General features: G+C 67.7%; 52 protein-coding genes and 3 pseudogenes (1 of these 55 cut by a window edge). 32 read left to right on the top strand and 23 right to left on the bottom strand.

The annotated features are described in order from the left end of the window. Positions 1-5: 5 nt before the first annotated feature. Together GQ56_RS0104150 and GQ56_RS0104155 are read right to left on the bottom strand one after the other, a co-directional pair. Positions 6-1340 carry a type II toxin-antitoxin system HipA family toxin gene (locus GQ56_RS0104150; protein ID WP_031397449.1) on the bottom strand — a complete coding sequence of 445 codons (1335 nt, stop codon included), beginning with the start codon at positions 1338-1340 and terminating at the stop codon, positions 6-8. A 2-nt stretch (positions 1341-1342) separates the two neighbouring features. Further along, on the bottom strand, positions 1343-1771 hold the full coding sequence (locus GQ56_RS0104155; protein WP_031397450.1) for a helix-turn-helix domain-containing protein: 429 nt from the start codon (positions 1769-1771) through the stop codon (positions 1343-1345). 57 nt (positions 1772-1828) lie between these two features. Here GQ56_RS0104155 and GQ56_RS47010 point away from each other — a divergent pair. After that, a pseudogene (locus tag GQ56_RS47010) lies at positions 1829-3008 on the top strand (helix-turn-helix transcriptional regulator). Positions 3009-3071: 63 nt separating this feature from the next. On the opposite strand, the gene GQ56_RS0104165 reads toward GQ56_RS47010, so the two are convergent. Next, a complete protein-coding gene (locus GQ56_RS0104165) occupies positions 3072-3737 on the bottom strand; it encodes a cation diffusion facilitator family transporter (RefSeq protein WP_031397451.1) in 666 nt (221 codons plus the stop codon). A 92-nt stretch (positions 3738-3829) separates the two neighbouring features. Then, positions 3830-4726, bottom strand: coding sequence for a LysR family transcriptional regulator (locus GQ56_RS0104170; protein WP_031397452.1), 897 nt, complete (start codon positions 4724-4726; stop codon positions 3830-3832). A 123-nt stretch (positions 4727-4849) separates the two neighbouring features. Here GQ56_RS0104170 and GQ56_RS0104175 point away from each other — a divergent pair, with 123 nt between their 5' ends. The 4 genes from GQ56_RS0104175 (at position 4850) to GQ56_RS0104190 (ending at position 9389) form a co-directional block, all read left to right on the top strand. Beyond that, entirely contained in the window at positions 4850-6130 is a 1281-nt protein-coding gene (locus tag GQ56_RS0104175; RefSeq protein ID WP_031397453.1) for an MFS transporter, read from the top strand. Positions 6131-6194: 64 nt separating this feature from the next. Then, positions 6195-7085, top strand: a complete 891-nt coding sequence (locus tag GQ56_RS0104180; protein ID WP_034199407.1) for an amidohydrolase family protein — start codon at positions 6195-6197, stop codon at positions 7083-7085. 8 nt (positions 7086-7093) lie between these two features. Beyond that, positions 7094-7981, top strand: a complete 888-nt coding sequence (locus tag GQ56_RS0104185) for an isocitrate lyase/PEP mutase family protein (RefSeq protein WP_031397455.1) — start codon at positions 7094-7096, stop codon at positions 7979-7981. Positions 7982-8060: 79 nt separating this feature from the next. Next, the gene (locus GQ56_RS0104190; RefSeq protein WP_052007150.1) at positions 8061-9389 is read left to right on the top strand and encodes an MFS transporter; all 1329 of its coding nucleotides are present in this window, start codon (positions 8061-8063) and stop codon (positions 9387-9389) included. A 16-nt stretch (positions 9390-9405) separates the two neighbouring features. On the opposite strand, the gene GQ56_RS45835 is transcribed toward GQ56_RS0104190, so the two are convergent. The 4 genes from GQ56_RS45835 to GQ56_RS0104210 form a co-directional block, all read right to left on the bottom strand. Continuing rightward, the gene (locus GQ56_RS45835) at positions 9406-9636 is read right to left on the bottom strand and encodes a hypothetical protein (protein WP_031397457.1); all 231 of its coding nucleotides are present in this window, start codon (positions 9634-9636) and stop codon (positions 9406-9408) included. 2 nt (positions 9637-9638) lie between these two features. Continuing rightward, positions 9639-10010: a DUF4156 domain-containing protein gene (locus tag GQ56_RS0104200; protein ID WP_031397458.1), complete on the bottom strand. Its 372-nt coding sequence runs from the start codon at positions 10008-10010 to the stop codon at positions 9639-9641. A gap of 222 nt (positions 10011-10232) precedes the next feature. Then, on the bottom strand, positions 10233-10880 hold the full coding sequence (locus tag GQ56_RS0104205) for a response regulator (protein WP_031397459.1): 648 nt from the start codon (positions 10878-10880) through the stop codon (positions 10233-10235). Beyond that, positions 10877-12334, bottom strand: coding sequence for a sensor histidine kinase (locus tag GQ56_RS0104210; RefSeq protein ID WP_031397460.1), 1458 nt, complete (start codon positions 12332-12334; stop codon positions 10877-10879). The genes GQ56_RS0104205 and GQ56_RS0104210 overlap by 4 nt, the downstream gene beginning before the upstream one ends. 484 nt (positions 12335-12818) lie before the next feature. Between GQ56_RS0104210 and GQ56_RS46340 the strand changes: the two genes are divergently transcribed. The 6 genes from GQ56_RS46340 (at position 12819) to GQ56_RS0104240 (ending at position 17201) form a co-directional block, all read left to right on the top strand. Then, entirely contained in the window at positions 12819-13487 is a 669-nt protein-coding gene (locus GQ56_RS46340) for a hypothetical protein (RefSeq protein WP_235212622.1), read from the top strand. 447 nt (positions 13488-13934) lie between these two features. Next, positions 13935-14246, top strand: coding sequence for a BufA1 family periplasmic bufferin-type metallophore (locus tag GQ56_RS0104220; protein ID WP_031397462.1), 312 nt, complete (start codon positions 13935-13937; stop codon positions 14244-14246). 51 nt (positions 14247-14297) lie between these two features. Beyond that, positions 14298-15191, top strand: a complete 894-nt coding sequence (gene bufB / locus GQ56_RS0104225) for an MNIO family bufferin maturase (RefSeq protein ID WP_152601638.1) — start codon at positions 14298-14300, stop codon at positions 15189-15191. Then, positions 15181-15960: an HvfC/BufC N-terminal domain-containing protein gene (locus GQ56_RS0104230; RefSeq protein WP_031397464.1), complete on the top strand. Its 780-nt coding sequence runs from the start codon at positions 15181-15183 to the stop codon at positions 15958-15960. Before bufB ends, GQ56_RS0104230 begins: the two co-directional genes overlap by 11 nt. Before the next feature lie 5 nt (positions 15961-15965). Beyond that, positions 15966-16469: a DoxX family protein gene (locus GQ56_RS0104235; RefSeq protein WP_031397465.1), complete on the top strand. Its 504-nt coding sequence runs from the start codon at positions 15966-15968 to the stop codon at positions 16467-16469. Between the two features lie 90 nt (positions 16470-16559). Next, complete coding sequence (locus GQ56_RS0104240; protein ID WP_031397466.1) at positions 16560-17201, top strand: DUF1109 domain-containing protein; 642 nt, start codon at positions 16560-16562, stop codon at positions 17199-17201. Between the two features lie 16 nt (positions 17202-17217). Here the strand turns inward: GQ56_RS0104240 and GQ56_RS0104245 are convergent, their stop codons facing one another. Together GQ56_RS0104245 and GQ56_RS0104250 are read right to left on the bottom strand one after the other, a co-directional pair. Next, the gene (locus GQ56_RS0104245; protein WP_031397467.1) at positions 17218-17859 is read right to left on the bottom strand and encodes a DUF1109 domain-containing protein; all 642 of its coding nucleotides are present in this window, start codon (positions 17857-17859) and stop codon (positions 17218-17220) included. Further along, positions 17856-18401 carry a sigma-70 family RNA polymerase sigma factor gene (locus tag GQ56_RS0104250; RefSeq protein ID WP_034199428.1) on the bottom strand — a complete coding sequence of 182 codons (546 nt, stop codon included), beginning with the start codon at positions 18399-18401 and terminating at the stop codon, positions 17856-17858. The genes GQ56_RS0104245 and GQ56_RS0104250 overlap by 4 nt, the downstream gene beginning before the upstream one ends. A 444-nt stretch (positions 18402-18845) precedes the next feature. On the opposite strand from GQ56_RS0104250, the gene GQ56_RS0104255 reads away from it, so the two are divergent. Next, positions 18846-19439 carry a TetR/AcrR family transcriptional regulator gene (locus GQ56_RS0104255; protein WP_031397469.1) on the top strand — a complete coding sequence of 198 codons (594 nt, stop codon included), beginning with the start codon at positions 18846-18848 and terminating at the stop codon, positions 19437-19439. Between the two features lie 44 nt (positions 19440-19483). Here GQ56_RS0104255 and GQ56_RS40610 read toward each other — a convergent pair whose 3' ends face one another. Further along, entirely contained in the window at positions 19484-19966 is a 483-nt protein-coding gene (locus tag GQ56_RS40610) for a 3'-5' exonuclease family protein (RefSeq protein WP_235212623.1), read from the bottom strand. Positions 19967-20375: 409 nt separating this feature from the next. Between GQ56_RS40610 and GQ56_RS0104265 the strand changes: the two genes are divergently transcribed. Continuing rightward, positions 20376-21395 carry a DNA-binding protein gene (locus tag GQ56_RS0104265; RefSeq protein WP_031397471.1) on the top strand — a complete coding sequence of 340 codons (1020 nt, stop codon included), beginning with the start codon at positions 20376-20378 and terminating at the stop codon, positions 21393-21395. A gap of 85 nt (positions 21396-21480) precedes the next feature. On the opposite strand, the gene GQ56_RS0104270 is transcribed toward GQ56_RS0104265, so the two are convergent. Further along, positions 21481-23052 carry a hypothetical protein gene (locus GQ56_RS0104270; RefSeq protein ID WP_031397472.1) on the bottom strand — a complete coding sequence of 524 codons (1572 nt, stop codon included), beginning with the start codon at positions 23050-23052 and terminating at the stop codon, positions 21481-21483. A 308-nt stretch (positions 23053-23360) separates the two neighbouring features. On the opposite strand from GQ56_RS0104270, the gene GQ56_RS0104275 reads away from it, so the two are divergent. From GQ56_RS0104275 to GQ56_RS0104315, 8 genes and pseudogenes are all read left to right on the top strand, one after another. After that, positions 23361-23981: a TetR/AcrR family transcriptional regulator gene (locus GQ56_RS0104275; protein ID WP_031397473.1), complete on the top strand. Its 621-nt coding sequence runs from the start codon at positions 23361-23363 to the stop codon at positions 23979-23981. A 231-nt stretch (positions 23982-24212) separates the two neighbouring features. After that, entirely contained in the window at positions 24213-25256 is a 1044-nt protein-coding gene (locus GQ56_RS0104280) for an NADP-dependent oxidoreductase (RefSeq protein ID WP_031397474.1), read from the top strand. A gap of 98 nt (positions 25257-25354) precedes the next feature. Then, positions 25355-25654 carry a putative quinol monooxygenase gene (locus GQ56_RS0104285; protein WP_031397475.1) on the top strand — a complete coding sequence of 100 codons (300 nt, stop codon included), beginning with the start codon at positions 25355-25357 and terminating at the stop codon, positions 25652-25654. A gap of 141 nt (positions 25655-25795) precedes the next feature. Then, the gene (locus GQ56_RS0104290) at positions 25796-26251 is read left to right on the top strand and encodes a (2Fe-2S)-binding protein (RefSeq protein ID WP_031397476.1); all 456 of its coding nucleotides are present in this window, start codon (positions 25796-25798) and stop codon (positions 26249-26251) included. 84 nt (positions 26252-26335) lie between these two features. Further along, entirely contained in the window at positions 26336-28555 is a 2220-nt protein-coding gene (locus tag GQ56_RS0104295) for a xanthine dehydrogenase family protein molybdopterin-binding subunit (RefSeq protein ID WP_031397477.1), read from the top strand. 14 nt (positions 28556-28569) lie between these two features. Then, entirely contained in the window at positions 28570-29868 is a 1299-nt protein-coding gene (locus GQ56_RS0104300) for a c-type cytochrome (RefSeq protein WP_031397478.1), read from the top strand. A 150-nt stretch (positions 29869-30018) separates the two neighbouring features. Then, a complete protein-coding gene (locus GQ56_RS0104305; RefSeq protein ID WP_031397479.1) occupies positions 30019-31464 on the top strand; it encodes an NAD-dependent succinate-semialdehyde dehydrogenase in 1446 nt (481 codons plus the stop codon). 673 nt (positions 31465-32137) lie between these two features. Next, a pseudogene (locus GQ56_RS0104315) lies at positions 32138-32998 on the top strand (ISNCY family transposase); the annotation flags it as partial. Positions 32999-33636: 638 nt separating this feature from the next. Here GQ56_RS0104315 and GQ56_RS0104320 read toward each other — a convergent pair. The 6 genes and pseudogenes from GQ56_RS0104320 to GQ56_RS0104345 all read right to left on the bottom strand — a co-directional run bounded on the left by GQ56_RS0104320 (position 33637) and on the right by GQ56_RS0104345 (position 37923). Next, entirely contained in the window at positions 33637-33981 is a 345-nt protein-coding gene (locus GQ56_RS0104320) for a hypothetical protein (RefSeq protein WP_031397482.1), read from the bottom strand. A 271-nt stretch (positions 33982-34252) separates the two neighbouring features. Next, the gene (locus GQ56_RS0104325) at positions 34253-34612 is read right to left on the bottom strand and encodes a hypothetical protein (RefSeq protein ID WP_031397483.1); all 360 of its coding nucleotides are present in this window, start codon (positions 34610-34612) and stop codon (positions 34253-34255) included. 194 nt (positions 34613-34806) lie between these two features. Then, the gene (locus GQ56_RS0104330) at positions 34807-35238 is read right to left on the bottom strand and encodes a TA system VapC family ribonuclease toxin (RefSeq protein ID WP_031397484.1); all 432 of its coding nucleotides are present in this window, start codon (positions 35236-35238) and stop codon (positions 34807-34809) included. Next, a complete protein-coding gene (locus GQ56_RS0104335) occupies positions 35238-35465 on the bottom strand; it encodes a hypothetical protein (RefSeq protein ID WP_031397485.1) in 228 nt (75 codons plus the stop codon). The genes GQ56_RS0104330 and GQ56_RS0104335 overlap by 1 nt, the downstream gene beginning before the upstream one ends. Before the next feature lie 126 nt (positions 35466-35591). Further along, a pseudogene (locus GQ56_RS40615) lies at positions 35592-35900 on the bottom strand (YbfB/YjiJ family MFS transporter); the annotation flags it as partial. Positions 35901-36225: 325 nt separating this feature from the next. Beyond that, positions 36226-37923 (bottom strand): M4 family metallopeptidase, encoded by a 1698-nt coding sequence (locus tag GQ56_RS0104345; RefSeq protein WP_031397487.1) that lies wholly within the window; start codon positions 37921-37923, stop codon positions 36226-36228. Positions 37924-38755: 832 nt separating this feature from the next. Here GQ56_RS0104345 and GQ56_RS0104350 point away from each other — a divergent pair. Continuing rightward, a complete protein-coding gene (locus GQ56_RS0104350) occupies positions 38756-39415 on the top strand; it encodes a response regulator transcription factor (protein WP_031397488.1) in 660 nt (219 codons plus the stop codon). Here the strand turns inward: GQ56_RS0104350 and GQ56_RS0104355 are convergent. Further along, positions 39382-41424 (bottom strand): sensor histidine kinase, encoded by a 2043-nt coding sequence (locus GQ56_RS0104355; RefSeq protein ID WP_031397489.1) that lies wholly within the window; start codon positions 41422-41424, stop codon positions 39382-39384. The two genes, GQ56_RS0104350 and GQ56_RS0104355, sit on opposite strands and share 34 nt — an antisense overlap. Before the next feature lie 188 nt (positions 41425-41612). On the opposite strand from GQ56_RS0104355, the gene GQ56_RS46885 reads away from it, so the two are divergent. Next, positions 41613-41741: a hypothetical protein gene (locus GQ56_RS46885; RefSeq protein WP_265183105.1), complete on the top strand. Its 129-nt coding sequence runs from the start codon at positions 41613-41615 to the stop codon at positions 41739-41741. Between the two features lie 208 nt (positions 41742-41949). On the opposite strand, the gene GQ56_RS0104360 is transcribed toward GQ56_RS46885, so the two are convergent. The 4 genes from GQ56_RS0104360 to GQ56_RS0104375 all read right to left on the bottom strand — a co-directional run bounded on the left by GQ56_RS0104360 (position 41950) and on the right by GQ56_RS0104375 (position 46711). Continuing rightward, positions 41950-43002, bottom strand: a complete 1053-nt coding sequence (locus tag GQ56_RS0104360) for a hypothetical protein (RefSeq protein ID WP_031397490.1) — start codon at positions 43000-43002, stop codon at positions 41950-41952. Between the two features lie 246 nt (positions 43003-43248). Continuing rightward, entirely contained in the window at positions 43249-44418 is a 1170-nt protein-coding gene (locus tag GQ56_RS0104365) for a GGDEF domain-containing protein (protein WP_235212624.1), read from the bottom strand. 223 nt (positions 44419-44641) lie between these two features. After that, a complete protein-coding gene (locus GQ56_RS46345) occupies positions 44642-44893 on the bottom strand; it encodes a hypothetical protein (protein WP_152601628.1) in 252 nt (83 codons plus the stop codon). A gap of 129 nt (positions 44894-45022) precedes the next feature. Further along, a complete protein-coding gene (locus GQ56_RS0104375; RefSeq protein ID WP_052007152.1) occupies positions 45023-46711 on the bottom strand; it encodes an SgrR family transcriptional regulator in 1689 nt (562 codons plus the stop codon). Positions 46712-46976: 265 nt separating this feature from the next. Between GQ56_RS0104375 and GQ56_RS0104380 the strand changes: the two genes are divergently transcribed. The 9 genes from GQ56_RS0104380 to GQ56_RS0104420 all read left to right on the top strand — a co-directional run. Next, positions 46977-48014: an MDR family NADP-dependent oxidoreductase gene (locus tag GQ56_RS0104380; RefSeq protein ID WP_031397494.1), complete on the top strand. Its 1038-nt coding sequence runs from the start codon at positions 46977-46979 to the stop codon at positions 48012-48014. A 166-nt stretch (positions 48015-48180) separates the two neighbouring features. Beyond that, complete coding sequence (gene hemA / locus GQ56_RS0104385; RefSeq protein WP_031397495.1) at positions 48181-49371, top strand: 5-aminolevulinate synthase; 1191 nt, start codon at positions 48181-48183, stop codon at positions 49369-49371. A 20-nt stretch (positions 49372-49391) separates the two neighbouring features. After that, entirely contained in the window at positions 49392-50225 is an 834-nt protein-coding gene (locus GQ56_RS0104390) for a TauD/TfdA dioxygenase family protein (protein WP_031397496.1), read from the top strand. After that, a complete protein-coding gene (locus GQ56_RS0104395) occupies positions 50222-51190 on the top strand; it encodes a 3-oxoacyl-ACP synthase III family protein (protein ID WP_031397497.1) in 969 nt (322 codons plus the stop codon). The genes GQ56_RS0104390 and GQ56_RS0104395 overlap by 4 nt, the downstream gene beginning before the upstream one ends. Continuing rightward, complete coding sequence (locus tag GQ56_RS0104400; protein WP_043301084.1) at positions 51187-52359, top strand: ATP-grasp domain-containing protein; 1173 nt, start codon at positions 51187-51189, stop codon at positions 52357-52359. Before GQ56_RS0104395 ends, GQ56_RS0104400 begins: the two co-directional genes overlap by 4 nt. Before the next feature lie 34 nt (positions 52360-52393). Continuing rightward, complete coding sequence (locus GQ56_RS0104405) at positions 52394-54271, top strand: phenylacetate--CoA ligase family protein (protein WP_052007154.1); 1878 nt, start codon at positions 52394-52396, stop codon at positions 54269-54271. After that, complete coding sequence (locus tag GQ56_RS0104410) at positions 54268-55473, top strand: pyridoxal-phosphate-dependent aminotransferase family protein (protein ID WP_063962842.1); 1206 nt, start codon at positions 54268-54270, stop codon at positions 55471-55473. Before GQ56_RS0104405 ends, GQ56_RS0104410 begins: the two co-directional genes overlap by 4 nt. Next, the gene (locus GQ56_RS0104415) at positions 55466-56683 is read left to right on the top strand and encodes an MFS transporter (RefSeq protein WP_052001082.1); all 1218 of its coding nucleotides are present in this window, start codon (positions 55466-55468) and stop codon (positions 56681-56683) included. The genes GQ56_RS0104410 and GQ56_RS0104415 overlap by 8 nt, the downstream gene beginning before the upstream one ends. A gap of 203 nt (positions 56684-56886) precedes the next feature. Continuing rightward, positions 56887-57227, top strand: the 5' portion of a protein-coding gene (locus tag GQ56_RS0104420; protein ID WP_031397502.1) for a hypothetical protein. The gene runs 238 nt beyond the window's last position; only the first 341 of its 579 coding nucleotides appear in the window; its start codon is at positions 56887-56889; the stop codon falls past the right edge of the window.

Consider the following 57227-nt stretch of genomic DNA (forward strand, 5'->3'; position numbering starts at 1 on the left):
CGGCGCTACCCGGCGGCGCCCAGCTTGCGGCTCTGGCGGCGCATGCCGTCGAAGATCGCGTCCGCGACGTCCGCCGGAAAATCAGCCGGGATCTGCGCGGCGGCTGCCGCGATCGCGGCCTCCGTGCGCGCGGCGACGGCCGCCATCGCGGCGCGTACGTCGTCTTCGGTCAGGCCGACGCGCTGGCCCTGCGCGATCCAGTGGCGCGGCTGGATCTCGCCGATCACGTAGTGGCGGTTCTTCCCGCACACGGCCATCGCGAGCCGCGCGCGGCGCGGCGGCAACTGGTTGCGGCGCGTGCCGATGATCGGATGCGCGGACAGCACGTCGTACAGCGGCGTGCTGCGATACGTGTTGCCGGGCAGGTGCGCGATGCTGAAGTTCTTCGCGTGGCCGTCGATCGCCGCCAGCACCCAGAACACGAGCTGCGCGACGAAGAAATTCGTCCGGTCGTGCGCGGCGCCGGCCGAATTCGCGAGGATGCCCATGATCGCTTCGATGCCCGGGCCGCCGTCGGACTCGTATTTCGCGCCCGACGGCGTGCCGGTCGCCTGGCACATGTCCTCCTGCGGCAACCTCAGGATCCACGAGCCGTCGCGCGACGGACGGCGGTCGAAGCGCTCGACGATCAGCGCCTTCTGGTCGTCGAACATGCCGATCTCGTACGGCGCGACCGGCAGGCCGTATTCGGCGACGAGCTTCGAGCACAGCCATTCGTTCTCGACGGACGTCCGCATGTCGGCCTGCATGTTCCCGACACGCCCGAGCGGCAGCTTGAAGATGTGCGTCGTCGGCGTGCTGCCCGACGGCCGCAGCCAGCGCTTTCCGTGGCGCAGCAACGCGGTCTTTTCCTGCGCGCCGGCGATCGACAGGCGCAGGTCGCCGTCCGGCCCGGCGTCGCCGGGCAGCGGCGCGGCGGTCGCGTGGCGCAGCACGTCGGCAACGGCTGCGTCGTCGAGCGTCACGCCGTCGATCGCCTCGAGATCGACGGGCGTTTCGCCGGGCGGCAGCATCTGGATCGCGCCGACGCAATCGCGGCCGATCGACGCGAGCAGTTCGAACGGCGCCGTCGAGCCGAGCCGGTAGCGCTGCGCGATACGGCGGCGGATCGGCTCGCTGTCGGGCAGCAGGTTGTCGAAGTAATCGGCGACGATCGCGCCCTGGTGCGGCTGGTTGCCGGGCGTGAAGGGCAGCGACAGCGACAGCGGCCGCCCCTGCGGATCGTCGAGCCAGCCCGGCAGGTAGACGAGACGCTCGACGCCGCGCCGGACTTCCCAGCAGCCGACCGGAATGCCGTTCATCCACAGGTCGAGCCGGTCGTGGCGGGCACGCGCGGCCATCGTCACCAGTCCTCCCGTTTCGACACCCGCGGCTTGCCCGGGGTGGCTGCTGCCGGCTGCTTGCGCGCGGCGCCGGCCGGGTTTCCGGCCGGGATTTTCGCGGCCGTCGCGGCGCGCGCCGGATCGGGTGCGCGTTTGCGCGCGGCCGGCTTGCGAACCGCCGGCGCGGCATCGGGTGTCGGTTCGGGTTCGGCCGATGGCGCGGACGCGTCCTGCGTGCCGAGGGCGAGCGTCATGCGGACCCCCAGCGTGTTCAGCACCTTGAAAAGCCGTTCGATGCTGACCGCCGACGGGTTGGCCTCGAGCTGCGCGTAGGATTGCTGCGTGACGCCCAGGCGGGCGGCCAGTTGCGCCTGGGTGAGCCCCGCCGATTTCCGGAAGCCGATGAGGATCGGGCGCAACTGGGTCAAGGTCTGGACAGGAAAGGCCATCGGGCGCTCCGCTGGATGACAGGCGATCGCTTGTATTCGAAAAATACAGTCTATGGCATGTATCGTCAAAATACAAACCTGGGACTGTATTCAACAAAAACAAACGATAGCCTGTTGTTCGGCGAGCTGATGGCGCGCATTTATCAGGGGCCGCTGGAGACGCCGCCGTGGGCCGGCGCGCTCGAACGGGTCCGTCGCTGGCTGCAGGCGAACTACGTGACGCTGATCCTGCGTGCGGCCGCGAGCGACCGCCGCGCGCCGCTGTCCGTGCACGCATCGGAATTCGGCCCGGTCGTGCCGGGCGACGGCGAGGCGTCGTACAACAACTATTACTATTCGCTCGACCCGTTCGTCGGCCTGCCGGCCGACCGCGTGGTGACGGTCGACGACGTGTTCGGCGACACGGGCTGGCTGTCGAGCGAGCTGTACAAGCAGTTCCTGAAGCCGCAGGACGTGCGCTACATCCTAAGCGCGGACCTGCGTGCGCCGTCGGGCGTCGAATGCCGGTTCCGCGTGTGCCGCAACCACGCGTCGAAGCAGTTCTCCGCGCGCGACAAGGCGATCTGCGCGCTGCTGCTGCCGCACCTGAAGCGCGCGGTCGAACTGCATTCGCGGCTCGACACGGCCGAGGTCGAGCGCTCGATCTATGCGAACGCGATCAACCGGATGCAGATCGGCACGATCACGCTCGACGAGAACGGCACGATCATCGACCTGAACAGCGTGGCCGACGAGATCCTGAAGCAGAACAACGGTCTGACGATTGCGCGGCACGATCGAGGCGACCGACGCACTGGAGAACCGCACGCTGAAGCGGCTGATCCGCCACGCAGTGATGGGGCACCACGGCACGGCCGCCGCGACGGTCGAGGCGATGCCGATCACGCGCGGCTTCGACAAGCCGCGCCTCGGGCTGCTGGTGCGCACGGTGCTGTTGTCCGACTGGTCGGAGGACAACAAGCGGCGGCCGGCCGTCACGCTGTTCCTGCTCGATCCCGACCGCAAGCCGCAGGGTGCGCAGGAGATCATCCGCAAGCTGTTCGACCTCACGCCGGCCGAGACGTCGCTCGCGCTGTTGCTGACGAACGGGCTGACGCTCGAGGAAGCGGCGGAGGAATCGGGGATCAGCAAGAACACGGCGCGCACGCACCTGCGCGCGATCTTCTCGAAGACGGGTGTCACGCGGCAGGCGACGCTCGTGCGGATCCTGCTCGGAAGTGTCGTGCCGCTCGGTTAGGCGTCAGGCTGCCGTCGCAAGCGCCGCGCCGGACCCGGCCGCATGCACGTGACGATACGGCGTTCACAACCCGCGCGTCGACCGGCCCGCCCAGGCCGCCAGCGCCGGCCATTGCGCGCAGCCGCGCCGGATGAAGCCGGCGCCGGTCCGGATCACGAGTGCGCCGATCGCGAGGGCGGCCAGATCGTCGAGACGGCCGAGGCCGACCCATGCCGCGCTCATCGCGAGCGCCGCCAGCAGCGACGACAGCGCATCGGTCCGAACGTGCCAGGCGCTCGCCTCCAGCAGCGTGGAGCCCGTCTCGCGCGCCTTGCGCAGCATCCATTGCGACAGCACGGCCTTGCCGGCGAGCGTGACGGCGACCAGCGCGAGCGTCACCGTGCCCGGCTGTACGACGGGAGGCGCCGCGAACCGGCTGGCGGCGTGCCAGATCATTTGCGCGCCGGTGGCGGCGAGCAGCGCGCCGAGGCCCGCGAGCGCGAGCGGTTCGTAGGTCGGGCGCCGCTCCGGCGGCAGGCGGGCGTCGAGCCGGCACGCGACGAGGATCAGCACATCGGCCGCGAGGTCGATCGCGGCGTGCGCAACGTCGGCGAGAAGCCCCGACGAATGCGCGGACAACGCCGCGGCCGTCTCCGCGACGAGCAGCAACAGGTTGATCGCCAGGCTGGCGGCAAGGGCGCGGGACGTGGCCGCATAGATGTGGGGCGTGGCGCGCGACGAGCGCTGCATGGTGTTTTTGTCTGTCGATAGCGTGGGTCAGACCCGAACGCTACCGGTCAACGGTGGCAGATCGATGACGATGCCACGCGCGGCGCGGCGGGTCAGCGCGGCACGTCCGCCGACGGCAGCAGCGCGGCGAAGCGATCCGCGAGCGTCGGGCGCGACCGCGCGGGCCAGATCGCGCCGAGTTCGAACAGCGGCAGCGCGCCGCCGTCGCGGACGGCGCTGTAGTCGACGCCTTCGAATGCAAACGTATGGATCGAATGCGGCAGCAGCGACACGCCGCACCCGGCGGCCACGCACGAGATCACGGTCAGGGTGCGGTTCACGTCGAGCACGATGTCGACCGGATGCCCGGCCTGCCGGAACGCGCTCAGGATGCCCGCGCGAATCAGCGGCAACTGGTCGTGCGGAAACCAGACGAGGCCGACGGCGGCGAGATCCTGCAGCGTCACCGTGCCGTCGGGCTGGCGCCGGAACTCCTTCGGCAGCACGGCGACGAGCGGGTCGCGCCGGATCAGCTTCTCGCGCATCCGGCCGTTGACCGCGACCGGCGTGTGCAGCAGACCGATGTCGATCTCGCCGCGCTCGAGGGCGATCGCCTGCTCGGCATTGCTCATCTCGCGCATCACGAGCTCGACGTCGGGCGCGCTTTCGCGCAGCGCGCGGATCGCGCGCGGCAGCGTGTCGAACAGCGCGGCGCTGACGAACCCGATCGTCAGGCGCCCGGCGCGCTGGGCGCCGATCTCGCCGGCCCGGTGCGCCGCCGCGTCGAGCCGCGCGAGGCTCAGGCGCAGATCGTCGACCATCGCGAGACCGGCCGCCGTCAGCGTCGCCCCGCGCCGCGAACGGTCGAACAGCCGGACCCCGAGTTCCTTCTCCATCCGGTTCAGCGCCTGGCTGAGCGCCGGCTGCGCAATGCCCAACTCGCTGGCCGCACGCGTGAAGCTGCCGGTATCGACGATCGCGAGGAAGTAGCGGACGTGCCTGATTTCCATAAGCTCGCGTTATGAATAATTATTCAAAACATAGTAGCGAATTATCCCCATGCTTCATAGGATGCACATCGGGCCACAACATCCCGCACCCGGCGGCGGAACGACGACACGAGGAGACCTGCATTGAACTGGACCCGCGAGCTATCGACGACCGAACGGCGCACGTTGCGCGGCTGCTTTGCCGGCTGGGCGCTCGACGGCCTCGACACGCAGATGTTCAGCCTCGTGATCCCCGCGCTGCTCGCGACCTGGGGAATCGGCAAGGGGCAGGCCGGGCTGATCGGCGGCGCGACGCTCGTGTCGGGCGCGCTCGGCGGGCTGCTGGCCGGCGTGATCGCCGACCGCTACGGTCGCGTGCGGGCGCTGCAGATCACCGTGTGCTGGTTTTCGCTGTTCACCTTCCTCAGCGCGTTCGCGCAAAGCTTCGAACAATTGCTGGTGCTGAAGGCGCTGCAAGGGCTCGGATTCGGCGGCGAATGGACGGCGGGCGCGGTGCTGCTGGCCGAAACGGTCGGCGCGCGCCATCGCGGCAAGGCAATGGGCGTCGTACAGAGCGCATGGGGCTTCGGCTGGGGCGGCGCCGTGCTGCTGTACATGCTGGTGTTCGCGTGGCTGCCGGCCGAATGGGCGTGGCGCGTGCTGTTCGCGATCGGCGCGCTGCCCGCGCTGCTTGTGCTGTACATCCGCCGCGCGATTCCCGAGCCGCCGCGCGCGACGCCGGCAGCGGCGGCGAGCGAAGGCGAAGGGCCGACGGTCGGCATCTTCGACCGCTCCGTGCTGCGCGCGACGGTGGTCGGCGGGCTGATCGGCGTCGGCGCGCACGGCGGCTATCACGCGATCACGATCTGGCTGCCGACCTACCTGAAGACCGAACGGCACCTGTCGGTGCTCGGCACCGGCGCGTATCTCGCGGTCGTGATCGTCGCGTTCATCTGCGGCTGCTTCGTCAGCGCGTACCTGCAGGACCGGATCGGCCGCCGCCGCAACGTGATGCTGTTCGCCGCGTGCTGCGCGGTGACGGTAAACCTGTACGTGTTCCTGCCGCTGAACGACGTCGCGATGCTGCTGCTCGGCTTTCCGCTCGGCCTGTTCTCGGCCGGCATCCCGGCGACGCTCGGCACGCTGTTCAACGAGCTTTACCCGCGCAACGTACGCGGCCGCGGGGTCGGCTTCTGCTACAACTTCGGCCGCATCGTGTCCGCCGGCTTTCCGGTGCTGGTCGGGCGCATGGGCGAGTCGCTGCCGCTCGGCACCGCGCTCGGCATCGACGCCGGCATCGCGTACGGGCTGGTCGTGATCGCGGTGTGGTTCCTGCCCGAAACGCGCAGCCGCGGGCTGTCCGGCGCGGCGCCGGGCGACGACGCACCGGCCGAACGCCAGCCGCGCGCCGGGGCGTCGCTGTAGGTTGCGCCGCTTCCCGTCATCGCATCGCCCGGCACCGCGGCCGGGCGCCTCTTGCAGACTCGTCATGGATCGCCCCGTGAATCACTTCGTCGAACCGGATCAGGCCGCGCCGTCGCTGGACGCGTGGTACGCAGCGAACCCCGCCGTTGCCGCCGTCGATGCCCATGCGCACGTGTTCGCGCGCGGCCTGCCGCTCGCGCCGGTGGTCCGCCATGCGCCCGACTACGACGCGCCGCTCGAGGCGTACGTCGCGCACCTCGCCGCGCACGACATCACGCACGCGGTGCTGGTCCAGCCGAGTTTCCTCGGCACCGACAACACGTTCTTCGTCGACGTGCTGCGCCGTTACCCGCGCCGCTTTCGCGGCGTCGCCGTGGTCGATCCGGCCATTCCGGACGACGATCTCCTCGCGCTCGACCGCGCGGGCGTGGTCGGGATGCGGCTGAACCTCGTCGGGCTGCCGATCCCGGATTTCGGCGCGCCCGCATGGCGCGCGCTGTTCGCCCGCATCAACGCGCTCGGCTGGCACGTCGAGATCCATCGCGGCATCGAGGATCTGCACGCGATCACCGCGCCGTTGCTCGCGCAGTCGTGCACGCTCGTGATCGACCATTTCGGCCGCCCGTCGCCCGCGCTCGGCGAGCGTGCGCCCAGCTTCCGCCGCATGCTGTTGCTCGCGGATACCGGCCGCGTGTGGGTCAAGCTGTCCGCGGCGTATCGCAACAGCGTGGCCGGCGACGGCGCGATCGACGCGTTCGGCGCCGCGCGCGCGCTGCGCACCGCGTTTACGGCCGAGCGGCTGGTGTGGGGCAGCGACTGGCCGCACACGCAGCATCGCGAGCGCGTCGGTTTCGACGCCGCCTATGCCGCGCTGGTGCGCTGGCTGCCCGACCCCGGCGAGCGCCTGCGCGTGCTGCGCGACTCGCCCCGCATCCTGTTTCGTTTCGACCAATGAGGCTATCCATGTCCGATCACACCGCAGTTCGTCGCGCCGGGTTCCGGCGCAGCATCGCCGCCCGCCAGGGGCTGCTCGTCGCCGGTACGTTCAACGCGCTCAGCGCCCGGGTCGCGGCCGATCTCGGCTTCGGCGCGCTGTACCTGAGCGGCGCCGGCGTCACCAACATGTCGCTCGGCCTGCCCGATCTCGGCTTCGTCGGCCTGGGCGAGCTGGCCGAACACACCGCGCGCGTGCGCGACGCGGTCGAACTGCCGCTGATGGTGGATGCCGACACGGGGTTCGGCAACGCGCTGAACGTGCTGCACACGGTGCGCACGCTGGAGCGCAGCGGCGCCGACGCGATCCAGCTCGAGGACCAGGTGCTGCCGAAGAAATGCGGTCATTTCGCGGGCAAGGAAGTGATTCCGGCCGGCGAGATGGTCGGCAAGCTGAAGGCTGCCGTCGACGCGCGCGTGGACCCGAACCTGCTGATCGTCGCGCGCACCGATGCGGCCGCGGTTCACGGCATCGACGACGCGATCGAGCGCGCCCACCGTTATGCGGAAGCGGGCGCCGACGTGCTGTTCATCGAGGCCATGGATACGCCGCAGGACGTCGAGCGGCTGCCGGCGCTGTTCGACACGCCGCAGCTCATCAACATCGTGATCGGCGGCAAGACGCCGACGCGCTCGCGCGACGAACTGGCGCGCCTCGGCTACGGCGTGGTGCTGTATGCGAACGCGGCGCTGCAGGGCGCGGTGCGCGGGATGCAGGCCGCGCTGACCGCGCTGCGCGACACCGGCCGGCTCGACGAGGATCCCGCGCTGGTCGCGCCGTTCGCCGAACGGCAAAGGCTCGTCGACAAGCCGCGCTTCGACGCGCTCGACGCCCGCTACGCGGCCGACCGCGCGTAGGCCGCGGGCACGGGCGGCACCGGCTGCCGCCCGACGGACACGAACACACGAGCACAAGAACACAGGACAGGAGACCTCCGTGGCAATTTCCCCCACCGAAGCGGCCGGCGAGCCGCCGCGCATCGGTTCGATCGTCGGCGGGCTGGCCGGCAACCTGATCGAGTGGTACGACTTTCTCGCGTACAGCATCTTCTCGATCTACTTCGCGCCGGCGTTCTTTCCGGCCGACCGGCCGACCGTGCAACTGATGAACACCGCGGCGATCGCGGCCGTCGGGTACGTCGCGCGGCCGGCGGGAAGCTGGCTCGTCGGCCTGTATGCGGACCGGCGCGGGCGCAAGGCCGCGCTGACGAAATCGGTGCTCGCGATGTGCGCCGGGTCGCTGCTGATCGCCGTCACGCCCGGCTATTCGACGATCGGCGTGCTCGCACCGGCGCTGCTCGTCGCCGCGCGGCTGCTGCAGGGGCTCAGCATGGGCGGCGAATACGGCACCAGCGCGACCTACCTGAGCGAGATCGCGCCGGCGAACCGGCGCGGCTTCTACGTCGGCTTCCTGCAGGTGAGCGTGGTCGCCGGCCAGCTGGTCGCGCTCGGGCTGATGCTGGCGATGCAGCGGATCTTCGCCGGCACGCACGACCTCGAACGCTGGGGCTGGCGGATTCCTTTCTTCGTCGGCGGCATGCTCGCGCTGTTCGCGCTCTACATGCGCCGCAACGTCGTCGAGAGCGACGCGTTCGTCGCGAGCCGGGCGCGCGCGGCGAAGACCCGCGTGACGGCCGATCTCGCCGCTCACTGGCGCGAACTGCTGCTCGCGATCGGCATCACGATCGGCGGCACCGTCGCGTTCTACACGTACACCGTCTACATGCAGAAATACCTGGTCAACTCGGTCGGGCTGCACAAGGAAACGGCGACCTGGATCTGTACCGTCGCGCTGCTGCTGTACATGCCGCTGCAGCCGCTGTTCGGCCTCGTGTCGGACCGCGTCGGCCGCCGGCCGGTGCTGCTGTGGTTCGGGATCGGCGGCACGCTGCTGTCCGTGCCGATCTTCACGGCGCTCGGTCACGTGCACGATCCGCTTGCCGCGTTCGCGCTGGTGTTCGCGGGGCTCGTCGTGCTGAGCGGGTTCACGTCGGTGCACATGCTGGTCAAGGCCGAGCTGTTTCCGCCGCAGATCCGCGCGCTGGCCGTCGGGCTGCCTTACGCGCTGACGACGGCAATCCTCGGCGGCACGACCGAATTCGTCGCGCTGCGGCTGAAGGCGGGCGGCAACGAGACGATGTTCTTCTGGTACGTCGCGGCCTGCGCGGCGATTTCGCTGTTCGTGTACTGGCGGATGCCGGAGACGCACCCGGCGAAGCGCGAGCCCGAGGCCCTGTCTCCGGTCGGGGCGCCGGCGCCGCGCTGAACCGGCGCCGGCGGCGTTACCGGGTCTGTTTCTGTTGCGCCTGCTGCGCCGCGAGTGGCGTCACGGGCGTCGCGCTGCGGGCCGCGCCGTCTCGCGGCGCGACGCCCGGCCACGACGCGGCGCACTGCATCCCGGGCGGCGGCGCCGGCAAGCCGCCCGTCATCACGGGTTCGGCGCGGTCACGGCCGCAGCCCGGCAGCCAGCCGGACACGCCGAGGCTCCATATCAGGGTCGCGAACAGGCGCATCGTCACGCTCCGTTGCCCGGGCAGCGGTACACGCTGCCGGTCAACGTGACGCCGGTCTGCCGCAGGAAACCGCCGTCGGTGCCGTCGAAACTGCCGCTCTGCGCGGCGCGCTGCGTCAACAGCACCACCAGGTTGCCGCCAAGCGCGGCGGCGCGGTTCTTCAGGTCGTGACGCGCCCCCGTCTCGAGCGACGTGTCCGGGATGAAGCCGCCGGTCAGGAAATTGCCCTGGCTGCCGGTCACGTCGCCGAGATAGCGGCAAGCGGCACCCGGGTCGGTCGTGACGACGCGCACTTCGCGGCCCGCGGAAGACAGCGCGAGCGGCGCGCATGCCGCCAGCGCGGCAGGGAGGAACAGCAGCCAGACAGGTCTCATGTTTCCGCCGTATCGAATGCGCGTGATCGCGCGACAGCGTCACTCTACGGACAGCGGCCACACGGCACATCGGGCGAAGGTTGTGCGCCCGGGCGGAAAAGCGTACGACCAAAGTCGCAGACGCAACCCGCCGAGCAGGCGGATGGGCGCGCGCTGCGGCTTGCGGGGCAGGGCGCCGGACGGGCGGCCGGTACGCTGGCCTCGAGCGGCCGAGCCCGGTGCTCAGGGCTTCGGCGCCATCAGGCCTTCCCGCCAGGCGAGCGCGACGGCCTGCGTGCGATCCGACAGGTGCAGCTTCGACATCACGTTGCCGAGATGCGTCTTGACGGTCTTTTCCGTGATGCCGAGCGTCGCGGCGATGCGTGCATTGCTGCCGCCTTCGGCCAGGCAGCGCAGCACTTCCAGTTCACGCGTGGTCAACGCGGCGAACGGGCTGTGCGGCGGCTTGCGCAATGCGCCGATCATGCGCTGCGCGATGCCGGGATGCAGGGTCGGCTCGCCGTGGACGGCTGCATGGATCGCCTGCAGCAGCCGCTCGCCGCGTATCGATTTCAGCAGGAACGAATCGGCGCCGGCATCGAGCGCGGCGAGTGCGAGCGCATCGCTGTCCGACGACGTCAGCACCATGATGTGTGTGGCGCGACTGGCGTCCCGAATCGCGCGGATCGCGGCGGGCACGCCGGCGTGCCCCATGCCGGGCATCATCAGGTCGAGCAGCAGCACGTCGGGACGATGCGCGCGCACCTGCTCGATCGTCGAGTCGCCGTCGTCGGTTTCCGCGACGATCGTGAACGACGTATCGAGCCGCAACAGCCCGCGGATGCCTTCGCGCACGACCGCGTGGTCGTCGGCGATGAGAATGGTGGTCATGCCGTCTCCATTGGGTCGAAATGGACGGTCACGCGCGTGCCGTCCGCGCCCGACGCGATGTCGAGCATGCCGCCGGGCAGCGCGTCGGCGCGCCAGCGCAGGTTGGCGAGCCCCATGCCGACCGGCACCGCCGCCGGATCGAAGCCGCTGCCGTCGTCGCGCACGATCCAGCGCCAGCGCGACGACGGCGCACCGGGCGCCGCGTGTCCGGCGCCGTCCGTTTCGCATGCGATGCCGATCCGGCGGCAGCCGCTGTGGCGCAGCGCATTCGCCGCCGCCTCGTGGGTGATCATCAGCAGTTCGTGCGCGGCCGCCGGATGCGCATCGAGCGCGTACGCCGCGCCTTCGGGCAGGTCGAGCGACCAGTCGATGCCCGAGCCGGCCAGCAGGTCGCGCACCGCATGCGACACGGCCGCGCGCAGGCCGTCCTCTGCGATGGCCGGCAGGCTGAAGCCGGTCACCACGTTGTCGAGATCCTGCTGGAGATGATCGGCGAGGCGTCGCGCCGCACCAACGGTCGGCAACAGGTCCGGATGCCGTTGCGCCTCGTATTCCAGCTCGGTCAGCTTGAGGCCGAGCACGAAGCTGCGCTGCTTCGCGGTGTCGTGCAGGTCGCGCGCGATCCGCGTGCGTTCGACCGATACGGCGAGCGCTTTCTGCATCCCGAACGCACGCGCGAGCGCATCGGCCATCCGGTTGAAATGCGCGGCCAGCGCGCCGAGTTCGTCGCCCGACGCATCGGCGATCCGGGCCGACAGATCGCCGGCCGCCCAGCGGTCGGCCGCGGCCGTCATCCGCCGCACGCGCCGCACCAGCAACCAGACCAGCAGCCCCGCGAAGCTTGCGCCCATCGCGCCGAGATAGAGCACGGTGCGCATCAGGTCGTACGCCGATGCATCGTCCGCGATTTCGTAGTGAAGCTGCCAGCCCGGCCAGTAATGGACGCCGATCCACGCGATCGCGCCGCCGGCCAGCGGGACGCGCGTGACGATGGCCCAGTCTCCGTCGCGGCGCAGCATCGGGTCGGACGCGGCCGGCGCGACCGCTGCGGATGCGAACGCGTCGGACAGCAGCGGCGACGCGGCCGGCGCGGTGGCGCATCCACCGCCATCCGGGCGCGCAATGCGCACCTGCAACCGGCCGGTGCCGAAGAAGCTCATCATCGGCGCGAAATCCATCACGTCGCGCGTGCCGTCCCGTGCGATTTGCCAGAACATCGCGTCGGCCGCGGCACGGCATGCGACCGGGTCGCGCAGGTCGACGGCGCCGGCCGATGCGGCCAGTGCGGGGCGGTCGAGGTTGCCGAGAAAACGGCGGATGTCGCTTTCGGCGTGGGTGCGCCACAGCACGCTCGTCAGCACCGACGACAGCACCATCGCCACGAACCCCACGACGATGAAGGTCGGCACGAGCTTGACGAACAGGCCACGGAAGCGGATCCGGAACAGGCGCAACGCGGGCTCCTGGTTTTTCGTTTTCCACCGGCGCGCCGGATGGGCGCCGACGGCGTGGCGAAGCAGGGCGACAGGCTTCGGTCGCGCCATCTTGACGGTTTTTTGCGGCGGTTGCAGAGGCGTTTCGTTCGGACGGGCGGGATGGCCCGGGCGGAGGAACCGGCAGCCGGCATGCCGGCGGGAATGCGTGCGGGCGGGTCGACGGCGCGACGCCGGGTTCGTTTGTGCGCCAATGAACCGCGCCGTATGATGACGCGTTCCATGCGGCTCTCGGTCAGGGGCATGCGGCCCGGCGGCGCGTGGATCGTCCTTGCCGTGTCCTGCGTCTTCGGCACGGAAGCGCCCCAATGCCCCGGATTGCCGGTCCTGGTCCCGGTCGCAGTCGAATGGAGAACATCGGATGAAGCTTCAAGCCGGCTACGACCTGACGTTTCGGCATGTCCGACGGCATGCGGAAGGCCTTGCGTACGATGTCGGGTTTCACGTGTATCAGCGTCACGACGGGACATTCATACTCGGCTACGAAGTCGTGCAACAGGCAAGCCAACTCCGATTCGGAAGCGGGGCCCACCGGCTGGACTTCGACGGCACGCGCGAAGAAGCGGAAGCATTCGCGCGCACCTATCTGGAATGGGTCATCGACAACCTGCCGGACTCGAACGGCTGGGACAGCGGCATGCGAACAGGCGAACGCGCCGGCTATCGGATCGTCGAATGGAACGACGGAACGGACGGGGATCTCGAGAACCTGGTTCTGCGCTGCCCCGAACTCGTCGTCGGACGGTATGTGGCAATCGCGAGTTGCGACAGCGGCCCGTACACGCCAACCGACGGGGAATTCGCGGCGGGTTGGTCAAGAATCGGCAGTCTCGCGTTGAGTCCCCCGGTCGAAACGCCGTCGCGGCTTCCGATGCCCGGTTTTGACGAGTGGTACGTGTACGACACGCCGGGCAGGGGCGAGCCGCACGCCAACTTCGTGAATCGCGTCGGCTTCAGTCCGCTCGACGTCGATGACAGGGACACGGATGCATTCTGGGAACAGGTCGTCAAGCTGGCGCCGCTGCACGTGCTTGGAGCAGGCACGCCGCATTTGTTCCTGGTCACGCGCGACGACGCGCTGTTCCAGGCGGTACTTCAGGGCGCAAAGCCCTGAGGGCGACGCCCGTCGAGGTTCCACAGCAGTCTCCGGCGTCATCGAGACGCCGCGTCCATGGCCACGCCCGCAGGAACGCCGACGAAGCCCCGTCGCGCAACGCATCGCGCAGTTTTCGCGTGAAAACGTCCGCCCGGACAATCGCGATGCCGACTTCAATGGATCAATGAACCTGCCGGGCGCCGGCTTCGCCCGCGCACGCGGCCTCTCCGTGCCCCCGATTGACCTCCGGTCAAGCCGCCGATGCAGCGACGGGTAGCCGCTAAGGAGCGCACGGCCCGCATCTCGGCGACTCGCCGGCGGCGCTGTCGCTTGCAGCGGGCTTCGGCCGGCCGGACCCACCGGCAAGAAAATATTTTTCGCCCGCTGTAACCGGCCGCGCCGATCGCACGAATTAACTTGCGTACCCACGACGGGTACCTTCCAGCTCAATCATCGGAGAACACCATGTCGGCAAAACTCTCGCTCCAAACCGCGCTGCTCGTCGGCGCCGTCGCCAGCCTCGTCGCCTCGGTTGCGCATGCCGCACCGCTCACGAAAGCCGAGGCCGACGCCGCCGTCGCCGCCCACAAGGAGAAGTGTTTCGGCGTCGCGCTGAAGGGACAGAACGACTGCGCGGCCGGCCCCGGCACCACCTGCCAGGGCACCTCGACCGTCGACTTCCAGGGCAACTCGTGGAAGTTCGTTCAGGGCGGCACGTGCACCAGCATCCAGGTGCCGGGTGGCAATCACGGCTCGCTCACGCCGATCAAGTCGTAACGCACGTCGGCAAGAGGAAATCGGGAGGCGATCGTGAACCATTCAATCAGCATGACGAAGCAATCCGGCCATGACCGCCTCCGCCGCGTGCCGCCGCTCGTCGGCACGAGCTTCAAGCCTCGCCACCTCGAGGACATCCTTCGCGACGGGCTTCAGGACGGTTTCTTCGAGGTGCATGCGGAAAACTACATGGGCGAGGGCGGGCCGCCGCACCGGGCGCTGCGCGCGTTGCGCGAAACCTACCCGGTTTCCGTGCACGGCGTGTGCCTGTCGATCGGCGGGCCGTCGCCGCTCGATCCGCATCACCTCGCGCGCTTCCGCGACGTGGTCGCGCGTTACGAGCCCGTGCTCGTTTCCGAGCATCTCGCGTGGTCGTCGCACGGGGGCGCCTTCTACAACGACTTGCTGCCGCTGCCGTACACGCGTTCGACGCTCGACCGGGTCTGCGCGCACGTCGACGAGGTTCAGGCGGCGATCGGGCGCCCGCTGCTGCTCGAGAATCCGTCGACCTACGTCGGATTCGCGTCGTCCACAATGAGCGAAACCGAATTCATCTCGGCGGTCGTCCGGCGTACCGGGTGCGGCCTGCTGCTCGACATCAACAATGCGTTCGTGTCGGCGACCAATCACGGGGGCTCCGCCGCCGACTATCTCGCGGCCCTGCCGCTCGAACGGGTCGGCGAGATCCATCTGGCCGGACACAGCGAACAACGCGACGACGAGGACGAACCGCTCCTCATCGACAGCCACGATCGCCCGGTCGCCGGCCCCGTGTGGGCGCTGTACGCAGGCGTGATCGCGCGTACCGGCCCGGTGCCGACGCTCGTCGAATGGGACAGCCAGCTTCCCGACTGGCCCGTGTTGCGCGAGCAGGCGCTCGAAGCCCGCCGGATCATGGCCGCTTCCGCCGCATCGTCCGTGGAGATGGCCGATCATGCGTGCTGATGCCACCCCGACCGATTACGCGTGCGCGTTCGCGCCGGGCCTCACGAATCCGGCGATCGACGCGCCGGACGACGCGATCGCCTACGGGGGCAAGCGCGTCGCCCGCCGCTACGACGTCTACCGCAACAACGTGACGGTCAGCCTGATCGACGCGCTCGCCGCGGTGTATCCGTCGGTGCAGCGTATCGTCGGCGTGGAGTTCTTTCGCGCGATGGCGCGCTTCCACGTGCGCGAAACGCCGCCCGTGTCGCCGCTGCTGTTCGAATACGGGCGCGATTTCCCGGACTTCATCGCCAATTACGAATATGCGCGCTCGATGCCGTGGCTCGCGGATACCGCCCGTATCGAGCGCGCGTGGCTCGACGCGTATCACGCGGCCGATCTGCCGATACTCACCGCCGATGCGTTCGCCGCGATCGCGCCTGATGAGCTGGCTGCGGTGCGTCTCGTTCCCCATCCGGCCACCCGCATCGTGCGCTCGCCGTATCCGGCCGTCGCGATCTTCGCGATGAACCGGGCCGACGGCCCCGTCACGCCGCTGTGTTCCGGCGAAGCCGAGGACGCGCTCGTCACGCGCCCGGCGCATGACGTGATCGTGTCCCGGCTCCCGCCCGGCGGCGCGGCATTCCTGATCAGCCTGATCGACGGCGCCTCGCTCGGCGACGCGGTCGCGATCGCCCTCGAAGACAATCCCGCCTTCGATCTCGCGGCCGGCTTGCACGGCATGATCGAAGCCGGCGTGTTTACCACCGTCCATTCCGGAGCCTGACCGCCATGTCCGATCTACATACCGCCGAACGCTCGCCGCTGCAGGCGCTCGCAATGCTCGTCAGCCGCGCGCGGCACGGCATCCAGTGGCTTGCCCGCCCGTGGCTCGCGCAACTCGCGCTGCGGCTTGCGCTCGCGGTGCCGTTCTGGAAATCCGGCATCCTCAAGTGGGACGGTTTCCTGCGGCTCAACGACACCGCGATCGATTTGTTCACGAGCGAATTCCAGCTGCATCTGCCGGGCGGCCCGTACCCGTTCCCCGCACCGGCCGTGTTCGCCTTCCTGTCCGGCTGCGGGGAAGTGCTGTTCCCGGTGCTGCTGGTGCTCGGCCTCGGGACGCGATTCGCGGCGGCCGGCCTGTTCGTGATGACCTGCGTCGTCGAACTGACGGTGCCGGACGGCTGGCCGATCCACCTGACGTGGGCCGCGATGGCGCTCGGCATCGCGGCGTGGGGCCCGGGCCGCCTCTCGATCGACCATCTGCTCGGCGATCGCGCACCGCGCGATTGAGCCGGCGGGGCTTCGCGACCCGGCGGGGCGCGGCGGATTCACGCGCCGCCGCGCCGGCCCGGAACGCAGCCCGATCTTCGCCTCTTCACGATGAAAACCCGAGACCTGGTCACGCGGCTGGCAGCGGATCTGAAGCCGGTCGAACCCGGCGCGGTTTCGCAGCGGCTTTACCGCGCGCTGGTTGTCGGCTTCTCCGGCAGCACCGCGCTGCTCGTTGCGCTGTACGGCATCCGCAGCGACATGCCGCAACTGATCCTGACGACGATGTTCTGGGCACGGCTCGCGTTCCCGCTCGCCGTCGTGTTCTCGGCGACGCGGCTCGCCGAACGCCTCGGCCGCCCCGGCGCGCAACTGAGCCCCGCCGGGCTCGCGACCGCGCTGCCGGTGGCCGCGATGCTGCTCGCCACGGGCGGCGTGCTGATCGCGACGCCGTCCGGCTACCGGCTGCAACTGGTACTCGGCACGACATGGCGGACCACCGTCGCGGACGTCGTGCTGCTGTCATTGCCGCCGCTCGCCGCCGCGCTGCATGCGATGAAGCGGCTCGCGCCGACGCGTCTCGTGCTCGCTGGCGCGGGCGCCGGCCTCCTGGCGGGCGCACAGGCGCTGATCGTCTATTCGCTCTATTGCGCCGAGATGTCGATACCGTTCTGGGGTGTCTGGTACGTGCTGTCGCTCATGTTGACGGTGGCCCTCGGCGCGACGCTCGCGCCGGTCTCGCTGCGCTGGTGACGCACCGGGCGCGCGCCTACCAGCGCAGCCAGACCGGCGCGACGAGTGCGCCGAACGCAGCCGGCAACACCATCCCGAGCAGATACCAGACGCTCCAGAATGCCGGGCTCATTTCCGGGCAGTGGAAGGAGTAGGCGATCGTCGCGATCGCGCTCGTGGCGAGTCCCGCCGCCGCGCCGGCGGAACGCAGCCGCGTCGGCGCCAGCCCGCGGATCGCGACGAACATCGCGACGAAACCGGGCACCGACAGCAAAACGATGTTGAACGGGCATACGCGCCACGTCTGACCGAGCACGACCGCGAGCCGGTCGCCGGGGTCCGCCGTCGCGACCACATAAAGGCCCGCGATCCAGACCGCCGCGATGCCGGCGCCGACGATCGGCCAGCCGGCGCCGACGGCCGCGCCGGGGCGGGCGAGCCGTACGGCCGCCACGATCGCGCCCGCGGCCACGCACAGCGGGAATGCGAGCTTCGCCCAGAAGAGCGGGGTGCGCATCACGGCCGACAGGTCGGGGCGCACGCCGAACGCGATCGTCATCAACAGCACGGCGCCCGCCGCGGCGATCGCGAGCGCGCCGGCCAGACGCCTGGCCGGTGCGCCGCGCTCGACGGGGGTGACGCCCGCCGCCAGCATGTCGATGAAATCGTCCGTTTTCATATCACTCCTCGCACGCGCGCCGCGAGTGCCTTCAGTCCCCTGTGGATGCTGACCTTGACGACGGATTCGGACGCGCCGATCAGTTGCGCCGCCTCGGCAACCGACAATCCCTGCAGTTTCACATGCAGGATCGACAGCCGCTGCTTGTCCGGCAAATGATCGAGCAACTGGCCGATGTCGCGATGCGCGTCGGACGCCTCGTCGTCGGGTTCGGAAAAGATTTCCGTGTGATCGTCGAGCGGATCGTGCAGCGCTTCGCGGCGGGCGCGCGTCCGGAAGAAATCCATCAGCTTGTAGCGCGCGATCGCATGCACCCATGCGGTCAGCGGTTCGTCCGCGCGATACGTATGACGTGCATTATGAACGGCGAGCAGGATCTCCTGCACGAGATCCTCGATGTCCGCGTCGAATTGCGGGATCCGCTTGCGGAGAAAGCCGCGCAAGTGACGGGTCAGCTCCGACAGGAACGACCGGTAATCCGGCGCATTGCCGGCGAGGCCGCTGACGAACAGCGCTCTCAGGCGGGATTCCACGGAATGCAAGATCGGGCCTCCGGCGCTATCGCGCCGAATCGGCTTGCCGCGGCCGCGCGACGTCTGGCGCGCCGGGGCCTCTGCGGCGTGCCGCTTGCGCCTGCGCGTGCGTCCGGAGCGCAAGCCCGCGATCGACCTGGTTCGATCCGTCTGCGCCGGCTACTCGCCCGTTCCCGATGTCCATGCCGCGGTTCCTTGTTCGATTCGACGTTCCGCCCGGGCCGATGCATCGGCCGGATACCGTAAGCGCCTGCGGCGACGAAACCGCGCGGCGCGATTCATTCGATCTCCCATGCCGGGAAATGGCCGATCGCAATCCAGGGTGCCCGGTGCTCCGCCGGTATGCCATCTTGGTGCACCAAGCAATTTTAGATCGACCGATCTAGAATATCGCGGTACCCGGCCCATTGCAATGCGGGGCGTTACGAGCGCCCGGCAAGGAGGAACACGATCATGGCCCGCCCACGGGAATTCGACGAATCGGCTGCGCTCGACGCCGCGGTCTACCGCTTCTGGGTCCACGGCTACGAGGCGACGTCGGTGCGCGAACTCGCGCAGGACATGGGCATCACGGGCGCGAGCCTCTACAACGCGTTCGGCGACAAACGCTCGCTGTTTCGGCGCGCGCTTTCGCACTATGTCGAACGCAGCTTTGGCGACCGCCAATCGCGGCTCGAGGCGACACTGCCGCCACGCGAGATCATCAAGGGCTTCTTTCGCGAGATCATCGACCGTTCAGTCGACGATGAGGATCGAAAAGGGTGCCTGCTGGTCAATTCGGCGCTCGAGGTCGCGCCGCACGACCCGGAATTCCGCACGATGATCGCCGGCGTGCTGGACAGGGTGCAGGCGTTCTTCCGGAACCAGATCGCCGCCGGCCAGTTGTCGGGGGACATCCCGGCCGACCGCTCGGCCGACGATCTGGCGAACCTGCTGCTCGGGGTGCACCTGGGCATCCGCGTACTTGCGCGCACGCGGCCGGAGCGCGCATTGCTCGAAGGGCTGGCGCGGCCGGCGCTCGCGCTGCTCGACGGCGGTGCGGACTGACAGGCGGTAGTGGCAAGGAGAGGCCCGGCGGTGGCGCCGGCCTGCTAGGCATCCGGGCCGGAGACATCCACGAGCGCCGCGCAGCAATTTGCCCGGGCGTCATGGAGTGCGTGATGCCGTCCGCCGTGTTGGCGGTAATACGCTTCCATCTTGTGGGGATCCAGCGCTGCGCCACCGAGATGGCTCGCCTGCCAACCCACCGGTACGTCTTCCAGCAGATCAACCAGCAGTTCCCAGTCTCCGCCGTAATCAAAGCACAGCATCCGTGGCCCGGATTCGCCCGAGAACTGATCGAGCCACGCGAGCAACGCATCGCGCAATTCCTCGCGCGTGAACACTCGGTCGGGGAATTGTCCCAGTTGCGGCAGGATGGCCGCACGCACAAATTCGCTGCAGCTCCGGAGATCGAAATCGGAGCGCTCCCCGTAAAACTCTCGCCCGTCGGCAGACACGATTGCGATGCTGATCAGATCGCAATCCAGAAAATCCGTGAACTCCGTGTCCACGTACAAGCGCAAGGGCGTCACATGCTCTCCGAGGGTGAGTAGGCATCGTACCTGGAGTACGGAATTCGGTGCCTGCGGCGCCCGCACGGGCAGGGCATCCCGTCACTCTCCGAGTCCGGTTATACATTTCCACAAAGCGCAGCGCCGGTTGCCGAACAGGCGATGCCATGTTCCAGATGCAAGCGACGCGTCTTCGAGTATCTCAGCGAAGCTGCCGGACCCTTCTGGGCAAGGGTTGGGGCGCTGAATCCAGTCTGACGGCAGATGCGAGGGCTGCAAAGCGGCACAAACAAACAGCTCGCATTCCATACACGGCACCGAACCACACAATCTCGACATTATAGAAATAATGTCAAAATTCAGAGGACGAATGATTGGATATCTACCGGTTTACGTTATATTATTTATCAAATCATCCGTGAACCCCACCATGTCCGATCTCGCCGCCGACGAATTCCGCCTGACCGCCGAAATCGAGCGCCTCAAGGCCGACTTCCCCAAAACCCGCGAGCTGTACCGCGAAGCCTGCGCGCTGCTGTTCTTCCGCTTCGGCATCACGCCCACCGCGAACCGTCTGTATCAGCTCGTCCGCAAGGGCAGCATGAGCACGCCGACGGCCGTCCTCGGCGAGTTCTGGGCCGAGCTGCGGGAAAAGAGTCGCGTGCGTATCGAGCACCCCGATCTGCCGGTCGATCTGCAGGCGGCGGCCGGCGAACTGGTCGCGGCGCTATGGAATCGCTCGAGCGCCGACGCTGCCGCCGCGCTCGACGCGCTGCGTACGGACGTCGAAGCCGAGCGGACGGCAGCGCACGCGGAAGTAGCGACGCTGCGGGCCGAACTCGCGCGCACCGAAACGGCACTGGAGCAACGCACGGCCGCGTTGCTGGCCGCACAGGTGCGTATCCAGGAACTGGAGCAGGCGAGGGCGGCGGACGATGCGTCGCGGCAAGCGCTGCAGGCGGATCTGGCGCGCCTGAAGGCCGACAACGCGGAAGGCGATCGCGCCCTTGCGCAGGCGCGCGCCGACTTCACCACTCAGCTCGACCTCCTGCGCGACGACGCCGGTCGCGCCGAGGAGCGCTTGCGCGCATCGGAGAAGCGGGCGCTTCAGGAGATCGATCGCGAGCGGCTTGCGGCCGCCCGGCTGCAAAAGGAACTCGACGCCATGGCGTCGCGCGCCGAGCAGCGCGACGCCCGGAACCGGAACGACACGGCCGCGTTGCAGGCGCAGCTCGGCGACGCGCTGCATCGATGCGGCGTGCTCCAGGGGCAGCTCGACGGCGCGCTGGCCACCGACGCGGCGCGCGGCAAGGAACTCGAGGATCTGCGACGGGAGATGGCCGTGCTCGCGAGACGGGCGCCGGCACGCGGCGTCAAGACGGCTCCGGCCGCGCAACGGAGCGAGCGACGGGCGCGCACGAGGCAGCGCGCCGGCGACGCATCGCGCTGACGCCGAAGCCGGCCGGCAACCGAGCAGGCGAAGCCGGCGGGATGCCACCCGCCCGACCGACCGCCTGTCCGGCTGCCGCCTCGACTCAGCTCAGCACGTACCTGGAAGGCAGCGGCGGCGCATCCGCCGGAATCGTGACGAGCGACGTGTTCAGCCAACCCTGCGGCGTGCCGTTCGACTGCGCATAGGCGCCGACGTACGGCATCATCCGCGTCGTCTGATAGACCTGCGGCGTCCAGCCCGCCGGCGCGAGGAAGATCGACGTCGCGCGCTTCTCGCTGTATGCGGACGCGCCGTACGTCGAGATATTCCACAGCGTCTGCTGATACGTCGCATAGTCGGCGTTGTGGCGCGAGCCGCCGGCCTGCCAGCCTTCGAGCTGAATGAACGTGTTGTACGTGCCGGCGCCCGCGAGCAGGTTGTTGACCGTACGCCCGTACAGGAACGACAGGATCAGGCCGCAGTTCGCCGGCGCGAAATCGCTGCCGACGCTCAGGTAGTAACGGCCGGTCGTATTCAGCACCGATGCGTAGTGCGAGTTGCCGATATCCGTCGACGTCGTCAGCCCGCTCGCCCCCATGAAGCTGTCGAACGCCTGCATCGTGACGCCTGCGGGGAGGTCGCTCGTCGCGCTGATCGCGACGATGTGCGAGCCGGCCGCCAGCAGCGTCAGGAACGCGGACAGCGTGCCTGCGATCCAGTTGCCCTGCGCATCGACGAACGGAAACGCCCGGTAGCCCGTCAGCGCGAAGACGGCCGGATCGGAGCCGGCCTGCCATGCGATCTGCGGCACCCACATCGTCAGCGGGCCGGTGCTCGATGCGCTGGACACGTATTGTTTCAGCGCGTCGATGAGCTGCGCGTCGGCCGCTGGCAGCACGCCGTACGCGGCGCCGCTCTGCCAGCGCTGCACCCATTGCGCGACGAACCCCGCGAGCTGGCCGCCGGTGAAATCGGCGGGCGGCACGTAACCGAGCGGCCCCGTGCCCTGGTAAGCGGACTGGATCGCCGCGGCCGTGCGCACGTTGGTGCCGAACATGCTGTTCGCGAAATCCTGGCAGTTGTTGGCCGGCGGCGTCGCGAGCTGCGCAAGCGGAACGACCCAGGCGCCGTTCGCGGTCGGGACGCCGCGATACAGCGTGAGATTGGCGACCGAGTCGTGTCCGGGAAACGTGGCGGCGTCCGCACCGGACACATAGCCGGCCGACGGCGTGACGCTGACGGTGGTCGGCTGCGATCCGAACGGGTGCGTGTACGAGATCGCGAACGACGCGTCGCCGCCGGCCAGGCCGAACGACCCCGTGCAGTCGCCCCAGCTGTTCGACGCACTCACGGCGGTCGATTGTCCGGTCGCGATCTGCGCCTGCGACGCCTGCGGTATCGAACCGCTCTGGCTCGCCGCGTTGCCGAAGGCGAGCGTCGACGACGGAATCGCGTTGACGACGTTGATCGTGATCGAGCGGTCGGCGATGCCGTAGCTGCGCGTGGACGCGTTGGCCGCGCCGGCGGCGGCGAACGACGATGCGGATGTCGGGCTGCCGTCGCCGCCGCAGGCAGCCAGTGAGCCGACGAGCGGCGACAGGGTCAGCGCGGCGCCGTGCTGGATGAAGCGCCGGCGATTCGGCGCGGACGGGCGTTCGGGTTTCGAAGCGGTCATGGGGCGTTCCTGGTCACGGGTTCGAGAGGAGGCAACGACGATCCGGCGCATTGCACACGTGTGCAATGCCGGCCGGGATACGGCGCCTGCCGGCACATGCGCCGCGCGTATTTATCCGGGAAATCGATGAAACGCCCGCGACGAAACCAAGTCGCTGATGTGACGGCGCGCACGCCGCCATGCGCGGGCAGGCCGGAACGGACGCCGCCTGGCATTGGGCGCCCGGCGGGGATCGGGTAAAGTGCCGCTCAACATGCCGGTTCGACGTTACTAGACGACCGGTCTAATCGTTGCTAACATACGCCATCATGAATGCATCTTCAGGCGCGGAAGTCCGCCAGCACATCCTGAATATCGCCAAGCCGATCATGCTCCACAAGGGGTTTTCGGCGGTCGGCCTGAACGAGATTCTCGCTGCGGCGGGGATCCCGAAGGGCTCGTTCTACCATTACTTCGGTTCGAAAGAGGCATTTGGCGAGGCGCTGCTCGAGTCGTATTTCGAAGGCTATCTCGCGCATCTCGACAACCTGCTCAAGCGCCAGGCCGGCACGGGCGCCGAGCGCCTGATGACGTACTGGGGCAACTGGCTGCACACGCAGTGCGCGGACGATCCGGAAGGCAAGTGCCTCGCGGTGAAGCTCGGCGCGGAAGTGTCGGACCTGTCGGAGGCGATGCGCGCGGTGCTGCGGCAGGGCACGAGCCAGATCATCGAGCGGCTCGCCGGCGGCATCGAGGCGGGGCTGGCCGACGGCTCGCTGAGCGCAGTCGACGATCCGCCGCACACGGCCGCGATCCTGTACGAGCTGTGGCTGGGCGCGACGCTGCTGGAGAAGATTCATCGCAACCGCAAGCCGCTCGAAAGGGCGATGGTCGAGACGCGGCGCATGCTGAACCTGCCGCCGGCCGCGCTCGACGACGGACAGCCGTAAGACGGGCGCGCATGGGCGCGCCTTGTTTTTACCCTTATTCTAGACGACTGGTCTACTTGATTCTTGCATGACGAACGTACCGTGCCGCGTTACGCTGCTCCGACGATCCCCCCGCACCCGAGCAACCGCGACGCGGCCGCCGCTGCCGATGCCCGCGTGCACCTTCCGCTGCTTCACCGCTGATCCGATCGTGCCCGCGAGGCACGCCCATTCCTGTTGACGGAGGCATACATGCCGCAAAGCAAGACCGCAAACCGCCAGATCGTTCTGAATTCGCGCCCGGTCGGCGCGCCGACACCGGGCAACTTTCGCGCCCAATCCGCTGACGTGCCGACGCCCGGCGCCGGCCAGGTGCTGCTGCGCACGGTCTGGCTGTCGCTCGACCCGTACATGCGCGGCCGGATGAGCGACGCGCCGTCCTATGCGGCACCGGTCGAACTCGGCGGCGTGATGGTCGGCGGCACGGTCAGCCAGGTCGTGGCGTCGAACCTGCCCGCGTTCCGCGAAGGCGACCTGGTGGTCGCGGGAGCGGGGTGGCAGGACTACGCGCTGTCCGACGGCCGCGACCTGATTCCGCTCGGCCGCGACTTCGCGCATCCGTCGTACGCGCTCGGCGTGCTCGGCATGCCCGGCTTCACCGCCTATACGGGGCTGTTGACGATCGGCGAGCCGAAGGCCGGCGAAACCGTGGTCGTCGCGGCGGCGAGCGGCGCGGTCGGCTCGGTGGTCGGCCAGATCGCGAAGCTGAAGGGCTGCCGCGTGGTCGGCATTGCCGGCGGCGCCGACAAGTGCGCCTACGTGACCGGCACGCTCGGCTTCGACGCGTGCGTCGACCATCGCGATCCCGCGTTGGCCGCGAAGCTGAAGGACGCATGCCCGAACGGCATCGACGTCTATTTCGAGAACGTCGGCGGGGCCGTGTTCGACGCGGTGTGGCCGTTGCTCAACGATCACGCGCGGGTGCCCGTCTGCGGGATCGTCGCGCATTACAACGACACCGCGCTGCCGACCGGCCAGGACCGCGTGGCGGCGCTGATCGGCACGATCCTGCGCAAGCGCATCCGCATGCAGGGTTTCATCATCCGCGATCACTATGCCGCCGGCCTTGCATCGTTCATGAAGGACATGCGCGAATGGGTCGCGCAGGGCAAGGTGAAGACGCGCGAGGACGTCGTCCCCGATCTCGCCGATGCGCCGCAAGCGCTGATCGGCTTGCTCGCCGGCCGGAACTTCGGCAAGGTTGTCGTGCGCGTGGGCCCGGACGAACTGGCCTGACACGACGGTAACGGTTCGCAGCAACAAACGGCCGCCCGCCGGCATCGCCAGACGCCGGCCGGCGGTTTTCCCGATTCCGTCCGGAAAGGAGTGACAAGATGGCCCTTCACGTGATTGCTTCCCTGTTCGTGAAGCCCGAGCATGCACAGGCCGCCGAGGCCGAACTGCGCAACTTGGTCGCCAGGACGCGCGCCGAGCCGGGCAACCGGCGCTACGACCTGTTCCGCGCGCAGGACGGTGCGCCTGATCTGCATCTGTACGAGATCTACGACGACCAGGCCGCCTTCGATGCGCATCTCGCGAGCCCGCACTTCGGCGAATTCAGCGAGAAATCGGCGGACTGGTTCACCGCGCCGCCGGTCATCCGGGTGCTGTCGAACCTCGACGTGGCCGGATAACCGCGCAGCAACACCGCGACGGCCCGCTTCTCCCGGGGGCCGCGCGGCACCCGTCGCGCCCGGCGCGACGACAACAACAACGACAACACCGCACGGCGCGTTCATCGCGCCGATTCCCCCAATAGCGGCCCCGGAGGCTGAATGATTACCCTCACCATCAACGGCGCAACCCACCCGGTCGACGTCCCCGACGACATGCCCCTGCTCTGGGTGCTGCGCGACGTCATCGGCCTCACCGGCACGAAGTTCGGTTGCGGGATCGCGCAATGCGGTGCGTGCACCGTCCATCTCGACGGCGTCGCCGCACGCTCGTGCGTGCTGCCGGTCGCGGCCGTCGCGGGCCGCAGGATCACGACGATCGAGGCCGTCGGCGCGACGCCGGCCGGCCACAAGGTCCAGCAGGCGTGGCGTGAGCTCGACGTCGTCCAGTGCGGCTACTGCCAGTCGGGGCAGGTGATGGCCGCCACCGCGCTGATCGCGTCGAACCCGAACCCGACCGACGCCGACATCGACGCGGCCATGGCCGGCAACATCTGCCGCTGCGGCACGTACAACCGGATTCGCGCGGCGGTCAAGCAAGCCGCGCAGGGGGCCTGAGATGAACCTGCTCTCATGCTCGCCTGGTGCGCTGCCCGCCGCGGGAGCGGTCAGCCTTGTTGAATCCACGTTGCGGAGGCCGACATGTCGCGCGGACTGATCGAAGCAGGTCGGGCCGGTGCGGGCGTCTCGCGCCGGTCGTTTCTGAAACTCGGCATGTCGCTCGGCGCGGCGGCCGGCGGCGGCCTGCTGCTCGGCTTCAGCCTGCCGGCGGCGGGGGACGATGCACGGCGCTCGGTGATCGGCGGCGACGCGGCCGAACCCGCGCAGGCCGGCGTATTCGCGCCGAACGCGTTCGTGCAGATCGACCGCGCCGGCAAGGTCACGCTGGTGATGCCGAAGGTCGAGATGGGGCAGGGCGTCTATACGGCGCTGCCGATGCTGATCGCCGAGGAACTCGAAGTGCCGCTGTCGAGCGTGACGCTCGACCATGCGCCGCCGAACGAGAAGCTGTTCCTCGACCCGCTGCTCGGCGGCCAGCTCACCGGCGGCTCGACGTCGATACGCTACGCGTGGGAACCGCTGCGCCGCGCGGGTGCGACGGCGCGCACGCTGCTGGTCGCGGCGGCGGCGAAGCAGTGGAAGGTCGATCCGGCCGCCTGCCGCGCCGTGAACGGCGAAGTGCAGCATCCGCCGAGCGGCCGGCGCGCCTCGTACGGCCAGCTCGCCGATGCGGCGGCGAAGTTGCCGGTGCCGAAGGACGTCGCGCTGAAGAAACCCGCGGATTTCAAGCTGATCGGCACGCCCGCGAAGCGGCTCGATTCGCCGGAGAAGGTCGACGGCACCGCGCAGTTCGGGCTCGACGTGCGGCTGCCCGGCATGCTGTACGCGGTGATCGTGAACAGCCCGGTGTTCGGCGGCACGGTCGCCGGCGTCGACGACACCGCCGCGAAAAAGATTCCCGGCGTGCGCCAGGTCGTCCGCGCGGACAACGCGGTCGCGGTGGTCGGCGATCACACGTGGGCCGCGAAGCGGGGCGCGTCGGCGCTGGTCGTGAAGTGGAACGAAGGCGCGGGCGCGAAGGTGTCGACGAAGGACATCGTCGCGGATCTCGCGCAAGCCGCGACGAACGGCAAGGGCGCGGTCGCGCGCAAGGACGGCGACGTCGGCAAGGGTTTCTCGAATGCGAAGACGCGCATCGACGCCGTGTACGAGCAGCCGTTCCTCGCACACGCGACGATGGAGCCGGTGAACTGCACGGTGCAGGTGCGTAGCGACGGCTGCGAGATCTGGGTCGGCACGCAGGTGCCGACGCGGGCGCGCGATACCGTGCAACAGCTTACGGGCCTCGCGCCGGAGCGGATCGTCGTGCACAACCATCTGCTCGGCGGCGGCTTCGGCCGGCGGCTCGAGACGGACATGATCGCGCAGGCCGTGAAGATCGCCAAGCAGGTCAACGCGCCCGTGAAGGTGGTGTGGACCCGCGAGGAGGACATCCAGCACGACATGTACCGGCCGTACTACTACGACCGGATCTCGGCCGGCCTCGACGCGAACGGCAAGCCGATCGCGTGGCAGCACCGGATCGTCGGCTCGTCGATCCTCGCGCGCTTCGCCCCGCCGGCGTTCAAGGACGGCGTCGATCCCGACGCGGTCGAGGTCGCCGCCGATCTGCCGTACGACCTGCCGAACCAGCTGATCGACTACGTGCGGCAGGAGCCGCGCCATGTGCCGACCGCGTTCTGGCGCGGCGTCGGGCCGACGCGCAGCACGTTCGTCGTCGAGAGCTTCATCGACGAACTGGCCGCGCAGACCAGGACCGACCCCGTGCAATACCGTCGCGCGCTGCTCGGCAAGACGCCGCGCGCGCTCAACGTGCTCGACGTCGCGACGAAGGCGGCCGGCTGGGGCCCGCCGCTGCCGAAGGGGCAAGGGCGCGGCGTATCGGTCATGCACGCGTTCGGCAGCTTCTTCTCGATCGTCGTCGACGTCGCGGTGGACAACGGCGAGGTGCAGGTGAAGCGCGTCGTCTGCGCGGTCGATTGCGGGATGGTCGTCAATCCGGACACGATCGAGGCGCAAGTGCAGGGCGGCATCATTTTCGGGATCACGGGCGCGCTGTACGGCGAGATCACGATCGAGGACGGCCGCGTCGTGCAGACCAATTTCACCGACTACCGGATGCTGCGCATCAACGAGACGCCGCCCATCGAGGTTCATCTGGTGAAGAGCGGCGAGGCACCGGGCGGAATCGGCGAACCGGGCACCGCCGCGACGGCGGCGGCCCTGTCCAACGCGATCTTCGCGGCCACCGGCACGCGGCTGCGCAAGCTGCCGGTCGGCGACCAGTTGAAGACGGCATGAGGGGAGGGACGATCATGCGAAACCTCACCCTGAACGTGCTCGGCGCGTCGCTGTTCGCGCTGTCGGCAGTGTCGGCCGGCACCGCCGCGCATGCCGCGCAAACGGCGCCGGCCGACAGCGCGCTCGTCGCGCGCGGCGCGTATCTCGCGAAAGCCGGCGACTGCGTCGCGTGCCACACCGCGCCGCGCGGCACGCCGTTCGCCGGCGGCCTGAAGATGGTCACGCCGATGGGCGCGATCTACACGACCAACATCACGCCCGACCCGGACACGGGCATCGGCGGCTATACGGAAGCCGAGTTCGCGAGCGCGCTGCGCGCCGGCGTCGCGAAGGACGGCCATCACCTGTATCCGGCGATGCCGTATCCGTCGTACGCAAAGCTGAAGGACGACGACGTGAAGGCGCTGTACGCGTACTTCATGCACGGCGTCGAACCGGTGAAGCAGGCGAACCGTCCGTCCGACATCCCGTGGCCGCTCAACATGCGCTGGCCGCTCGCGTTGTGGAATGCGGTATTCCTCGACACGACGCCTTATGCCGACAAGCCGGCCCGGGACGCGTTGTGGAATCGCGGCGCCTATCTCGTGCAGGGGCTCGGACACTGCGGGTCGTGCCACACGCCGCGCGGCGTCGGCTTCCAGGAGAAGGCGCTCGACGAGGGCGGCAGCGTGTTCCTGTCCGGCGCGCCGATCGACAACTGGTTTGCGTCGAACCTGACCGGCGAGTACAACACGGGGCTCGGCCGCTGGAACGAGGCCGACGTCGCGCAGTTCCTGAAGACCGGCGCGAACCGCCACGCCACCGCGTTCGGCTCGATGGTGAGCGTGATCAACCACAGCACGCAGGCATTGACCGACGACGATCTGGCGGCGATTTCCCGCTACCTGAAAACGCTGCCGGCCGCCGGCGGGACAGGCGCACCGCCTTACCGCTATGATCCGAAGGCGACGCAGGCTGCGCTGGGCCGGCCGGCAACCGATCCGGGCGCGAAGGTGTATAACGCTTACTGCCTGCATTGCCATGGCGTGGACGGGCGCGGCTACGCGCCGCTGCTCGCGCCGCTCGCGGGCAACCCGAACGTGCTCGAGGCCGATGCCGCGTCGCTGATCAACGTGACGCTGAACGGCAGCGACACGCTCGTGATCGACGGCGTGCCGTCCGCGTATCCGATGCCGGCGTTTTCGAACCAGCTGAACGACCGGCAGATCGCCGACGTGCTGACGTTCATGCGCGCCGGCTGGAACAACGGCGCGCCGGCCGTGCAGCCGGCGGACGTCGCGAAACTCCGCAAGGCGACGGCGGCCGCGCGCTGAGCGCGGCCTCATGCGGAACGACGGCAGGCCCGTGTGCCGGCCATCAGTGCCGCCGGGGCGCGCCTGCCCTGGCAGCCTGGTTTTTTGTCAACCCGCGCGCGGCCGTTCGCGGCAGCGCGCGTTTTATCGACGCAATGTAGGGGTGTCTGGATGGCTAACGTGACTTATACGGATACGCAACTGCTGATCGACGGCGAGTGGGTCGACGCCGCGAGCGGCAAGACGATCGACGTCGTGAACCCGGCGACCGGCAAGCCGATCGGCAAGGTGGCCCACGCGGGCATCGCCGATCTCGACCGTGCGCTCGCCGCCGCGCAACGCGGCTTCGAGGCGTGGCGCAAGGTGCCCGCGCACGAGCGCGCGGCCACGATGCGCAAGGCGGCCGCGCTGGTGCGCGAACGCGCCGACGCGATCGCGCAACTGATGACGCAGGAGCAGGGCAAGCCGCTCACCGAAGCGCGCGTCGAAGTGCTGTCGGCCGCGGACATCATCGAATGGTTCGCGGACGAAGGCCGCCGCGTGTACGGCCGCATCGTGCCGCCGCGCAACCTTGGCGCGCAGCAGACGGTCGTGAAGGAGCCGGTCGGCCCGGTCGCCGCGTTCACGCCGTGGAATTTCCCGGTCAACCAGGTCGTGCGCAAGCTGAGCGCCGCGCTCGCGACCGGCTGCTCGTTCCTCGTGAAGGCGCCGGAAGAGACCCCCGCATCGCCGGCCGCGCTGCTGCGCGCGTTCGTCGACGCAGGCGTGCCGGCCGGCGTGATCGGCCTCGTTTACGGCGATCCCGCTGAAATCTCGTCGTACCTGATTCCGCACCCGGTGATCCGCAAGGTCACGTTTACCGGTTCGACGCCGGTCGGCAAGCAGCTCGCCGCGATGGCCGGCCTGCACATGAAGCGCGCGACGATGGAGCTGGGCGGCCACGCGCCGGTGATCGTCGCCGAGGATGCCGACGTCGCGCTCGCGGTGAAGGCGGCCGGCGGTGCGAAGTTCCGCAACGCCGGGCAGGTCTGCATTTCGCCGACGCGCTTCCTCGTGCACAACAGCATCCGCGATGAATTCACGCGTGCGCTGGTCAAGTATGCGGAGGGGCTGAAGGTCGGCAACGGTCTCGAGGAAGGCACGACGCTGGGCGCACTCGCGAACCCGCGCCGGCTGACCGCGATGGCGTCGGTGGTCGACAACGCACGCAAGGTCGGTGCGCGGATCGAGACGGGCGGCGAGCGGATCGGCTCGGAAGGCAACTTCTTCGCGCCGACCGTGATCGCGGACGTGCCGCTCGACGCCGACGTGTTCAACAACGAACCGTTCGGCCCGGTCGCGGCCATTCGGGGCTTCGACAAGCTCGAGGAGGCGATCGCGGAAGCGAACCGCCTGCCGTTCGGTCTGGCCGGTTATGCGTTCACGCGCTCGTTCGCGAACGTGCACCTGCTGACGCAGCGCCTCGAAGTCGGGATGCTGTGGATCAACCAGCCGGCGACGCCGTGGCCGGAAATGCCGTTCGGCGGCGTGAAGGATTCGGGCTACGGGTCGGAAGGCGGGCCGGAAGCGCTCGAGCCGTATCTCGTCACGAAGTCGGTGACGGTGATGGCGGTCTGATGGTCGACCGGTCGCGCGCGGTGCTCGGTTGGGGTGCCGTGCGCGATCGGGGGTGGGGTGGGTGCTTGCCTGGTGCGTGCTGTTTTTTTCAGTAACCTGGCCGAACTCCCGACGCCCCCGTATTCAGCAGCACCTGGCTTTAGAGTTCGAGGGAATGCGTATAAATTTTTCGTACCCGTATGTCTTTGACCAATAACGATGAAAGTTTCGAGAGATTTCGGGATCGTTGTCCGCCGGGCTGCGCTAGCGGCCAAGAATGTCGACCTATCTCCAGTTATGGTCGAATTCAGTTTCCGGGAATATTTTGACGAGTCCGATAGCCTTATATCGCTTGGTCCGTTCTTTGGTGGCGACGCGGCAGACGTGTGCATGAGGTCATTGGAACGCCTTGGGCTGACGTACATCGACGACTTTTTTATCTTCGATGGGTTCGTGCCCGACTGGTGTTCGTTCGAAGTATTTTGACGCGGGTGCAGCTACACCGAGTTTCGGCAATTACCAGTCCGTCGATCAGGTTCGGGATAGTCAGTTTTGATATTTGACATAACGTTAATTATCGACATTTTTGGTTGTAGCAGCTAGATTGAAATGTCCGCTTTCGGCTACATAGAAATGTCCGCTTTCGTGCCACGTAAGCTGTTCGGCCGCCGGGTGTCCAGCGCCGGAGGCTTCGATGGCTGGAACGGAACGGATCACGATGACGATGCACGAGCTGGACAGATTCAAGGTCATCCAGGACGTCGCGGACGGCAAGCTTCAGCCGTGGCGTGCGGCCGAGCGACTCGGGCTGACGACGCGGCAGATTCGGCGGCTGGTCGGCCGATTGCGTGAGCACGGGCCGCAAGGTCTCGTGTCGCAACGGCGCGCGAAGCCCAGCAACAATCGATTGGATAGCATGACGGCTGACCGCGTGCTGTCGATCATCCGGGATCGCTACGCGGACTTCGGCCCGACGCTGGCCTGCGAGAAGCTGTACGAATGCCACGACATTCGGTTGGCCAAGGAAACGATCAGGAGGCTGATGACGGACGCTGGCTTGTGGATTCCACGTCGACAGCGGCCACCGAAGGTTTATCAGCCACGAGCGCGTCGGGCCTGCCTGGGCGAACTGATCCAGATCGATGGCAGCGACCATCGGTGGTTCGAGGAGCGGGCGCCGGCCTGCACGCTGCTGGTGTACGTAGACGATGCGACGAGCCGGCTGATGATGCTGCACTTCACGCAGACCGAATCGACCTTCAGCTACTTCGAAGCGACGCGCGCGTACATCGAGAGCCACGGCAAGCCGGTAGCGTTTTACAGCGACAAAGCCAGCGTATTTCGCAGCACGACCGCGAGCAAAACCGGCAGCAGCGTGACGCACTTTGGCCGGGCGATGTTCGAGTTGAACATCGACACGTTCTGCGCGAACAGCAGCCCGGCCAAGGGGCGCGTCGAGCGAGCGCACCTGACGCTGCAGGATCGGCTGGTCAAGGAGTTGAGATTGCGCGGCATCAGCACGGTGGCCGACGCTAACGCTTATGCGCCCTCCTTCCATTTCTATTTAGCTGGCGCTACGACATCTTGAAATGGCTACGACAGTGTAGGTCCCAAGTTCAGATGTCGCGTTTGGGGGTGCCCTTGACTCCCGTGCATTCTTCCGGTCTGGCACTGCCGGTCGAGGGACCACTCATCTTCGATACACCGCGTTCGGGGAAGCCCTCTGCTTCGTTGGCGAATGGTAGACACTAACTCATTGTTTTGTTGGGTTAATTATTTGGGGCCGCAAGGGAGAGCCTTGCTAGGCTAAATGCATCAAACCGGAAAAGAGCATAGAAATCAAAGGCACCCCAGCAGTCGTGCCCGAGCACCCTTCGCGCGCGGTGCAATCGCCTGCGCGGGGGATGTGTCCAAGGCCGGGCCGAGCAATCGGAGCACAACACGCCACAACTGGACTGCCCGCGCTTGTGAGCATCGCTGATGTCCACGGATGAGGCGGCGCCTGTTCGATTGCCGACGTCGACGCGGGACTGAGCCTAAGCAAGTCGTGACTCGCGACCTTAACCATTTCAGGTGCGATAGCCACTAGGTCACCGCGCTTGACCGCGTCGGGCCAATCAATGAAATTGGGCCGTGCCCGTCGCGCCGGGCGCGGCGCCTGTGAGCGGCGCATCGGCCGCTCGGGGGGCGAGCTTAACTTTGCTCCCAGACCCACCAACTCTTTTTGGGGTAGCCATCTTTGTGCTTCTGCACAAGGGCCCATTTTTGGGCGATCTTATGCAGGAAGGCCTCTGCGGCAGCCCTTTCTGCGAGCTGCTGTCCGGCGACGCTTGCCTCGATCAGCGCCACGACGCCTTCCGCGGTGCTATACACCACGTCACCATTGCCGAGCACCAGCCCATATATCAGGACCGGCGCGCCGTTAGCATCTTCTGCTGACGCGTCTCTCTCAGGCAGCACGATGGTGAAACTGAGCCCGGCCTTCGTGTAGACGGTGGACTGGCTCTGGCTAGTCGGGAACGAAATCACGTCGGTCATGCTGGCTCCTTTGAATAGTTGGCTTTGCCGTTTTGAGCCGGTGCTCACGCGTCGCGCGACTGGTCCTGTCGCCGCGTCGGTGGGTTCTCGGCAAACCTATCGTAGCAAGATCCGAGCGTCGAGAGTTTGGGTGCGTTTAACGTCAACGACGATAAGCCAGGACCGCCGACGTTCATCGTTCGATGTCGAACGGCCGATCTCGTCGGCGGCTTCCGTCCTGCTGTAGGTACGCAGGGGGCGGTGTGAGTTGCTGCGGCCGGTTCGACATGGCTTAGACCAATGCGGCACGCGCCCGAGCGCGCGGTTTCTCGGCCGGGAAAACCGCCTCCCACTGTTCGGGAGAAGCTCGGTCGATTCTCTCGATCGCGACGGCACGCGCGGCGTCGATCGATGCCTCCATGATTTGCCCGACACTGCGCCCCGTTTCAACTTCGGACACCGAGAATAGCGCCGGCATGCTTGGATCGGACAGCGTGCTGCGATGCACAGCCCACGTGCGGCCGCGATGTTCGAACGGAACGCCGATCGTTTCGGCCCAACGATCATCATGCGGCGCGACATGGAACACGATGCCTTCGACGCGTACGGGCACCGGTCGGGCGGGCTGTTTTTTGGAGGCTACGCGGGACATGGATTAACTCTCGTCAGGATTGACCACGTCGATCAGTTTGCTGCTCGCCGGGCGAACCAGCGAGTGTGCCGCGATCATTGATGTCACTCGGCATCGTGTTTGAATATCTATCAATCGCGTTTGCCGAAATAGTCTCGTAGCGTTGGATCCACGGCCTCTATCCTCCCCGAGTTGGCGTAGATCCCCGGCAAAGGTCAGGAAATCAGTTCAAGATGCTTGGCGCCGTTCGGCACCGCATCGACAACCAGGCGTCGATCGAACGTCGCCAGCTTGCCCTTGTGAGCCCGTGCCAGCGCGAGCAGGTAAGTGTCGGTCAGCTGAGCGGACGACAGCAGGCGGGTGGCGTCGACGTGTTTTTCATCTAGCAAGCTCACGTCGTCCGACCAGAAAGCGTGCCCCGCGTGGGCCCGTAGTTGCACGACGAGCGGCGCAACGGACGCAGGTGATCCCATCGTGTTCGGATACTTCGGATTACCTATGATCCGGAGCACGCCATTTTCGGTAAGGGGGCACGTGGCCCATGCAGAATGACCTACCCGGCCAAACCATGCATGGGCCGGCTCGTGCTGAACATGCGCAGGGTCCAGCAGTGCAATGAGAACGTTGACGTCGAGAAGGTAAGTCATCAAAGCGAATCGTCGCGAAGTTGATTAACGGTGTCGAGGGTGACCGGACGTGCAGTCGCGGAGACCGGCATCAACGGCAAGCCATTGCGGCTCGACTGGTTGGTCGTCGTTCGCTGCAGCGCTGTCCGCGCGAGATCGGAAATCACCTTGCCGATACTCGTGCCGGCCTTCGCACGCTCCCGCGCGAAGGCAAGGACGTCGTCATCGATGTCGATAGTGGTGCGCATGTGGCCCTCCTTGGTAGCATCAAACATCAAACATCACCATTATACCCGGAGCGCATCAAACATCAATCATCTCGCATCATTTCTGTTGTAAACCCCGCTACCGGGCGGTATACCGGGGGCACGCCTGAGCCAGGTGGCCATGAGCCCCTGCCGGAGCAGAATCGGCATGATCGTCCCCGATGCGGCGATGCCCAGCCCGATGCCGGTGAAGATGCCGCCGCTCGCAAAGCCGCGCCGCGACGGCGGCACGTGCGCGAGGATCGTCGGGGCGGCGAGCACCATCAGCGCGCCGCCCGACAATCCGGAAGCGAATCGCCAGACGAAAAACCACGGGAACGATACCGGCAGCGCACAGGCAACGAACGCCAGCGTTGCGAGCAGCATCATCGCGCGCATGACAGCATTGCGCAGCGAAATCCGTGCGCGGCAATCCAATCGGTGACGCATTCGACCGGTTCCGCGCGACCTGCCTCGGCGCGTGGCCTGCCGCGGCACACCCGTCACGCGGTCGGGATTGCATTGGAGGCGGACATGTCCCGATCGCATGCTGCGCAGGCTGGTGGTCGGGCCGGCTGGCCTGCGACACGAAACGCCGGTTCCGGCGCACGTCGCGTCACGCTGCCGGAACGATCCCGATGACAACACGCGAAACGGATCGCCCGAAGGCCATCGTGGCGGCAGCCTCGCCCGGCGCAACCGCCTCCGGGACGAAGCCCCGCCACGCGACCTTAAGGCGTTCACCCTGCCCGCCCGTCCGCCGTCAATTCACGCCGACCGCGCTCCACGCGCGAGCGACGATCGCACTCTCCGCCGAGTTGGCGCCATACAGGTCGTTCGCCGCCTGGATCGACGCACGCCGTGCGTTCGGGTAGCTGGAGTTGGCGTTCAGATACACGGTCAGCGTCCGGTACCAGATCTTGCCGGCCTTCTCGCGACCCAGGCCGCTGAAGGTCGTGTCGCCGTTGCAGACCAGTTGCGCCTTCGACAGGCCGGTATCGGTCGACGGCACCGCCGGGCCCTCCGACAGCAGGTAGAAAAAGCGGTTGCCCACGCCCGACGTGAGATGCGGATCGTGACGCGGGTTCGACCACGAGAAGCCGCCGGACGGATAACAGCTGAACGACCGGCCGTCGAGATCCTGCTTGTACATCTTGCGCAGGCCGCCGCTCACCACGCGCGCGCCGATCACATAGTTGCCGGGATCGTTCGGGTTGTTCGCGAAGTACTTCACGAGCGTACCGAAAATGTCGGACGTCGACTCGTTCAGGCCGCCCGCGTCGCCCGAATAGTTCAGATTGGCGGTGGCCTCGGTCACGCCGTGGCTCATCTCGTGCCCGGCGACATCGACCGAAACGACGGGTTTCGGCAGGCGGGTGCCCGGATCGCCGTCGCCGTACACCATCACGTGCGACGACAGCCATGCGGCGTTCGCGCCGGTGGTGCCGCTGCCCGTGTTGAACACCACGTGCGCATAGCTTTTCACGCCGCGGCCGTCGTTGAAGATGCCGTTGCGGTTGTGCATGGTCTTGTAGTAATCCCAGGTCAACGCGAGCCCGTAGTCGATGTCCGCGGCGACGGTCTGCCGGTCGGTGGTCGTGTTGTTGCCCCAGACGTTCGTGCTGCTGGTGAAGATCGGCAGGTCGGTCGCCTGCTCGATGTCGTCGGAGCTCAGGCCGCGACCGTCGTAGACCGAGCCGGAGCCGCGCCCCGGATCGAGCATCCGGTACGCGTTCGTGCCGGTCTGGTCCGTGGTGAGCGCCAGGTTGCCGTAGTACAGCGAGCGGCCGGTGCCGGTCGCGGCGGCAGTCTTGATCAGGTCCTGTGCGTCGAGCACGACGCCGGTGCGCGCGTCGACGTAGTACAGCACGGCATCGCCGTGCGTATCGGTCGCCTTGCCGTACACACGCACCGCATAAGCCAGCGTCGGCGTGACATCGCGGGCGAACACGACGAGTTCCGCGTCATCGACACGGCGCACGTCCGAGTCGAAACGTGCGGCCGCGATGCGCCTGACCGTAGCCGCGCCGATGTCGGGCGCGTTGCGCACCACGGCGCGGTTTCCGACCTTGCCGATCGTATTGCCAAGATTGATCGGCGCGAGCTGGGTCAGGCTCGCCTGCTTCAACTGCCCCTGGCGCGAATGGACAACGACGTCGCCGCCGATCACGGGCAGCCCCGCATGGAAGCGGTCGAAACGCACGTGCTCGGTGCCGTCGGGATCGACGATCACGTCGCGCACCTGGAACTGGTCGCCGTCCGTCGGCGCATTCGCCTGCGGCCCCGCGAACTTCAAGGTACGTGCCGCGCCGCCGGTGGCCAGGCTGAAGGCGGACGGGTTCTGCTGGATCAGTTGCAGCGCCTTGTCGACCGTGGCCGACGGGTCGCCGGCCTGGGCAAAGGCGCCGAGACTCGCGACGGTAATCGCGGTGACGGGCAGCAGACGAGACAGTTTCTTCATGTAATCCCCCGCGTTATGAATGGGTAATGTTCGAGGAATACCTCAAGTAAAACCTTGGTTTAAGACATGTCACGAACCGCAGAGGCATGCTAGGAGGCCATTTTTATAATTACAAGATATTTTCTGACAGGTTAATTTTTCCAGTCATCGGTGTTAATCGAGTCAGGATTTAGTGATGAATTTGAAATTGTTTCGTCGGCCGCGCTGGAGATATCGGCAACATCGCATCGGAGGCACGTGGTCGCGACGTTTCGCGACAATCGGGCATGACAACGCTTGCGCAGGCCACCTCGGACAGACGATGCGAACCGGTATTAAAACAATCTCGCCATTTGTTTTATTTAATATCGATAGCGATTATTCCCGTGGCGGGATACATCGATGCACTTTGTTAGCGTCGCTGCAATTCTCATTTCGACAAAATCGTCCGGCAAAAATCATGGCCGGTCCGGCAACCGGATCGCGCCGATTGCCGCATCGATCCGAAGCTGACGGTTGTTTCCCGGCATGTCAGGAAAACACGATATCCGTCTGCGGCGGCCAGACCGGCAGACACCGATACCGGCACCGCTAACCGCCACGCGGTATCGAGGCGCTTCGACGAACGAGCGCCGGCGTGCGCGTTCCGGGTATGTGTTCGCGGCCTTCGATTTTTCCCGCCGGACGCAATCGCCGCGGTTCTGGTCGGCTAAAATTCCCGCGCTTGCAAAGTGTGCAAGCCAGGATGGGGCCGATGGCGGCTGCATCGCGCGATCGGGCGCGGCGCTGCCGCCGATCGGGGCGGAAACACGGGAATACGCCGCGGATGCACGGAGCGGTCCGAGGTAGCGGTATGACTAAGGTGCTGTTGCTCGACGATGAAGTCGAGTTGCGCGAGGAAATCGCCGCGTTCCTGGAAAAGCGCGGCTGGACGGTCGATCAGGCCGGCACGGTCGCGGAGTTCCGGGAACGCGCGTCGGATCTCGCATTCGCGATCATCGACGTGATGCTGCCGGACGGGAGCGGCTTCGATGCGGCCGTGTGGCTCAGGGCCCGGCATCGAGACTGCGGCATCGTCATGCTGACCGCGCGGGGCGACACGCAGGACAAGATCGACGGCCTGATCGGCGGAGCCGACCACTATCTCGTCAAGCCGGTGAAGCTGCTCGAACTCGACGCGATTCTCCAGGCGCTCGGCCGCCGGGTGACGAACCACTGGCGGCTCGACGGCCAGGCGCGCGTGCTGTCGGCGCCGGACGGCGGTCGGCTCGACCTGTCGGCCAGCGAGATCGCCCTGCTCGCCCTGCTGGCGCGCCATCCGGCCAAGGCGGTCAGCCGGCGGCAGATCGCGGAGGATTTCGGTTTCGACTGGGTGGACTACGACGAGCGCAGGCTGGAGACGATGGTCAGCCGCCTGCGGCAGCGCTGGCGCGGCGAGGCCGGTTCCGAGCTGCCGCTGAAAACGGTGCACCGCACCGGCTATACGTTCGCCGCGCCGCTGATGCTCGCCTGAGCGGCCAGGGCCGCCACGTCCGCCTGCACGGGCAGGAAGACCGTCGCCCGGCAGCCGCGCCCGGGCTCGCTGACCAGGTTCAGGGTGCCGCCCTGCATCTCGACCATGCGGCGCGCGAGCGGCAGACCGAGGCCCGTACCCGGTTTGCGGCCCACGTTGCGGCCGCGATAAAAGCGGTCGAACACGTACGGCAGGTCCGCCGGCGGAATGCCGGGGCCGTCGTCCTCCACCTCCAGCTCCACGCCGCCCGGCGCACGCCGGCCCCGCAACACGATCCGTGTGCCGGCGGGCGTGTACTTGACGGCATTGTCGGCGAGCGTGCGCAGCACCAGGCGCGTCAGGCTGCCGTCGCACGCGAAGGCGTCCGGCAGGTCTTTCGCGTCGATCTGGAGGCGGTGCCCGTCGGACAGCGCCTCGGCGGCCGCGGCCGCATCGTCGAGCAACCCCGCCAGCCGCGTGTCGCCGATCCGGGTGCCGCGCCGCAGCAGCTCGAAGCCGTCCTCGTGCAGCGAATCGTTGATGAGCACCGTCAGGCGCTGCGTCGCGCGCAGGATCTTCTGGTAGCGCGACGAGGTCAGCGGATCGGCACGGGAGTCGTCGAGATCGAGGTTCTGCGCGGTGGCGTCGATCACCGCGAGCGGCGTGCGCAGCTCGTGCGAGACGGTCGCCAGAAGCTGGCGCTGCTCGTCCTGCGCGCGCTTTTCCATCGCGAGCGACGCTTCCACCTGCTCCATCGCCTCGCGAAGCGCCTGGGTGCGCAGCGCGACCTTGGCCTCGAGATCGCGCTCGGCCTGGCGGGCAACGCGCAATGCGTCGGCCTGCGCCGCTTCCATCGCATTGCGCATCGCGTTGTAGCGCGAGCTGATCGCCGAATTCATGATCAGCATGAACGCGAGCATCCCCAGATATCCGGCGTTGTCGGCCAGCAGCCCCGGCGCGATCCAGCCGACGTTGCGGGCGACGCGCAACGCGCTGCCGCCGAGCAACAGCAGCAGCACGAGCACGACCACGCGCGCATGGCGGTGTCCGCGCACGCTGAGCCAGAGCGAGACGGCCATCGTGACGACGATGACCGCGATCTGCCAGAACAGGTAGAGCGGGCGCACCCACCAGACGTTGACGATCAGCATCAACGGCGCGGCGGCCAGCGCGGCGACGATCGTCACCGCGCAAAAAACGATCGCGGAGCGCCGCCAGCGCGCGTTGAACAGGCCGAGGTAGTGCGCGGTGAACAGCGTGCCCACCGGCGTGCCGAGCAGCCAGCTGCTCAGGTAGATCGCACTGCTTGCGACCGGCGAGTGAGGCAGCAGGTACTGATAGATATAGCCTTCGGCGCCCAGCGCGGTGAGCAGGTTCACGAGCACGCTCAGCCCGTAGAGCCCGAACGATGCGTCGCGCGTTACCCGGAACAGCCACAGGCTCGAGACGAGCAGCACGAGATGCGCGGCGTCCAGCAGGCCGAACAGCAGCGATTCCTTGCTCGTCGCGGAGATGAATGCGTCGGGCGACCACAGCGTCATCGAGAAGCTCATGGTGCTGGTACTGCGGATTCGCAGATACAGCGTGACCGGTTGGCCCTCGGGAAGATCCACGCGAAATACCGGGTTGCGGTAGGCGACGTCGCGTTGCTCCACCGGCTTGCGATCGCCCGCGACATGGCGCCGGTATCCGCCGTCGGGCTGCGGCACGTACAGCGTGACGTCGTTCAGCAGCGACGAGCGCAATTCCAGGAACCACATCGGCGGCGCACCCGCCGGGCGTATGACGGTCAGGCGCAGCCACGCGGTGCCGGCGACGTAGCCGAGCGCCGGCTCCGACGTCTGGCCGACGAACCCGCGCGCGATCTCGGGGCGCGAGATCTGCTCGACCGTCAGCGTGTTGCCGGGATCGCGCAACAGGTCCCAGCCCGTCCGGATGCCGACCTGCCCGCCGGCCGGCAGCGAAATGGCGGGTGAGGCGAAGGCCGCCGGGGCCCACGCAAACAGGATGAGGAAGATGAGCCGAAACATCACGCGATCCGTGCAGGTTGCTGCGATCGGGCGACACTATACCCGAACGCGCGACGTCGTCCGGCCGCCCGGCGCCGGCCGTCTCCCGAATGTCAGAATTTGTCAGTTTTCGACGCGCGCGCTCATTTAACATGCACGCCAATCAAGGATGCACGGGCGCAGTGCGCGGCCATGGACACCCGGGCGCCTTGATCAGCACCACCATCATGGGCAGCACCCCGCACGATGACGGCGCGTCGATCGGTCAGGCGACCGCTTCGAGCGACGCCGATAAAACAGGGCGGCCGGGCTGTCGGCGGCATTCCGACGAGCACTGATATAAAAAAGGCACGAGGCGCTCGTTGGACAAGCATGCCGTCGACCAAGGGTCGGCAGGGTTTGCGGGCCCGTGTGGTGTTGCGCGCGAAGCGGACGGGTCGTGGCCCGCCCTTCTCCAGCCTCGCCTGGCCCGATCGGGCCGGGCGAGGACGGAGACGCGGCGCCGCCCGGAGCCCCGCTTGCGCGAATCCCCGTATAGCCGGCGCGTCAGGCCAGATAGCCGGCCACTTCGGCGGGCGTCAGGAAGCGCACCAGCGCCATGGACGGGTTCTGCGCCGGGTGACAGACGCCATTGAAACCGTCCCAGCTGCGCCGGATTCCCTCTTCCGTATCCAACGCGATCAGCACGCATTTGCCGTGCTTGCGGGTGAGGTTGCGCAACGGCGCCTCGCCCCATGCGAGCGCCAGGTTGTCGACCAGCACGCCGTTCGCATAGGCGTGCGCCTGCAGCCAGTGAAACTCCGACGTGTCCTGTTCCTCGTCGCCGATCCTCGCGGCGATCGGCCTGCCGATGCGCAGCGCGTGCGCGTGTTCGCCGATCAGGCGCTGCAGCAGCGTGAATGCATGGAACGTGTTGTTGACCGCGTGCGCGCTGGCCACGAAGCCCGTGCCCGAAGCCGGCAGCACGACGACGCACTCCGGGTCGTAGGTCAACGCGGATGCGGTGCGCAAATAGTGCAACTGGTCGAACGGCAAACTGTCGTTGTCCGCCATGCGGTCGAGCAACGCCTGCAGCGCGGTGTCCGCGACGAAATCGCGGTGATTGTCGCGATCGCGCATCAGCATCGCCATCAGCGGCAGCACGAGCGTATCGACGGCGGCCCGCAATGCGTCGACCTCCCAGGCTTGCCGCTCGTCGCGTGCATCGAGCCGCTGGCGGGCCGCGTGCCAGTCGCGGCGGGCCTCGTCGTCCGCTTCATCGTCTTCTTCCTCGACCGCCTGCGCGCAATACGGCGCGAGTTCGCGCAGCCACGCGCCAAGCACGGCCCGCGCGGCCGCAAACAGGATGCGGGGATCGGCGCCGCGCTCGACGATCGCGCCGCCGAGCAACGCAAGCAACGCCGCGCGATTCGGATGCAGCGCCGGCAGTGCGGCCGCACACGCGTGCAGGAAGGTGTCGGCGCAACTGCGATCCTCCGTCTGCTCATGCACGGCGTGGACTTCGGTCAGCTCGAAGAAATCGTCCAGCGTGAGGAGATCGGCCTGACCGTGTACGGGACGCTGCAGGATGGCAAGGAGTTCGGCGATGGGCTGTGTCATGGTGAGTGTCGAAAGAACCAAAGCAACGGGAGGACGTGCGGGCGGGCGGGCGTGACCGCGGCGGGCGGCCCCTGCCCCTCGGCCCGTACCTGCACGGCAATCAGTGTCGATACGGCCGGCACGGGCGGCGGCCGATGCCCGCGTGCGCCGGCCGCGACGCACGCCGGGCCGCATGATGCCGTCGTTGTTCGTGAACCGAGGTCGCATGTCGTTCCGATCCTGCCTGTCCGCGCGGGGGCCGTGCGTTCACGAAACCGCCGCCGGTACGGCAAGGTCCTGGAACGGCGACGCGTGTGCGCTTCGCGTTTCGCCGTGGATGCACATCCTGTTGCGTCCCGAACGCTTCGCCTCGTACAACGCGGCGTCCGCCTTCGTGCTCAGGTGGTCGAGGGTTTCACCCGGCCGCCAGCCTGCCAGGCCGCCGCTGATGCTGTACGCGCACGGCCCGGCCTGCGTCGTCACGGGTTGTGCAAGGACGGCGTGGCGCAACCGCTCCGCGAGGCGCAGTGCATCGTCCAGCTCCGTCGCCGGCAGCAGCACGGCGAATTCCTCGCCGCCGATGCGCCCGAGCACGTCGCCGCGCCGCAACTGCGATTGCGTCATGCGGACGAATTCGCGCAGCACGGCGTCGCCGCCCGCATGACCGAGCGTATCGTTGATCGATTTGAAATGATCGAGGTCGGCGATCAGCAGGGAGGCAGGCAGGCCGCACCTGTCCGCGTCGGCCAGATGCTTGCGCGCCACCGCTTCGAAGCCCTTGCGCGACAGCGCCCCGGTGAGGAAGTCCCGGTTCGCCGCCTCGCGCGCATCGGCGAGCAGGAGGTCGTGCACCATCATCATCGCGGACATCGACAGCGTGGGCACGATGGTCGCACCGGCGACCAGCAGTATCACGTTGCCGGTGGACGCAAACATCAGCGGGCTCGACGCGCCGTCGAGCGTCATGAAATAGATCCCGCGCGCGAGCTGGCAGACGGCAAAGAGGAACGCCATCACGGCGGTCACCCGATACGGATAGGCCGGGCGGCCGGACGGCCGATGGCGAAGCACCAGAAGCCCGATCGCGACGCAGAACGCGGCGCTGAACGACGTGGTGACGAGCACGCGCACGGGAATGCTGTCGACCGCGTAGCGCCAGTAGACCAGCGCCATGCCGAGCGGCAGGAGCGAAACGGTCAGCCAGGCCCAGCGAACGGCGTGCCCCAGGAAACGCGCGCAACCGGCGTAGTACGTGATGGCCGCGGAGGCCATCAGCAGGTTCGCGGCAACGACGGACAGGGAATCCGGAATCTGCCCGCGCAACAGGATCAGCGGCATGCCGACGACCATCGCGGCGTTGGCGGCGAACCATTCGAGCACGCCGGGGATCCCCGACCTGAGCAGGGAGCCGAGCAGCACCAGCAGTACCGTGCTCATGAGTGCGGAAGTGGCGATGGCCACGGCGGGATCTAGCATGTCGGTGAAATTGCCCGGAAGAAGTCGACTGGCCGGGAGCGGGTCCGCCGTTCGGGGAGGACTCGCCGCCTCTTGTTGCGGCACGGCGTGCCGGAATGTGCTCCGGCCGATTCGCCATCGCGCGGCAACATATCAGCGATTGTCGACGCGCATGTGTCCGTTTCCGGACATCGCAGGTCATCCGTCACGGCAAACGGTTGCGGGCCCCGTAGTACGCGCGCCGGCGCGTCCCTTCACGTCGCGCCGCCTTCTGCTCGAAGTAGCGGCGCAGCTTCGCGCGATCGTTTGCGATGAATGCGCGGGCGGCCGTCAGGCTCGGTTGCCGGCCCGGCGGGCGTGACCGTGCGCCGTCCTGCGCCTTCAGTTCCGCGAACTGATCGGCATACGGGACTTCGGCGGGTGGACGCTGCAATGCATGTGGTTGAGACGGAGCCATGTCTGATTCTTGTTGTCGTGTCGTCTGTGCGCGGTCGCGCTCGAGTGCCCTCGGAGTGCGAATTATATCGTCGCGCACGTCGTCGCGATATCCACCTGGATCAACGCATGACGCTGCCCGGCAACCCCGTCACCGCACCCACAGCCCGGCGAACGACACGAACCCCAGCGGCGCGGCGTCGACCCCGGCAACGTGCGATGCGAGCTCGACGTGCTGGTGCTCGTGCGAGATCGGGATCAGCCATGCGGCCTCGACCAGTTGCCTGCCGATTGCCTCGTAGTCCGTCATTCGCGCGCACGCATCGGCTTGCGCCTGCACCGCGCGCAGCCGGCGATCCAGTTCGAGCGCGGCATGCTCCGGCATCCATTGCCGGAATACGCTGTCGGCCGCGAACCATTCGAAGCAGCCGAAATCCTCGTCGTCGTGCAGGATCTCGCTGCCCAGCACCAGATCGGCCGCATCCAGCCAGTCGCGCCGGATCAGGTCGGCATAAGGCAGCGCCATCACGCGCAGCCGGACGCCCGCCTCGCACAGCCGGGCCTCGATCGCGCGAGCCAGCACCTGCTCGTCGTGGGTCTGCCCGGTGACCAGCGTCAGCTCGGTGTATTGCGGCGCGAAGGGCGCGGGGCCCGGCGTCGCGACACGATGCCGCCAGGCCGGCAGCAGCCCGGCCGCCGGCCGCCGCGCGGGATCGTCAGGGCCGAACAGGCGGCCGGGCGCGAGCCAGTCCGCCAGCGCCAGCCGATCGGCGCGCTCGCGAAAGGCGTCGCGCGTCGCGTTGCACACCACATAGGTACAGCCCGCCTGCACGCGCACGATGCCCTTGTGGTCGGGCGCGCGGGACGCGGAGTGTCCGAAGCGAAGATCGAAGCCGTCCGCCTGCTCGGCCGACGGCATGAACCACAGATCCAGTTCGTCGAGCAGCGCGCGCTCGCGATAGTGATCGCCGAACGCCGACAAGGTGATCCGGTAATCGCTGTGACGCGTCAGCCTGAACGGCCCGGTGCCGATCGGCATGCGCGCGAAGTCGGCGCTCCGGTGACGCGGCACGATCGACGCATTGGCCGCCGCGAGTCGCTGCGGCCACAGATGATCGACGTCGCTCAGACGGCACACGATCCGCCGGCCTTCGGCGATTTCCACGTCGAGCAGATGCCGGTACAGGCGCTGGAAATAGCTCGGCTCGTCGCGCATGCGCAGCAGCGTGTCGCGCACGTCGTCCGGTTCCAGCGGCCGGCCGTCGTGGAACGCGACGTTCGGCCGGAGCCAGAAGTGCCAGACCCGTCCGCCCTCGTCCGGCTCCCAGTGATGCGCCAGCGCCGGCACGACGCGCTGCGTGTGCCGGTCGAACTCGGTCAGCCGCGAAAAGATCTGCCGCACCAGGTGGGCTTCCAGGCGGCTGATCACCCGGTACGGATCGAGCGCGTCCACCGCCCGGTAAAGGGGCATGCGCAGGCGGCGGCCGTGCGAGCCCGCGGGCTGGATTCCGAGGAAATCCGGCAACCGTCGCAGCAACTGCTGGCGCTGCCCGTCCCCCAGGCTGGCGAACGCCTGCTCCAGTTCGCCGTCCGCCAGCAGGCCGGAGAGGCGGTCGAGCGCCGCGTGCTGCGGGGGAACCAGCATCGTCAGACGCGAGAAGTGGCCGCGGCCGCGCGCCGCCTCCCACCGCAACCACCCTTGCGCCTCCATCTTGCGCAACAGGCCCCGCACGTTGCGCTCGGTGCAGTCCAGCGCCTGCGCCAGCGCCGGCAACCCGGGCTGACTGCCCTGCTCTTCGAGAAACTCGCCAAGCCGATGAAACCGGTCGATCAGTCGCATAAAAGAGGAAACAAAAAATTCTGAATTTGCCGTTTTTATTGTGCTTGCCGTTATGCAGAATGTCCACGCAAATAAAACAAATCGATTCGAATTCGCCTTTGCCGAGGCCGGCATGCCTCGCCTCGGCGAATTCAACGGTTTTGTAAACAATGGTCGAATCGAGCGTTAATTCTATTCTCTTGATTATCGATTCGTTCATTGCCTCATAAATATGCTGCCCCAGCACGGCAATACCCCGGCCGTTATCAATTATCGTGGATAGTTAATGAGCGAAATGGATTTTGGATATCAGCCGTCCCGCAATACGCTGGTCCATCAGGTCGAACGGCCGCACGGCGAACCGCGCCGGGAGCATTTCCGTTTCGTCCGGCAGCCGCTGGCGCCATTGGCGCCCGGCGAAGCCCTGGTGAGAAACGTGCATTTCTCGGTCGACCCCTACATGCGCGAGTGCATGGACGGCGACTGGGCGCTGAATGCGCCGCTCGAAGGCCGGACCATCGGCCAGGTACTCCGCTCCACGGACGCCGCGCTTCGGCCCGGCGACTGGGTCTTCCATCGACAGGGATGGCGCACCTACGCCCAGGTGCCGGTGCAGGCGGCGCGGGTGATCCGCCCCGTCGAAGGCGTGCCGCTCACCGCATGGCTGAGCATCCTCGGCGGCACCGGGCTGACCGCGTGGGTGGCCCTGACCCGCATCGCCCGCCTGCAGCCCGGTGAATCCGTGTATGTGTCCGCCGCGGCCGGCGGCGTCGGCACCGCGGCCGGCCAGTTCGCGAAACTGCTCGGCGCGGGCCGGATCGTCGGAAGCACAAGCAACGAAAGCAAGGCCCGGCAATTGACGAACGGTCTCGGCTATTCCGACGCGTTCGTCTATCGGCCCGGGCAGGTCGGCGCGCAATTGCGCGAACGGGTTCCCGAAGGCATCGACGTCTACCTGGACAACGTCGGCGGCGAACAGCTCGAGGCGGCCATTGACGCGCTGAAGGAACACGGGCGCGCGGCGCTGATCGGCGCGGTCGCGCAATACAGCGCGCTGCAGCCGCCCGCCGCGCCGCGCAATCTGTTCGACGCGGTGGGCAAGAGCCTGACCCTGCAGGGCTTCCTCGTGAAGCACTACACCGGCCTGCAGCAGGAACTCGAGGACTTCGCGATCCCGCACCTCCAGCGTCGCGACCTCGTCGCGCCGGAAACCGTCACGACGGGGTTCGACAACATCGTCGACGCCTTTCTCGCGATGCTCTCGGGCGGCAATCTCGGCAAGGCCATCGTCAGCGTCGACAGCGACGACGCAGGCGCGGCCTGATCCCCGCCCCGGGATACGCCCGCCAGCCGCAGTTCATTCAAATAAAACAAGGATTGCCCCTTTCAGTCGAGGCACCCTGACTCATTCAGTCAGGAATACTCATTTCCGGCTCGTCACGCGCCGGCCATAGTTTTCGTACCGGGTACCAACCAAGGGTGGGGAAATAATGTCTACGGTTGAAGTGAAATTCAATTATGCGGAAGCATTTGGCGACGTCCTGCATCAACTCAAAACGACGGATGCCTATCGGCATTTCCTGACGTTTTCTCGCAGCGCCGGTCATTTCCCGCTGGCGAATTACCAGGAAAAGACGATCGAGGTGTGGTGCAGCAACGACTACCTGGGCATGGGGCAGCACGACAAGGTCATCGCGTCGTTCCGGGACGCGCTCGCCCGGTTCGGCGCGGGCTCGGGCGGGTCGCGCAACATTTCCGGCAACACCGGCGCGCACGTCGACCTGGAACAGCATCTGGCCCGGCTGTACGGCCGGGACAGCGCACTGATCTTCAACAACGGCTATCTGGCCAATACCGAGAGCCTCGGCGTGCTCGTGTCCGTGCTCGGCGACGCGGTGGTGTATTCCGACGCGTTCAATCATCGCTCGATGATCGAGGGCATCCGGAAGTTCAAAAGCGACAAGTACGTCTTCAAGCACAACGATCTCGCGGATCTCGAACGCGGCCTGGCCGCCGAGCCGTTTGAGCGGCCGAAGCTGATCGCCTTCGAATCGGTGTATTCGATGGACGGCGATCTGGCGCCGGTGAAGGAGATCGTGCGGCTCGCGAAGCGCTACAACGCGCTCACCTATATCGACGAGACCCATTCGGTCGGCGTGTTCGGCCCCAGGGGCCTGGGCCTGTGCGAAGCGCTGGACGAACACGGCGTCGACTTCATCCAGGGCGGTTTCGGCAAGGCGATCGGCACGTCGGGCGGCTTCGTCGTGGGCGCGCGCGACGCCGTCGACTGCATCCGCAGCCTGTCGCCGGGATTCATCTTCACCACGTCGCTGCCGCCGGCGCTGATGGCCGCGACGCGCGCGAGCATCGACCACATCGTCGGCGACACCGCGCGCCGCGCGACGCTGTTCGGGAACGTCGCGTACCTGAAGGCCGCGTTGCGCCGGCATGAGGTCGACTTCGTCGATGCCGAGAGCCATATCGTGCCGATCATCATCCCGGGCCTGGAGAGGATCAAGCGGGTTTCCCGCACGCTGTTGAACGACCACGGGATCTACGTCCAGCCGATCAATTTTCCGTCCGTTCCGCGCGGCCAGGAGCGCTTTCGCGTGACCGTGACGCCGGACCATTCGACCGCGCAGATCGACCGGTTCGCGGCGGCACTCGCATCCACCATCTGATCCAGGCACAGGGGAACATCATGCAAATCAAGCCAGTCAGCGATTACGTCGGCGCCGAAATCCACGACATCTCGATCCGCGACATCCGCAACCCCGAGACCCGCGAGCAGGTGCTGCAGGCCCTGCACGACCACGAGCTGCTGATCTTCAAGGACCTCGAGATCTCGCCGGGCGAACAGGTGGAACTCGCCCGCCTGATCGGCGAGCCGGTGCCGTTCGTGATGAGCCAGTACCGCCATCCGGAGCACCCCGAAATCATGATCTCGTCGAACGAAATCGTGAACGGCAAGGCGTATGGCGTGCCGCGCGTGGGCAACTTCTGGCACCAGGATTCTTCCTATACCGACAACCCGACCACCTATACGCTGCTGCACGGCATCACCATCCCCGCGTCCAGCGGCGATACGCTGTTCTCCAGCGCCCGCGATGTCTATGCGCGCCTGCCCGACACCTGGAAGAACCGGATCGCGGGACGCCAGGCGGTTCATACCGTGCGCAAGCGCTTCAAGGCGCGCCCGGAACATGTCGGCTATTCGATCGCCGAGATCATGCAGCACGCCGAGAAGCTGCATCCGCCGGTCACCCACGACCTGGTCAAGATCGACGCCCGGACCGGGCGGCCGTACCTGTACGGCGCGCGGGACTACCTCGATTACGTGATCGGCTTCGATGCGAACGAGAACCAGGAATTCCTCGCGCTGCTCGAGGAACTGGTGACCGACAGCCGCTACGTTTACCGCCACCGGTGGACCAAGGGCGACCTGCTGCTGTGGAAAACGGAAACCGCCTATCACGCGGTCACGCACGTCGAGGACAACCAGGCGCGCACCGTCCATCGCGTGGCGGTGAAATGAGCGGCGCCGTCGGCGTGACCGATTTCGAGACGCTGGTGCCCGCGATCACCGTCTCGCGCGAGGACCTCGTGCGCTGGTCGGGGCTCGCCCCCGGCGACCTCGACGAGATCCTTCCGGCGCCGGCGGTGTCGGTGTTCGACGCCGATATCCCGGACTGGCGGTATGCGGCGCAGGTGGCCGCGTCCGTGATCGAACGGCAGGCCGTCGACACCCGCCGGATCGGCTGGGTGATCTACTGCGGCTCGGGCGTCTGGGACGCGCCGTTCTGGTCGCCCGCCGCGAAAGTCGCGTCGGAACTGGGGCTGGCGCACGCGCACTGCTTCGAGGTGGTCAACTTCTGCAACGCCGGCGCGACGGGCCTGTCCATCGCGCGCGACAAGGTCGCCGCGCGGCCCGGGCAGCTCGCGCTCGTCATCATCTGCGATCGCCTGAGCCGCGTGATCGACCGGTCCGACGCGCAGTCGCGCGCGCTGTTCAACTTCGGGGACAGCGCCACCGCCGTGCTGGTCGGCGCGGAGCGCCCGCTGCTGACGCTGCGCGGCGACGAGATGCGCACCGACCCGTCGTGGTGCGACATGTACCGAGGCCACCTGCACGACGGCCGCACCGTGGTCGGCAAGCACTACGAACGCCGCGGCCTGAAGCAGCGCTACATCGACGCGTTCGTCGAGCTGCTCGGCCTCTGCCTGGGCGGCGCCGCCCTCGCGATCGACCAGTTGCGCTACCTGCTCATCAACCAGGGCGACCGCGACGTCCACGAGAGCCTGCTGAAGAACCTCGATTTTCCGGCCGAGCGCAGCGTCTTCAACTACCACCTCGACGGCCATCTCGGCGGCGGCGACAACTGGATCGCGCTGCGTCAGCTGTTCCAGGCGGGCCGGTTGCGGCGCGGGGACGTCGTGGCGATGGCGACCAGCGCGATGGGGTTCAGCTGGGGCATGTCGCTGCTGGAGGTGTCGCAATGAAAATCCTGATCCTGCATCAGGCGCCGTTCCGGAAAATGCGCTACGACCTCGTGCTCGACCATCGTGCGCACGAGCTGACCTATATCGGGCTCGACAAGCACCTGCGCGACCTGCCGGACGAACTGGCGTGCCGCCGCATCGCGCTGCCGCCGGACGCCGAAGACGATCTCGTGCAGGCCGTGCTCGCGCGCGTATCGCCCGGCGACGGCTTCCGCTCCGTGATCGCGTTGTCCGAATACGGGATCCTCGAAGCGTGCCTGATACGCGCGGCGCTCGGCATCGCCGGGCCGGCGTACGAACAGATCGAGCTGGTGCGCGACAAGGTCAAGATGAAGCGGCGCATCGCCGAGGCCGGCTCGATCCGCTATCCGCGCTTCATCGAGCGGGCCGAGGACGTGCCCGCGCGGCGCTGGAGCGGCAGGACGATCAGCAAGCCGCGCGACGGCGCATCGAGCCGCGGCATCGTGGTCCATGACAGCTTCGACGCCGCGATCGACCATCTCGAACGCCACGACGGCTGGGAAAGCCACGAGATCGAGGAATATGTCGACGCGCCGCTCTATCACTTCGACGGCGTGGTGGTGGACGGCCGGGTCGAGCACTTCCTGCCCAGCCGCTATCTCAACACGCCGCTCGCCTACCTGTCCGGCGAGCCGGTGGGTTCGTTCCAGGTCGCGCACAACCCGATCTTCGACACCTTTGCGCGCCAGGTCGTCGACGCGCTCGGGATCCGTCACGGCTGTATCCATCTCGAGGCGTTCTTCGACGGCGAGACCTGCATTTTCCTCGAGGCCGCCAACCGCCTGGGCGGCGCCCGCATCGTCGAAACCCATCGGCTGCGCACGGGCGTCCACCTGCCGTCGGTCGAGCTCAGCGACTATCTGCAACTGCCGGCCCCCGCGCCGGACGCGTCGTCCCCGGCGTACTACGGCTTCCTGCTGTATCCCGGCCATCATCGCCCCGACCTGCCCGAACTCGTGGTGCCCGACGATATCGTGCGCAGCCCGCTGCTGATCGAGCTGCAGCGCAACGACCGGCCGGTGGAGCAACTGACCTACGACGAAGCGCAGATTCCTTTGTCGCTGGTGGCGCGCGCCGATTCGCCGGAACAGCTCGAGCACTTTCTCGGCCACTGCCTGCAGCGCATCGCCCGGCCCGGCACCCTCTGACCGCCTCGTTCCTACTCCAGCCTGAACCTTCACCATGCACGACATTACCGATCGCATCATCACGCTTTCGTCACTCTTCGACGCGCTGCGGGACCAGGCCGGCTGGCGTCGGCGCCTGACGCCGCAACAGGCCGGCGAGATTGCCGCGCTGTTCGATCCCGCCGCCCTCGGGCAAGCCGTCTGGCGCGGCCTCGGCAACCTGCACGCGCTGCCGTGGATCTACCACGCCGATCGCAACGACGTCACCGAACTGCGCCCGCGCGGCGCCGTCACGATCACCGGTCGCAGCCTGGAGGCGCAATGGCGCGGCGTGCTGCTCGCATGGCTGACCGGGAACCGGGTGGCGGTGGCGAGCGAATACGACGCGTTCTGGGCGGCCGTCGCCGAAGTCGCCGCGCAGCTGCGCACCTTCGTGCCGTTCGCGTTTTCGCTGAACCCGGAACCGGACGACGGCTCGCTGCGCGTCGAGGTCCCCCCGCTGCGCGCGCCCGGCGACGACGACGCCGGGACGCCCGCGATCCGCTACCGGACCGCGCCGGGGGCCGCCGCGCCCTATCCGCTGGAGCTGGATCTCTCGCACGCCTGGAGCGCGGTGCTGGTCGAGCGGATCTACCTGGCCGGCGTATCGCTGACCGACGCGCGTCGCCAGGCGAGCGCAGCCGACCGCGCGCGGCGGCTCGACAGCCGGGTGCGCTTCCTGTCTCACGCGCTCCGGCAGCTTCCGTACTACCGCGGAACGCCGCTCCCCGACACGATCGCGGCATTCGGCGCTTTTCCGGTGCTGGACAAGGCCGCGCTCGAGGCCCATTCGCCGCCGAACGGCACCGGCATGGGTTCGGGCGCGCTGCCGACCGGCGAGGTGCTGGTTTCGGGCTCCAGCGGCGGAAAGAAACGCTACATTCCCTATTCGCGCCACGACTGGCAAAGCATGCTGCAGGAAGCCGTGCAGATGCTGTACGACTCCGGCCTCACGCCGGGCGACAAGGTCGTCAATACGCTGTACGGCGGCCACCTGTACGGCGGCATGCTGACGAGTTCCCAGGAGCTCGCCGTGATGCCCGTGGAATCCTATACGGTCGGGCAGAACGTGACGCCCGAGGAACTGGTCCAGTTGCGCCGTGCGTTCGGCGTCAATGTCGTGATCGGCATTCCCAGCCTGCTCGAAACGCTGCTGAGCGGCGCCAGGCAGATCGATCCCGAATTCCGGATCGAGAAGGTCATCTACGGCGGTGCGCCCTGGCAGGAAAGCCGCAAGCGCTGGTTGAAGGCCGAGTTCGGCGTGAGCGTGATCCGCAGCATCCTCGCGGCCAACGACGGCGCGCAGATCGGCTACCAGCCCGACGGCCTCGGCGGCGCCACGCATCTGCTGGTCGACGACTACAACTATGTCGAGATCGTCGACGACGACGGCAAACCGGTGCCCGACGGCCAGCAAGGCCACATCCTGATCACCAACTGGCAGAAGTTCGAATACCCGCTGGTGCGCTACCGGATCGGCGACCTCGGCCGGATCGTCGCGCATCCGCACGGTCGCGCGCTCGAATACCTGGGCCGCGGCGACGGCCTGATCATCCTCAACGGCCGCCAGGCGCTCTATCACCAGGAAATCGTCGACGCCCTCGCGCATGTGCCGGTCATCCAGCTGCAGTTGAGCATCCGTCGTCAGCAGCAATACGAGACCCTGCAAGTCAATCTCGAATCGCCGGAACGGCTCGACACGCTCGCGCTGCGACAGCATCTGATCGACACGCTGCCGGCCCTGCGGCCGCACGACCTGGTGTCCGACCAGTTGCTGCAATTCGAGGTGGAAGTCGTCCAGTTCGCACAGGGCGCGCTCACGCGCAACCCCGTCAGCGGCAAGGTGCGCCTGGTCGAAGACCATCGCCAGAGCGACCTGGAGGTCACGCCGTGATCGAAGCGCGATCCTGCCCGCCCCTGCAGCAGGGCCTGTTCCGGCGCGACGTGCTGTTGATGGGCGCGGGCCCCGTCCCGCAACCGCTCTCGGTACGGCAGGCCAACATGCATGTCGCGAGCCATCTCGGCCCGGACATGAACGACGTGCTCGACCAGCTCAAGGACATGGCGCGTTACGCGTTCCAGACCGCGACGCCGTGGATCCTCGGCCTGGCCGGCCCCGGTTCGGCCGCCGGTGAAATGGCGCTCGCCAACCTGGCGAACGCGCGATCGCGGGTGCTCGCCGTCGTCGGCGGCCATTTCGGCGCGCGGCTGGCCGAGATGGCCGCGCGCCTGCAAGCCGGCGTCGAGGTGTTCCGGTTCGACGGCCACGCGCGCTTTCCGATCGACCGGTTCGAGCAGCACCTTGCGCGCTACCGTCCCGACCTCGTCACGGTGGTGCACGGCGAAACCTCGTCGACCACGATCAACCACGCGCTGCCGGCGATTGCGGCACTGTGCGGCCGATACGACGCGCTGAGCGTGGTCGACGCGGTCTGCACGGTCGGCACCACGGCGTTGCCGATGGATGCGTGGCAACTCGACGCGGTGTTCTGCGGCGGCCAGAAGGGGCTGTCGTCGATACCCGGCGTGTCGCTGGTCGCGTTCTCCGACCGGGCCTGGGAACGCATCGCCAGACGCGATTTCCGGCCCGCGCACTGGTGCCTCGACGCCGCCCTGGCACAGGCGTTCTGGCACGAGCGCCGCTATCACTACACGGCCCCCGTCAACGGCCTGTTCGCGTTGCACGAGGCGCTGCGCCTGCTGAACGAGGAGACCCTGCCGGCACGGATCGAACGGCATCGCGCGAGTTCGGCCGCGGTGCAGGAGGCACTGCCGAAACTGGGCCTGACGCTGGCCGCGCCGCCGCCGACGCGCCTGCATTCGGTGATCGGCTTTCATCTGCCCGACGGGCTGCAGCCCGATGCGTTCGTCGCGCGCATGCGCGACCTGCATCGCGTGGAGATCTCGACCACCTTCGGCCTGCCGCTGCTGCGCGTCGGCCAGATGGGGGAACAGTGCCGCCCGCAGGCGGTCCTGCGCCTCGTGTCCGCGCTCGGCCACTGCCTGCGGCAAGCCGGCCGCGAACCGGACGTCGACGGCATCGTCGACGAAACCGCGGCCCGGCTCGATTCGCGGGAGCTGATGCCGAATGACTGACGCACCCGTATTGCGGCCGCTGCTCGCGCTGGCCTTTCTGCTGAACTTCAGCCGGGCATTGACGTTCACCTTCTTTCCGATCTACCTGTCGACGGCCGTCGGGTTCACGCCCGTGCAGGTCGGCTACGCGCTCGGTTGCTCCGTGATGATCGCGACGCTCGGCGGCATTTACTGCGGGATCGTGGTGGACCGCGTCACGCCGCTGCGCGCGCTGCTGCTGGTCGTCGCGCTGTCCGCCGCGATCTACGCGCTGATCCCGACGACGACGCGCTTCTGGTTGATCTTCGCGTGCCTGGTGGCGATCGAACTGGCATTCACGACGATGCATCTGTCGGTGAAGTCCCTGCTGACCGCGGTCCTTCCCGAACACCGGCGCGGCGCCGCCTTCTCGGCCAATTACACGATCATCAACCTGGCGTTCTGCACCGCGCCGGTCGTCGGCCTCGCGCTCAGCCACCGGTCGGCGCTGGCGCCGATGCTCGTGTCCGCCGTGTTGAACGTCGTGGCGCTGGCCGTTCTGCTCGCGTACGCCCGGCGCTATCGCGCCGATGCGAACGCGGCCGGTCCGCAGGCCCGATCGCAGCCGCCCGTGCGGGAAATCCTGGCCGTGCTGGCCGGCGATACGCGGCTGCAGCTGTTTACGCTCGGCGGCCTGTTCAGCTCGCTCGTCTATGCCCGCTTCGCCACCTATCTGTCGCAGTATGTCGGGCACGTGACGGACACGGCCCGGGCCGAGACGCTGATTTCGCTCACCACGGCCGTCAACGCCGCAACCGTGATCCTGCTGCAATACCTGGTCGGCAGCCGGATTTCCCAGCGGAACATGCTCGCGGCCGTGGTGGCCGGCAGTGTCATGCTGATTGCCGGGCTGCTGGTGTACGACCATTCCATGCTGGTGGCCTTCTGGATCGCCGGAACGCTCATCTTCACGCTCGGCGAAATCCTGATCGTGCCGTCGGAATTCATGTTCGTCGATTCGATCGCCCGTCACGACATGAAAGGCGCTTACTTCGGCGTACAAAACATCGCGATGCTGGGCGGCGGCCTGAATACCCTGATGTGCGGCTTCCTGCTCGACAGCCGACTCGGCGCGAACGCGCTGTTCTACATCATGGCCGGCTTCGCCGTCACGGGCTGCGCGTTCTATATCGCCGGCGTTCGCCATCGAACGGCTGCGCCGCGAACCGGGCCGGCGAACACCGAAGCGTAGGCACCGATGCGGCGAGCGCGACACCCCGCCGGCCGGCCGCGCCCCCGGTCGCGCGGCGCGTCTGTAGAATCGGCGTATTCATTGTCCGCGCCACGGCAAGGGTCACGCTTCCCGGCCGCCGGCCCGGCGGATGCCCGCGCCCCTCCGCCGATCCGGCCCGCGCGTCGTGTCCGCCGGTTCCGGCCACCACCACGACATTCGCGATGCACTATCACCCCGACGACATCGCCCGGTTGTTTCTGGGCGTGCCGACGCTGCGGCTGAACCGCCCTGCTCCGGCCGAACGGTTCCTGGCCGACGCCGTCGATACCGGCGCCGAACTCGCGCACGTGCTGCGCGACTATCCGGCGCTGCGCTACCAGCCGCTCGACTTCCACTATCTGTGCCAGCAAAGCCTGTCCGTGCTCGACGACGCGGTGCTGGCCGCCCTGACGTGCGAGCCCGAACACGGATGGCGCGGCGCGCACTGGGCCGCGCTGCTGATCGCGCTGTCGGGCGACGCGCGCCATCTTCCGCGCCTCGACGAAGTCAGGCGCCATCGCGG

The sequence above is a fragment of the Burkholderia paludis genome (assembly GCF_000732615.1).
In the GTDB taxonomy this organism is placed as follows: Bacteria; Pseudomonadota; Gammaproteobacteria; order Burkholderiales; family Burkholderiaceae; genus Burkholderia; species Burkholderia paludis.

Coding starts and splice junctions, on each gene's coding strand:
- GQ56_RS46345 (WP_152601628.1), bottom strand. CDS start 44,893: ATGGCTCCGTCTCAACCACATGCATTGCAGCGTCCACCCGCCGAAGTC.
- GQ56_RS0104170 (WP_031397452.1), bottom strand. CDS start 4,726: ATGGAAATCAGGCACGTCCGCTACTTCCTCGCGATCGTCGATACCGGC.
- bufB (WP_152601638.1), top strand. CDS start 14,298: ATGACGAAGCAATCCGGCCATGACCGCCTCCGCCGCGTGCCGCCGCTC.
- GQ56_RS0104235 (WP_031397465.1), top strand. CDS start 15,966: ATGTCCGATCTACATACCGCCGAACGCTCGCCGCTGCAGGCGCTCGCA.
- GQ56_RS0104270 (WP_031397472.1), bottom strand. CDS start 23,052: ATGACCGCTTCGAAACCCGAACGCCCGTCCGCGCCGAATCGCCGGCGC.
- GQ56_RS0104350 (WP_031397488.1), top strand. CDS start 38,756: ATGACTAAGGTGCTGTTGCTCGACGATGAAGTCGAGTTGCGCGAGGAA.
- GQ56_RS0104395 (WP_031397497.1), top strand. CDS start 50,222: ATGAGCGGCGCCGTCGGCGTGACCGATTTCGAGACGCTGGTGCCCGCG.
- GQ56_RS0104165 (WP_031397451.1), bottom strand. CDS start 3,737: ATGCAGCGCTCGTCGCGCGCCACGCCCCACATCTATGCGGCCACGTCC.
- GQ56_RS0104335 (WP_031397485.1), bottom strand. CDS start 35,465: ATGCGCACCACTATCGACATCGATGACGACGTCCTTGCCTTCGCGCGG.
- GQ56_RS0104360 (WP_031397490.1), bottom strand. CDS start 43,002: ATGACACAGCCCATCGCCGAACTCCTTGCCATCCTGCAGCGTCCCGTA.
- GQ56_RS0104285 (WP_031397475.1), top strand. CDS start 25,355: ATGGCCCTTCACGTGATTGCTTCCCTGTTCGTGAAGCCCGAGCATGCA.
- GQ56_RS0104240 (WP_031397466.1), top strand. CDS start 16,560: ATGAAAACCCGAGACCTGGTCACGCGGCTGGCAGCGGATCTGAAGCCG.
- GQ56_RS0104375 (WP_052007152.1), bottom strand. CDS start 46,711: ATGCGACTGATCGACCGGTTTCATCGGCTTGGCGAGTTTCTCGAAGAG.
- GQ56_RS0104230 (WP_031397464.1), top strand. CDS start 15,181: ATGCGTGCTGATGCCACCCCGACCGATTACGCGTGCGCGTTCGCGCCG.
- GQ56_RS0104150 (WP_031397449.1), bottom strand. CDS start 1,340: ATGGCCGCGCGTGCCCGCCACGACCGGCTCGACCTGTGGATGAACGGC.
- GQ56_RS0104325 (WP_031397483.1), bottom strand. CDS start 34,612: ATGTCCCGCGTAGCCTCCAAAAAACAGCCCGCCCGACCGGTGCCCGTA.
- GQ56_RS0104300 (WP_031397478.1), top strand. CDS start 28,570: ATGCGAAACCTCACCCTGAACGTGCTCGGCGCGTCGCTGTTCGCGCTG.
- GQ56_RS0104290 (WP_031397476.1), top strand. CDS start 25,796: ATGATTACCCTCACCATCAACGGCGCAACCCACCCGGTCGACGTCCCC.
- GQ56_RS0104205 (WP_031397459.1), bottom strand. CDS start 10,880: ATGACCACCATTCTCATCGCCGACGACCACGCGGTCGTGCGCGAAGGC.
- GQ56_RS0104200 (WP_031397458.1), bottom strand. CDS start 10,010: ATGAGACCTGTCTGGCTGCTGTTCCTCCCTGCCGCGCTGGCGGCATGC.
- GQ56_RS0104180 (WP_034199407.1), top strand. CDS start 6,195: ATGGATCGCCCCGTGAATCACTTCGTCGAACCGGATCAGGCCGCGCCG.
- GQ56_RS0104245 (WP_031397467.1), bottom strand. CDS start 17,859: ATGAAAACGGACGATTTCATCGACATGCTGGCGGCGGGCGTCACCCCC.
- GQ56_RS0104405 (WP_052007154.1), top strand. CDS start 52,394: ATGCACGACATTACCGATCGCATCATCACGCTTTCGTCACTCTTCGAC.
- GQ56_RS0104185 (WP_031397455.1), top strand. CDS start 7,094: ATGTCCGATCACACCGCAGTTCGTCGCGCCGGGTTCCGGCGCAGCATC.
- GQ56_RS45835 (WP_031397457.1), bottom strand. CDS start 9,636: ATGCGCCTGTTCGCGACCCTGATATGGAGCCTCGGCGTGTCCGGCTGG.
- GQ56_RS0104320 (WP_031397482.1), bottom strand. CDS start 33,981: ATGACCGACGTGATTTCGTTCCCGACTAGCCAGAGCCAGTCCACCGTC.
- GQ56_RS0104155 (WP_031397450.1), bottom strand. CDS start 1,771: ATGGCCTTTCCTGTCCAGACCTTGACCCAGTTGCGCCCGATCCTCATC.
- GQ56_RS0104400 (WP_043301084.1), top strand. CDS start 51,187: ATGAAAATCCTGATCCTGCATCAGGCGCCGTTCCGGAAAATGCGCTAC.
- GQ56_RS0104355 (WP_031397489.1), bottom strand. CDS start 41,424: ATGTTTCGGCTCATCTTCCTCATCCTGTTTGCGTGGGCCCCGGCGGCC.
- GQ56_RS0104415 (WP_052001082.1), top strand. CDS start 55,466: ATGACTGACGCACCCGTATTGCGGCCGCTGCTCGCGCTGGCCTTTCTG.
- GQ56_RS0104330 (WP_031397484.1), bottom strand. CDS start 35,238: ATGACTTACCTTCTCGACGTCAACGTTCTCATTGCACTGCTGGACCCT.
- hemA (WP_031397495.1), top strand. CDS start 48,181: ATGTCTACGGTTGAAGTGAAATTCAATTATGCGGAAGCATTTGGCGAC.
- GQ56_RS0104220 (WP_031397462.1), top strand. CDS start 13,935: ATGTCGGCAAAACTCTCGCTCCAAACCGCGCTGCTCGTCGGCGCCGTC.
- GQ56_RS0104280 (WP_031397474.1), top strand. CDS start 24,213: ATGCCGCAAAGCAAGACCGCAAACCGCCAGATCGTTCTGAATTCGCGC.
- GQ56_RS0104275 (WP_031397473.1), top strand. CDS start 23,361: ATGAATGCATCTTCAGGCGCGGAAGTCCGCCAGCACATCCTGAATATC.
- GQ56_RS0104380 (WP_031397494.1), top strand. CDS start 46,977: ATGAGCGAAATGGATTTTGGATATCAGCCGTCCCGCAATACGCTGGTC.
- GQ56_RS0104365 (WP_235212624.1), bottom strand. CDS start 44,418: ATGAGCACGGTACTGCTGGTGCTGCTCGGCTCCCTGCTCAGGTCGGGG.
- GQ56_RS0104255 (WP_031397469.1), top strand. CDS start 18,846: ATGGCCCGCCCACGGGAATTCGACGAATCGGCTGCGCTCGACGCCGCG.
- GQ56_RS0104295 (WP_031397477.1), top strand. CDS start 26,336: ATGTCGCGCGGACTGATCGAAGCAGGTCGGGCCGGTGCGGGCGTCTCG.
- GQ56_RS0104305 (WP_031397479.1), top strand. CDS start 30,019: ATGGCTAACGTGACTTATACGGATACGCAACTGCTGATCGACGGCGAG.
- GQ56_RS0104390 (WP_031397496.1), top strand. CDS start 49,392: ATGCAAATCAAGCCAGTCAGCGATTACGTCGGCGCCGAAATCCACGAC.
- GQ56_RS0104345 (WP_031397487.1), bottom strand. CDS start 37,923: ATGAAGAAACTGTCTCGTCTGCTGCCCGTCACCGCGATTACCGTCGCG.
- GQ56_RS0104265 (WP_031397471.1), top strand. CDS start 20,376: ATGTCCGATCTCGCCGCCGACGAATTCCGCCTGACCGCCGAAATCGAG.